The organism is Mucilaginibacter terrenus (assembly GCF_003432065.1).
GTDB lineage: Bacteria > Bacteroidota > Bacteroidia > Sphingobacteriales > Sphingobacteriaceae > Mucilaginibacter > Mucilaginibacter terrenus.
Genome location: NZ_QWDE01000001.1, coordinates 230,686 through 288,356, shown reverse-complemented (window position 1 = coordinate 288,356; position 57,671 = coordinate 230,686). Strand labels below are relative to the sequence as shown.

The following is a 57,671-nucleotide window of genomic DNA, read 5'->3' as shown; positions in this document are numbered from 1 at the left end:
TGCAAAAGAGTATTCCGGTTGATATCAAGGCTGATATTGAAAGTAAGCTCATATCCAATTTTAAGACGGCTAATATCTGCGGGGTTGTTAAAGGAACGGCTAAGCCAGATTCTGTAATTGTTTTTACTGCACATTACGATCACTTGGGTGGCATGGGCGATAAAACCTTTTTTCCCGGAGCCAATGACAATGCCAGCGGAGTAACGCAGGTGTTAAGTTTAGCCAAATACTACGCTGCTCATCCGCAGCCTTACACAATTGCATTCATCTTTTTCGCAGGAGAAGAAGCTGGGTTGCTCGGCTCCAAGCATTTCACAGAGCACCCGCTTTTAGACTTGAATCAGATCAGATTTCTTGTTAACCTTGACCTGGAAGGTACCGGTGTAGACGGTATAACCGTTGTTAACGCTTCTGTATTCCCTAAGGAATTTGCCTTGTTAAAACAAGTAAATGAAAAGGGAAATTACCTGGTTAAAGTAAACTCACGCGGCAAAGCGGCTAATAGCGATCATTATTTCTTTTCAGAGAAAGGGGTACCTGCATTCTTTATGTATACCCTTGGCGGCATAAAAGCTTACCACGATATTTATGACGTAAGCTCAACCTTACCTATGAATGAATACGAAGACATATTTCATTTGTTGGTTAACTTTACTGGCGGATTGATGGGGAAGCCGGGTAAGTAAGAGATTAATTACTCACTTCAATCCATAATAACTAAAAGTCCCTTGTAAGAGAGCAATGACTAAAGCAAGAAGAAGCGATCACGGTAAATCTTATGGAATGAGCCGATGAGTTGTGGCACCAGCTTTTAGGTTGAGCTTATACTTCCTTTGGGGAAACAATTTTATTCATTACGAAAAATATCAATAAGCAACTGTTAAATTACAGCAAAACTAGCAGTTTTTGTTTTCTAATTTATACATTCGAAGTTCTATTACTTGTGGCTCTTGCCACTATTGTGATAAGGTTTAGGTTAAAGCCCCCAAACAGCGAGTGTAAGGGGGCTTTGTTTTATATTGATCATTTATTGTCGATACTAATTTCTGTACGCCGGTTAAGTTGCTGGGCTGTTTCCGGACAAACCACGCCATCAGGGCAGTTGTTCACCAGGTTTTCTTCGCCATTCCAACTAGCACGCATCCTTTCACGATCTATTCCTTTCGAAGCCAGGTATTCCAAAGCCGCAAGCGCCCTGCTCCTCGACAAGTTGATATTGTAGCCGGCAGATGCACGGGCATCTGTATAAGCAGCTAGCTTTATTTTAAGTGTGGCAAAGCGTTTAAGTACTTCGGCAAGCTTGTCAAGCTGAGCTGCGGCATCCGCACGAATGTTTGCTTTATCAAGGTCATAATAAATAACAACATTTATGGCTTGGGGAGGCTTCGAGTCGATACCTCTTGCTTCATCTGGTATTGGTTTAGCAGCAGTTACCAGCGAAGGCACATTATAGTTAAAGCTATAAATATCATCGCTGCCCATACCACCTTTACGATTGGAAGATAAGTACCCTTCAGAACCATTGTGTGTAAGCAGGTAGAAATCGTCAGAAGTGCTGTTCACCGGATACCTGTAATTATGTGGAGTGTCCCAATCAGCCATTTCTCCTTTAGAAAAGAATATATCAAACCCGCCCATACCCGGCAAACCTTTGGAAGCAAACGTTAGTGTATCTGAGCCTTTTACAACAGGAAACGCCTCATCATACCTTGTATTAATGGCTTTACCGCAGTTTATTGGCTTACCCCAACTACCGTCGGCCTGCTTTTCGCAAAACCAAATGTCTGTCCCACCCTCGCCACCGGGCATATCAGAGGTAAAGTACAATAGGTTACCATTGGGAGACAAAGCGGCATGGCCCACAGAATAGGAACTCACGTTATTATATGCAAAGGCTTTAAACCTGCCCCAAACGCCGTTGCTTTTTGTAGCCATGATCAACTGCAGCCTGCGTGTATAAAGCCGTTGAGAGCTCTTACGCGGCCGTTTATCCACAGCCAATTTGCCTGCTGCTACAGTTGTTGTAATGGTTATCCATGATGTATCAGCATTGTTATTAAACACAGCCGGGCCAACATGATAGTCGCCATTAAACACTCTGCTATCTTTTGTCCTTAAGGGAAGTAGAGCAATACTATCGTTTTTCACCAGGTAAAGTTTCAGGTAACTATTACCTGTCCGTTTGTCAATTTCCTTTAAACCTTCGTAACCGCTGACCCTGTCACTCGTAAATACAATGTCGTTTTTACCATAAGTAGTGGCACCCCAATCACTGTATACCGTACTTAGCCCTTTCTCCAATTTAAGGGCAAACCCTTTTACCGGTACCGTCATCCATTTTTCAGCTGAGTCGCAGGTGGCTAGTTTAAACTTCAAACGCTCTGGATCATTCACCTGCGCAAAATAAGCCTGGTACTGAACCTTTGCCTCTTTCAACTTCTTATTCTGCAGCAAGGCTTCTGCATAATAATAAATGTTTATAGCAGCAGCTTTATCGTAGGCGATGGCGCTGGCATACCATTGCTCGGCACTACGGCTATCATTCATCAGACGGTAACAGTCTGCTAAACGCTCTATCACTCTATAATCCGGATTTGCTTTATTGGTAAGATCGAGGTACATCTCTGCCGCTTTTGCATACTCCTCCCTTTCAAAAAACTTATCTGCTATTTGTTTTTTGCCCGGCTGTTCCTGTGCATAGCTGAAGCAGCAAACGCTAAGCAACAATATGGTAACAAGTATACTCTTCATAATATTGCTTAAAAAAACCTGGGGCTAAGTATCTTAGGTCGTTTGCGCCTGAACGACAGGCTTAACGATACCTCGTGCGTTCCGCTTTGATAATTTGCAAGTGCACTGGTACTAAAGTCAAAAGAGTAGCCAAATCGTAAAAAATTACTGATACTAACTTGTGCTATTGCAGTAACGGTGTTGCTTTTGTCTAACCCTGAAGAATTAGCAGGTTTAGAAAATCTTACTCCGGTGTTGTACGACGCACCAAGCCAAAATCTTTTGTCAAATAAAACATAGCTGGTAATGTCCAGTCCCGCGGTACCTTTAAAGTCCTCTTTAAACATAATAGAAGGCTTAAGATCAATGGTTGGGCTAAGCGGCAGCATAGCACCGGTGGTTAAATACATGTGGGCTACCGGGTTTATAACCTGTGTATTTGCACCTGATATAGCGTTGGAAAATAAGTTGAGTACAGAGCCGCCGGCATAGAAATTAGGAGTTGTGTAATAAGCGCCTAATCTAAAGTCCGTCATCAGTGTTTTCTCATTGGCAGTAATGCTACCGTCGCCACCATCAATCGGGTCGAATTTTGAGGCGTCTATCCGGTATTGAACCAACCCGGCTCCAAATCCAAAGCTTAGCCGCTTGGTATCCTCATCATTAAGCTGCAGCCTGTAAGCATAGTTGGCGTAGAAGGCGCTGTTGTTTTCAGGACCCAGCCGGTCATTCGTCACCAGGAAACCAAGAGCAGCTTTCTTGGTTTCCGGATCAAGCACACCATCAATGGAAATTGTGCTGGTCTTTGGCGCACCATCTATTCCCGACCATTGCAGGCGGTTGCTTAGGTTAAGTGTCCAGTCTTCTTTATAACCTGCATAAGCAGGGTTTACCACCAGTCCGTTGAACATATATTGGCTAAACTGCACCGTCTGCTGTGCACGCCCATAAACGGATGTAAATAGCAGGAATATCAACAGTTTGTATGTTTTTGACAGCCTCATCTACTTGCGGTTGATATATAGCCAGCCTTTGTAAGCAGTAGGCTTGGCAGCGCCTGTTTTTAGTTCAAGCAGGTAATAGTAAGTACCTTCGGCTAAACCGCTAGCATCCCAGTTGTTGCTGTAGTCTTCAGATTTGTAAACCTCGTTTCCCCATCTGTTAAATATCAGCAAACGGCTTCCGGGGAAACTCGATATTCCTTTAACTTCAAATACGTCGTTCTTTCCATCTCCATTTGGGGTAATAATGTTGGGGACTTTAATTAGTCCGGAGGGATCGGGCGTTTGTACCCTGATGTTGATTGTTGCCGCCAAACCTGAATTAATAACGTATGCCCAGGTATCAATGCTTTTGTTGTTTCCAAAATCGTTATCATCGTTACTGTTTGCTGCAGTGCCTCCCCATTTATGCCCGTTGGTGAGGCTGCTTAAGCCTGAGAGGTTAACTACCGGATTAGATGGCACACCAACAACCGTTATCGGACTATCGTCCCAATAGATGGTGTTATCGGGCGACCCTGATCCATTTATACGGGCTAGCTTTACACCGTTTGTGTTCCGTTCAACATCAAAGAAGGGGAAGTGTACTTCAGCCGCAAACAAGGTAGCTGTTACATTAATGCTGTAATTGCCTGCACTTGCCGGCAGCAGTTCACCACGCCCGTCCAGCCCGTCCCAACTTACCTGGTTATTGCCTGCGGTAACTGATCCTGTAAACAGTCGGTCGGAGCCATCGTCAAACTTTCCGTTTTGGTTTACATCTATTGATATTTTATAAGTGCCGTTAGCAGTGGCAGTAAAGTTTATACGCCCACCAGCCATTACTGTCCCCGCTATGCCGGGCGTACCATCGGCACCTGTAAAGGCAACATTGGTTATAGAGGGCGTCACAGGAAGGTTCACTAGCCACGTGGTTCCGGAGGGTGTGGGTGCTGATGCAGGAAGATCAGCCGCCGGCGTGTTAAAGAATATCTTGTGCGTTATGTCAGATGGTGTATCCTCTAGTGATGGATCATACACGTTCACCCCCACTGTTGTACTGTTTAAGCTTTTGTAGGATGGCCTGCCATCAGCGTTACGAAAGCCCTTATTGTTTGCAAAAAAAGTAAAACCGTTACCTGCTTGTCCATTATTATCCAACGTGTAATTGTATCCGTCTTTGGTAAGCACATTTAATACGGCATTAAAACCTACGTTAAATGTGCCTAAGATGCCAATGAGCACATTGGTAAATACACGTCCGCTGAGGAATGCGGTATTGCCCGCGTTTCGTACGGATACATCAAAAGCAGCTATATACTGGCTGTTTGGCTGTACCCAGTTAGTTCCTGTGGCTATTGCTGGAGGGTTACCGTTTACTTCAACTCCGTTCGTGGGAGAGATGAAATCGATTTCCCATATCCCCTCCTGTCCCGGGGATACAGGAACTATAAACGGAATGTAACCTCCTGCATTTGGCAGCGGACCGGCCACCTCCTGGCTTCGGGTTCCCAGGTAACCTCTAGTTTTTGATGAACCGCTGTTGTAGGTGTTTCCGTCCGGCGCACGTAACCTGATGGTTCCTGCGCCGATACCTTGGGCACTGGAGCCCAGGCAAATAGCTTCACCCACCTTTACGTAGACCTTCATTGTGCCTAACGTAGGATAAGGGTACGAGGGGTTTATACTAAGCGTAGACAGAAGATAAGCACGATTGCCGCCATTTGCAGTTAGCTCTTTACTCCCCTCGGCGTAAACGGACATCTGCACTATTGATAATAGCAACACTAGACTAATACGCCCCGCATTTAAGAAGTCGGAAAAATAGTTGCTCATTGCGGTTACAGGACTGGTGTATTGTCGATGTTAAAATATAAAAAATCTGTGTTGTACCGGCAATCAGGCACATAATATATTCAAGTTACAGCAAGCAGAACATATTGCGATGTACTTACGTAAAAATCATATTTAACCGCAAGAAAATAATAATACATAATCAATATAAATTAACTTATCTGTTTGATAAATATGAACTTACTTATGCATACTGCGTAAATTGCGTACATGGATAATTTTATGGCCGCACGCTCGCAAATGGCCCTATCCCTGGGGTTTCATATCATCTTTTCATGTATAGGTATGGTGATGCCGTTCTTTATGGCAGTGTCTCATTTCTTATACCTCAGGAGCAACAATAATATCTATCAGAACATTACTAAAGCCTGGAGCAAAGGTGTTGCAATATTCTTCGCTACAGGTGCGGTATCCGGCACTGTATTATCGTTTGAGTTGGGCTTGTTGTGGCCTACATTCATGAAACATGCCGGGCCTATATTCGGGATGCCTTTCTCATTAGAAGGTACCGCCTTTTTTATAGAAGCAATAGCCCTAGGCTTTTTTTTATACGGCTGGGGTAAGTTTAACAAATGGTTTCACTGGTTCACCGGGGTTATTGTTGGTGTGAGCGGACTTACATCGGGTATATTGGTGGTGGCTGCCAACGCCTGGATGAACACACCAACCGGGTTCGACTTGGTAAATGGCAAGTACCTTAACATAGATCCTATAAAAGCTATGTTTAACCCCGCCTGGTTTTCACAGGCTTTGCATATGAGTATAGCTGCCTTTGCGGCCACCGGCTTTGCTGTTGCGGGCGTACATGCATTAATGATCTATCGCAAAAAGAACATTGAATTTCACCTGCGGTCGTTCCGCATAGCAGCCATATTTGGTGTGCTGGCGGCTATTTTGCAGCCCTTAAGCGGCGATATATCCGCCAAAATGGTGGCTAAACGCCAGCCGGCAAAACTTGCTGCTATGGAAGCGCACTTTAATACGGAGCCTTATTCCCCCCTCATTCTTGGTGGCATACCCGACGAAAAGAACAAAACTGTAAATTACGCGATAGAGCTACCCGGCATGCTAAGTTTCATGATTTATGAAGACTTTAAAAAGCCGGTAAAAGGATTAGATCAGATACCTAAAGCTGATCAGCCCCCTGTTGCAGTTACACATTATGCCTTTCAGCTAATGGTAAGTTTAGGTATGCTGATGATGGCCCTGGGTGTCATCTACCTTATAGCGCTGGCAAAAAAGAAAAGCTGGTTTAGCAAGAACTGGTTTCTAAAGCTGTTTATACTTGCTACGCCACTTGGCTTTATTGCTGTAGAAGCCGGCTGGACAGTAACCGAAGTTGGCCGGCAACCCTGGATTGTACAAGGCGTTATGCGTACGGCAGATGCGGTTACGCCGATGCCGGGTATAGCTTATTCCTTTTACCTGTTTACCGCTGTTTATTTATCCTTAAGCTGTGTAGTTGTTTTTTTACTTTACCGGCAGATAAAAATGGTTCCCGTATTGTACGATGTTGCTGGTAAACCACACTTAAAAGCGCATTAAGCTATGATATACGTTGTAATTGTTTTTCTTTGGCTGGCGCTGCTGCTTTATTTGGTGATGGGTGGTGCGGATTATGGTGCCGGCATTATAGAGCTTTTCACATCAGATGCAAATAAATCGCGCACGCGGCGCATCATGTACAACGCTATTGGACCCATATGGGAAGCCAACCACATGTGGCTCATCATCGCTATAGTGATATTGTTTGTAGGCTTTCCGGTGATCTACACCACCATGTCCACCTATTTGCATATCCCGTTGGTAGTTATGCTGATGGGCATCATAGCCAGGGGGACAGCCCTTACTTTCCGCAGTTACGATGCAGTTAGGGACGACATGCAGAAAGTATACAACAAAGTATTTGTTTACTCCAGCTTTGTCACGCCGTTGTTCCTGGGGATTATAGCAGGAAGTGCTGTATCCGGCAGGATAGATCCAGGTGCAAACGATTTCTTGCATGCCTACGTTTTAAGCTGGCTAAACTGGTTCTCGGTGGCTATCGGTTTCTTTACCGTCGCACTTTGCGGCTTCCTGGCAGCCATATATCTTATCGGTGAGGCAACAGACCACCCTTCACGCAAGAGCTTCATCCGTAAGGCACGTATCATGAATTTGGCTGCATTTGTTGCCGGTGCAATGGTGTTCATTGCAGCTATTATAGAAAAGATACCATTGGTGCAATGGGTGTTCGGCAATATCATCGGTATTGCTGCAGTAAGTGCTGCAAGTATATCACTTGTTGTATTGTGGTATTTAATCAGCCGAGGAAAGCGCTACATCATCCGCGTACTTGCCGGTTTCCAGGTAACCATGATATTGCTTACCACAACCTATAAGCACTATCCAAACATAGTGATACTCAAAGGCGGAGGCTACCTCTCGCTGCTTGAGAATCGCGGAGCAGAAAAAGCGATAGAGTCACTGGCGATTGCTTTGCTTATTGGAGGTTTGTTCATCCTGCCGGCACTTGGTTACCTCATCTATAGCTTTCAAAAAAAAGGACAGGATATCGAGGGTCATTGAACAGCTAAGGATAACTTACAACGGCCTTAGTAAATCCATCCAATCTTCTTTACTCAATGATTGTAAGACCGCGTCTGACGTAATGAGCTTATTTGCCAGATCCCTTTTATTCTCCTGCAGACGAACCACTTTTTCCTCAATCGTATCAGGGCATATCATTCGTACCGCTACAACATTTTTGTGCTGACCAATACGGTAAACCCTATCGATAGCCTGATTTTCTATCGCAGGGTTCCACCATGGGTCAACCAGGTAAACATAGTCTGCTGCTGTAAGATTAAGCCCTGTGCCACCTGCTTTAAGGCTAATTAAGAACACCCGTGTATCTGCATTCTCCTGAAAATTATTCACTACCTGCTCCCTGTTTTTGGTAGCACCTGTGAGGTAGGCAAAGCCAATGTTGCGTACAAGTAGTTCTTTGCGGATGAGGTTGAGCATCCCCACAAATTGAGAGAAAACAAGTATTTTATGGTTGGGTGATTTGCTTTCTATCTGCTCCAGCAGTACATCTATTTTGGCCGATGCGTTACCCGGTAGCCTTACACCTTCAAGCAGCTGCGGCGAATCACAAATCTGGCGCAGTTTTGTTATACCTTTAAGCACATGCATTGAGCTTTTTTTCAGTTGATCCTGAGATGTAGCCGATATAAATTCCCTGAACTCTTTTTCGTAAGCATTGTACAATGTGCGCTGCTCTTCATTCATCGGGCAGTGCAACACCATCTCGGTCTTCTCCGGCAATTCGGCAGCTACCTCCTGCTTAGTACGGCGCAGGATAAAAGGCTTTATTTTTTGCTGAAGCTCGCGGGCACGTTTACTTACTTTGAACTGGTCTACAGGCATCGCATATATCTCTTTGAAATATTGCAGACTGCCAAGCAGACCGGGGCATGCAAATGACAGTTGGCCGTATATATCAAAGGTATTGTTCTCAAATGGTGTCCCGGTAACGGCAATGCGGTTACGTGCCTTCAGCAACTTGGCGGCTTTGTAACGCTGAGAAGTCGGATTTTTAATATTCTGCGATTCATCGAGAAACACGTAATTGAATGTGTAATTCTTAAGAAAGTTGATGTCCGACAGCAGCGTACCGTAAGAAGTGAGCACGATGTTATAACTATTAAAGTCTGCGATATTCTTTACCCGGTCGGCACCATAAAGCGTCAGTATCTTTAGCGACGGTGCAAAGCGTTCAGCCTCTGCCTGCCAGTTGAAAATAAGTGATGTGGGCACCACCAGCAAGTTGGTATTCTGCTTCGCTTTAGTGTTTTGCGAGAGAATAAAAGCCAGTACCTGGATAGTTTTGCCAAGGCCCATATCATCCGCCAGGCATCCTCCAAAATTAAGTTCGTCTAAAAAGTTGAGCCAGTTTAGCCCGAATTGCTGATATGGCCGAAGCGTAGTCTTGAGTTCCGCAGGAACGCCTATCTCTTCAATTTTCTCTAGGTTATCAAACTTGTTCCGGTATTGCTGCAGTTCCAGCTTCACCTGTTCGCCCAGCTGCTGATCCTCGTATAACTCACTTATCAGTTCGAAATTGGTTTTAGGTGTAAGCAGTTCTTCATCAACTATTTGTGCGGCTTCGAAATATCTTGTGAACTTATCTATCCATTCCTGTGGTAGTATGCCCAGCGTACCATCATCAAGCTGCACATACTTGGTTTTATTTCTAATAGCCTTATGGAGGTGTTTAAGCGAGGCCTTGCGCTTACCAAACCTTGCATCAAGCTTTGTATTAAACCAGTTTAGCCCGCTAAGTACTTTTATGCTGATGCTGACCTTATGCGGGTTAAGGTTATTGCCCGTAAGCTCGTTAAAACCTAAAATAGCGATGCCTTCTGCCCGCCAAACCTCAAACGCGTTCAGGAACCATTCCTCATCTAAAAAGCGTTTCTTGTGCAGGTAAAAGTATTGCAGGTCGTCCGCCAGCTGCTCCTCAAAGTAAGCGTGTTGTTTTAAAATTGCAGCGATAAATTCCCGCTCGGCAGGTTCATCACGCTGAACTAGAAACTCCTCGCCCCGGCTATCGATAGCATAGATCAGGTCGTTTTTACGAACCGGGATCTCCGCTTCGCCATACCGCATTACAGGAAAGATCATGATGTACTGACCAAAGTCCGAAAGGTAGATAATACGCTCTCGATGGTTAAACTGCTGCTCCTGCAGTTGCACAGCCGTTGCTGTCGGGATGTAAGGATAGCTCACCTTAACACCTGCATCCAGCTTGTTTAAAATACGACTTTGAAATTCTTTAAATTGGTTTTTATGTACATGCAAATAATCCTGCCCCTGTTTGAACAACGTTATCGCGCCTGTTGTCTGCAAATTCTTCACTAAATACAAGGTGGATCCAACTTTTATAAAATAACCAAACAGCACTTCAAGCTTTGAAACAGGATAACGCTCCTCTCCCGCTGGTAACGAACCTGATATCTTAAAAACATCCTTTATCGGGTCAACGGTAAGCTGCAGATCGGTATGCAGTGCGCGCAAATTAACCTTCGTTAAGGCCCCGGACGGAACCTTTTCAGACACAGCTACATCATGCAGGTAGCAATCGAAATTAAGCGGATTCTTAACTATAGCTTTTAAGCTATCCAAGCCTTGCTTGTTGACCTTAGCATCTATATTTTGCTGAAAGCGGGATATAGCGGTATAAAACTTAATTTCAAACGGATCATTGGTATCCATTATCAATTGCAAGGGCGCAACAGGTATCAGCGGGTTTTTTATACGGCCATCTTTTGTACTATCTGCATCATACAGTTCAATAATAAGGTGCTTGTAAAACTTGTGCTGCTTAAATACTATAATACGCTTTAACTCCTCGTCAGCCTTCGTTAATCGCGGCGTTGCAGATGCTTGCTGCAGCATTAGCTGCCGTTCCATAGCATCTATACTTGCATTGGTAACCGGCAATAATGAGCGATCTTTAGGATTAATGACCAACCTGCCTTCATTTAGCTCCAGATCGAAGTACTCGTCAAGCTCCGGCTCCGCTTCCAGCCCATAATCAGCAGCAAATTTCCGAAGCTTTTCGCGCCTATAATTATCATCGAAAAACACGATGTAATTTGGATTTGCTATGATCTGCAGCAAAGCCGATGATTTATGACTACAAAGCTTGCTTTTAGGTTGAGTGCATGTACAGGTAAGATGAATTGCCGCTTGTTGCTGGCTCACTCTGGTTTTGCCGTCTACACTTAGGAAAGTCGCTTCGTTTACAGCTATATCTACCAGGTCCAGCGTTTCGCTGCCCAGTTCCTCATAGCTTGTAACCGGCGACAATTGCGCAATTGTTACCGCATTTATTTGTGATATTAATTTGCCGGATATTATATAAGTACCATCATGGGATGCGCTTTCCATAGAAGCCGGCAAAATACGGTTTTACTATTTTAAACCACAAAAATTGCAACAACATCAGCGCAAGTATACCATACCAGTAAACGGCTGATGTTGATACTTTAGCTCTACTTCTGCATCACCATAACGCCGTTCATCAGCAGGGTACTTCCCTTTTCGGCAACTATGTTGTAAACGTTTTGTACGCCCCCAGCACGTTCATTCTTTTGCAGCACAGTAAAAGCTTCGTACTTGCCGGTTTGTTCGTTAAGGCAAAGTACCTGCTGGCCAAGTGCTACATCGGCCATTTTTTCGCGCCCGTTTTTGGTCATCATCGGGTGATTGGGAGTAGCCTGTAATACTTTGGCCCGGAGGTTAACAGATGTACCTATTGCGGTATTTTTTTCCTGAGCAGATACCAACACCAATTGCGTAAGCGCGTAGTTTTTAGCAGCATGCACGGTAAGCTCTTTCACCCTGGTGGCAGATGGTTTACGCGTTTGAGGGTCAATAGTAATCACCTCATCCCCACTCTTTACATCTTTCAGCATCTTTTTACTTCCGTTGCTCATGGTTACCAGTTCCTCTCCCGGGAAGCAGATGTCGTTGCCATAAGTGGCCGACTCCTCTTTCATATCCTTACCATTGTTCAGCACTTTATATTGTTGAAAGCTTAGCTCCTTGGACAACACGTAAGACAACTTTAAAATAAAGTTCTTTTCTACTTTATTAATGTCATCTATGTCCTGAAAATACTGTTCCCATACCTTGCCGTCTGCAGTAAAGTCGGGCACCAAGGCCTGGTATTTTTTACCAGTTTCGCTGGTGTAAAAAATCATTGTGCCAATTTCCTGCATAGCTTCTTTTGCGACAAGTTTATACAGGTCAATCCGTTTTTTCAGGCCATCACTGCCAGTGATGAAGTATGGCTTGCGACTTTCATAACGGTCGAGAACATAAGTATTTTCAAACTTTACGTAAGTGTCTTTATCAAGATCAGCTATGGTATAGGTCTTAGCTTTTTTATACTCATCAAGGGTAAGCGGCCGTGGATTAGGCGTTTTTTCCTGTGCGAATGTGGTGGCGGTTATAAAGGCGAAAGAAAGTGTATAGATTAATTTGCGCATTAGTATTCGATATTTTTGTTGAGTTGTTGCCGACTTCTGAGTTGAATTAAGATATCTCTTTAAAGGCATCAGCAAAGGCCTGCATTTCATCCATACGGCCAACGCTTACGCGGCACCAATCCTGGTTGTTAAGTTTCCAGCTGCGTACGCCCACGCCGCGCTTCATCATTTCGCCAACAAACTTGTTACCATCCATTTTTAGCGGAAACATGACAAAGTTGGCCGACGAAGGAATGTAAGTGTATCCTTCTTTCTTAAGCACATCATACAAATACTCTTTGGAAGCATTGGTTTTCTTTAAGGCGTCCTGAAGATAATCGGTCTCCTGGTAAGTAGCAATAGCCGCTGCCAAAGTAGTAGACGATAAGCCGGCCCAGCCCGGTGTATATATTTCCAGCGTGCGGATGGTTTCGGGCTGTGCAACAATGTAGCCGCAGCGTAAGCCGGCGAAACCATAAAGTTTGGAAAAAGTACGTGCTACAATAATGTTTTGACCTGCTTTAACCCCACCTATCAGCGTGGTGCCTTTAGGATCGGGCAGGTAATCAATATAAGCCTCGTCAACAAAAACCACCGCTTTTTTTGATACCCGTTCGCAAAATGCCTTGAGCTTTTCGGTGTCCACTACAGTTGCAGTAGGGTTATTAGGGTTACAGATGTATACTAAACCGGTGTTGGCATCAACTTTAGCTTCCATAGCATCAAGGTCCAGTTTATAATCAGAGGTTAAAGGGACTTTCACCCATTTACCTTCAAAATGTTCGGCCTGGGTAGGCAGGTCGTCGTAAGACGGGTCGCCGGTGATGATGTTCTTACCGCCTTTGCTGTAATGCATAGCCGCCGCCAGCAGCAACGGCGATGAGCCTGATGCCAGCAATACATTGGACTGCTTTAGCCCTTCGTAAGCTGCTATTTTACCACGAAGGGTGTTGATGGCGGAAAAAGCATACTGGTAGCTCAGGTCCATGGCATCTGCAATAGCCTTTTTGGCAGCGGCAGATGGACCAAAAGGATTCTCGTTGGCCAGCAGTCGTGCTTTCATAGCTGGTGCGGCTGTCAGGATAGCACTTTCATCGGTCACGCGTTTAAAGGCGTTGATGTTTCTGAGCAAGGGCATAGCGGCCAGTTTGTTAACTGTTCCTGAAAGGAAAGCCACGCCGCCAGCCATTAAAGCGCTGCTTTTAAGCCAGTTTCTGCGGTTAATTGTGTTTGCCATATTTTAAAGTCTAGTTTTTCTATTTTGTTGTTGGGTAAACTAACTGTTGCCCTGTTACACGCCCGTGAATAGAAGATACCACGCTGCGCGCTGATTCAAACGCTCCTGCCATCCAGGCGTTTAAATACGTAAGGTGCTCTCCCGCAAAGTAAACGTTACCATCAGGCTTGAGCAGTGCAGGATATTGGTTCTTCCGCGTCTCGCCGGAATAAACCGCCCAACCGCCCATGTTATACCTTGTTTTATGCCAGCTTACCGAAAATGAGCGCTCGAACTCCGCGTCATACTGCGGATGAATTAACCTGCCTTTTTCCAACGCAAGCTTCTCGCGATCTGCATAGCTTAACTCGCCCGTACGCTGTGCTTTTTCGTTGAAATTGTAATATCCTATTAAGATACCCTTTTTACCAAGATAATCATAGCTGGGGTAAAATATTTGAGTTAAATCATTGTTGGTGTGTGTAATACCACCGTAGATATGGTCATCCTCTTCCCAAAACCGGCGTTTAAACTGCAGGCCGATCTTACCAGTCTGGTTATAGGTGATGTAGTCTATAGCTCTGCTTACTTCACCAGAAAAGTTGTTATTGATATTGCTAAGTACCGGCAACGGAATAGTGCAAATACATATATCGCCTTGTAACTGGTGTTCTCCGACGGCATCTTTATAAGTCACCCTTACACCTTCCGACAGGTTAGTTATATTGGTTACCTCCGCGCCAAGCTTTAAAGACGCCGAAACCTGCTTCTGTAGCGCTTTGGCAATCATATCCATTCCGCCAACGGCCTGGAACATGGTCATCTGCAGCTCGTAAGTATATTCTGCCACGTTATAAAAATCCGGATCAAGCAAACCGGATTGTATAAAATCGGCAAGTTTATGCGCCTCACCTATTTTACCCGGCAGATTGCCCGCACCAGGCGATTCTGCGTACCCCCTTCTTGCTGACGCTTTGTACAGCTTATCAATATCCAGCCCTCCCTCAGCGGCCAGGTATTCTAATACCTTTTGGGTATCCTCTTTGGTGAGGGCGGCATCTAAAGCGCCATTGTCAATGCTTTTGCTCAGCAGTTCGGCCATGTAGCCGCGTACATCGTTATGTACCTCGCGTGCGCGTATCTTTTTGTTAGACAGCGGCCCCTTTCCTTCGGCAAAGTAGTAAGCACCTTCATTAACGTTATTGTAGACTTGTATGGGTACACCCAGCTCCTTGCAGTAATGGAGGGTTAGCTCATGATGATGCGGAATGCGGGAAGGTCCGGCATTAAAATACAGCCCGTCATCGAATTTTGCAGTTATAGCAGGCCTGCCTGTTTCCTGGTTGGTACTGCCGTTACGTACGCTCCAGCAACGACCACCGGCGCGGTCCCGCGCTTCCAGGATAGTGCATTTGTAGCCAAGTTTGGTTAGTTCGTAAGCGCTTGCCATCCCGGCAAGGCCTCCACCCAAGATAATGATGTGTTTACCATTACCACTGCCGGGCAGATCAAAAGAATATGCAGGTGCAGACTTGAGCATTCCTAACGCCATCATGGCAGGGTAAGCGCCGCCGGCCAGCATAGCACCTTTGCTGAGAAAATTTCGCCTTGTGAGATTTTTCAAAATAAGAAACAGTAATAAAGCAGGTGGAAGCTTACGCTTCACATCCGAAAATTAACTGTTTTTTAACACAATGGCAATAACGTTATCAAAATGCTCCACCATCAATACAAGTAAGTGTGAAAATTGAAGGTTTTGGAGCGGCATAATGTGTCGTACCTACTCAGGCCAGTACCAGTTGACCAAAGTGGTAAGCAATGTGATTAGTCCTGCTGAGCAGTACACTTAAACGATTACGTGTAGGATCCTTTTTAAAATCCTCGTCTGTCATTGCGTTGTGGCGCTTAAACCAATCTTCAGCAGGGAGTGCTGCAAAAAGCACGTTTAATTCGTTATGCACTTCTGCCCAGTACTGCCTTAGTTCTGCAACGGACGGCATGTTTGCCTTTACATCGTCGGCATTCTTCAGAAAATCATTCACAAGGAACGAATGGGTGGCGGTGCCCAGGCCTAACGTTTCCTTAAGCATGTCATGGTAAGCAGTTAAGTGGCCATACAGGTATATTATCCGGTTTTTACCAGCGCCTACAGTACGTTGGAAAGCTTCGTCGCTGAGGCCATTAAAGAATTTTTCTGCCCGTGCAACCTGCTGGTTCCATCCATTCAGGGCTATTTGTACAAAGAGTTGTGTCTCCATCCTTTTTTAGTTTTGGTAAAGAATGCAAGAACTTGGGAGTTTAAGAAATTAGCAGGCTAAAATTACGGATAGTTGACGTTTGACCCTAAACAATCAGGTTGTTAATGATACGATATGCTAAAAACCGTTTGCCTGTCTGCAATTGTTTTCAACGAGAACTCATAACCATGGTTCAGCATAATCTCCCGCACGAGGGTCAGCCCGATACCCTGCCCGTCTCTTTTAGTACTAAAGAAAGGGGAAAAAAGCTGAACGCTTTCTTTCCCGGTAATACCTTTACCTGTATCAGTAATGGTTAGCAACTGCTTTTTAGCATCTATGCTAAAAGTAACTGTACCATTACTATCTACCGCTTCAATGGCATTTTTTGTAATGTTAATTAGTGCCTGTTCAAGCTGTTGTACATCAGCATAAACTATAACGGCTTTAGGTGTCGGTTCAAAAATGAGTCTTACATCATTTTCCTGGCCCTTTAATCGCATTAGTTCAATTACAGCTTTAACCAGTAATTGCAAATCTGTTTGTTTTTTGTTTGGAGGAGGCAGCTTCACTAAGTCGGCAAAGTTGCGCATAAAGTGGTTCAGGTTTTGGTTACGGTCAAATGCTACGCGCAATGCATTGTTAATTGCCGCGGCACTCTGATCCTGCCACAATGTATCTGCCCGCAATGCAGATTGTAAAATTGAGTTAACCGGGCCAATGGTGTTGTTTACTTCGTGTGCCATCATGCGTATAACTTTACCGTAAACATTCTTTTCGGCAGCAAGTATCTCTGCAGTAAGCTCTTCTATCATAATAAAGCCCCGGTGAAAGCCACGATCAATAAAGTTGGAACGCTGCAATTTATAGGTGTTGATTCCATCGGGTTTTAACGTAACGGACTCCCCGGCTTTTAATAAAGCCGCTTGTTTTAACAACGAATTGCCGATGACTGTTATATGCTCGCCAGTCAGCTGCTTTTCTGTAACGCCAAGCACCTGCGCCGCTTTGGGATTAAGCTGGTAAACACGATCATCATGATCCAGAATTACAATACCTGTCGGCGAGGTATGAATCAGCTTCTCCAGAAAGAAGTGCTGTTCCTGCTGCCTTGTGCGTTCGGTACGTAATTCATCTATCATCTGGTTATAAACATTTATGAGTTCGTCTACCTCGTGTTTTCCGGTAGTTAAAAACTTAATATTAAAGTCCTTGTCCTTAATGGCTTCTATGCCCTGCAGCAGCATTTTAATAGGGCTTATAAGCTGCCTGTAAAGCTGTACGGAGATTATTATTGATGTTATTATAAATACCTCGGAAAAGATAAAGTAGATGCGGTTTTTGTCGAAAATATAGAATGACAGCAACAGCGCCAGCGCATGCAGAACAATAACAAATAAAATGTACTTAGTCCTCAGCTTCATCGTACGGTATCTCAAATTTATCCAGTCGCCGGTACAAAGCACTTCTTGTAAGGCCCAGCGCAGGTGCCGCTTTACTCACCCTATTTTTGTGGAATGCCATAGCCCGCTTTATCATCTCAACTTCCATTTCCTCAAGCGTTATGGTGCCTACGCCTGGCCAGTGCGAATTACCTGTTTTTTGCGGCGAAAGCTCCAGCTGCGAACGAAAATCATCTATTTCCAGTACATTCTTTTTACTTACAAGGATAGACCGCTCTACCAGGTTTTTCAACTGCCGTATGTTGCCGGGCAACGGAAGTTGCTGCAGCCACTTCATAGCGCTTTTAGATACAGACAACTCAGGGCGATTATATATCTGCTTTAAATTGTTAATAAAGAATTCTACCAGTAAAGGTATGTCTTTCGGGCGCTCACGTAAGGCTGGTAAAGTAACCGTTATCAGATTTATGCGATATAGCAGATCTTCCCTGAAAGTACCGCTGTTAGCCATGCCGGTAAGGTTTTTGTTGGTAGCACACACGACACGCACATCCACGTTTTTGGTGCGGCTGCTGCCCAACACCTCGTAGGTGCGGTCCTGCAGTACCCGCAACAGTTTCACCTGGCTGCCTGGGTCAAGGTCACCTATCTCATCTAAAAATATAGTCCCTTTATTAGCCAGTTCAAAACGGCCTGCCCTGTCAAACCTGGCATCGGTAAAAGCACCACGTACATGGCCAAACATCTCGCTCTCGAACAAGGAAGTAGATATTCCCCCTAAATTTACCTTTATAAACGGCTTGTTGCGGCGCAGGCTGTTCTGGTGAATGGCTTCCGCTATCAATTCCTTTCCGGTACCGCTTTCGCCCATTATCAAGATGGAGGCATCGGTACCTGCCACCCTGCCAATAGTTTCCAATATTTCCAGCATTTTAGGGTCCTCCCCTATAATTTGCTGAAAATTGTACTCTTTATCTAATTGCCTGCGCGTACGGTTAATAACCGTTTTTTCGCGTAAGCCAAGTAGTGTTTTTACAGACTGTAGCAGATGCCCGTTATCCCAGGGTTTGTTAATAAAGTCATTAGCCCCTAACTTCATACCCTGCACTGCAAGGGCAATGCTACCCCATCCCGTAATCAATATCACAGGCACATCTGCATCGGCTCTGCGAATAGCTTGCAGCAACGTCATTCCCTCTTCGCCGGTTGTACTGATAGAGAAGTTCAGGTCAAGTATGATCAGCTCAGGTGCATCAGCCTTAATGATACGTAAAGCTTCTGCCGGTGCGTCAGCTCCGCTCACTTTATAACCTTCACTTTGCAACAAAAGCTGCAGCGAGGTACGCACGGCAATATCATCATCAATAACCAGTATCATGTTCCAAAGCTAATTTTTATTCTTCATGTAAAGCAACTGCCGGGTAAATTGCCGCGGCCTGTTTGCCTGGGTAAAGCGAACAAACCAATACCAGCAGGTAAATAAATATCACAGCTAATAACATCGCACCCAAATAAACTACCGCCGGCAGATCAAATACATTAAGCAGCGGAAACTGTACTGCGAAAAAAGCGCCAATGATTAGTGACAAAGTGGCTAATATAAGTGCCTCGCCTACCAATTGGCCAGATACCGAACTGCCCGGTGCTCCTATGGCCCTGCGCAGGCCTATTTCTCCCCGGCGTTTGTTTATATTATACCAAAGCACCCCAAAAATGCCCAATGCAACATTGATGATAAGAAATGCTGCTACAATGGAAAGGATTATAAGTGGCACCAGTGTAATCTTGTTGTAAGCGGTAAGCTTGTTGTCCAGGTGCTCTATTTCTATGTTAGAATTTTTAAACGTGTTAGCCATCAACTTGTAAAGCTTAGCTTCAAATGCAGCGTCGGTTCCAGGGCTTACTTTTACAAGTATTTTACCCATCCACTTGTAAGCGGCAGTATCGTGTCGATTGTATAGCCCGTAAGGTGCTTGCTGGTAATCGCCATCTGTTTTAATATCGTCTATTACACCTATTACCTTACGCTTGTTCTTATCATCGTTATTGCCAAATGTCCTACCAATGGCGTCGGTATTGCCAAACAACTCTTCTTTAAGCTTTCTGTTGATGACAATAATATTGGCTTTGGATCCCCCATCTGCTTTATTGTACCAGCGCCCGGCTATCATTTTGGCGCCCATTACATTAATGTAATTCTCGTCCATAAAGAAATTATTAACGTTATCTACCTTGTGGCCGTTATTATCAATACCTGTGCTCATGTGGTTATTGGCAAAGGGGATATTACCGCTGGCATAGCCGGCATCCACTACCTGCGGCATTGATTTTATATTGCGTAACAGGTTTTCGTAGACCAGAACTACCGAGTCGGAGTTTTTGGTTTCAAGAGTGTGGTTATAACTTATCGCCCAAACTTGCTTGTAGTTAAAGCCCATGGGCTTTGCATAATTGTTATAGGAGTTAATGGCGAAGGTGAATACAGCAAAGATCACCAGGAACGATAGCAATATCTCCACAATAAGCAGGGAGTTTTGCTTCTTTTTGTTCCATATCATTTTAAATAAATGCCTGAACATGATATCTTGATTTTAAGGTTGATGAATAATTAAGCTTTTAGCGCTGCAACGATGTTTAACTTAGACATACGCCATGCCGGGTATACTCCCGACAGTAAACCGAAGAACACGCAAGTAACAATTGCATACCCCAAAACGGTGAAGTTTAAGCTGAGGTTAAGATTAGCAATAAATTTTGCGCTGTTGATAAAGTACATTACGACTACGGACAACACTATACCAATAATTCCTCCCAGAAAGGTAAGAATCAGGTTTTCTACAATGAATTGATACACGAGCGTTTTTGATGATGCACCGAATGCTTTGCGCACCCCTATCTCTGATGAACGCTCCATTATGCGTGTAATATTCACGTTTACCAGGTTTAGTGTTGGCAGCAGCATTACAAATAATGCAAAAAGAGTGATTGCTGTGAGGGCGTAAGTCATGCCCGACCGTTGCTCGTTACCGCTGCGTACATAACCTTCCAGGTAGCTATCGGCATGGCTGTAGATGTGATCCCATTCTTTGCCCGGGACAGGCAGCTTGGGTATTATAGCTTCATACTCTATTTTCATTTTAGCTACATCTGCAGGCGTTTTTGCTAGTAATATTGCAGTAAAGTTTCCCATGTAACCTTTGTCGGCATCCAGCTTTGTCTTATAAGTCGTGATAGGTAAATAGATGTCGGCATATAAAAGGTACGATGTTATAGGTAAGCTTTTTACTACCCCGCATACACGGTACTTAACGTTGTCTGCTTCAATGTACTTACCAATAGCAGACGCTCCGTCATCCCCGAAATACTCCTTCTTCATATCCTCAGAGATTACCGTAACACGTTCGCCGTTTGTTACTTGTTGTCTGCTTATAGCCTTTCCCTCAATAAAGTCGTAATCGAGCACTTCCCAGAAATCGGCGTTGGTATACTTGTAGTTGATAACCACTTTGCGGTTATTCACGTAAGTGTTAGTAGAATTGAAACCTGATGATATGGCCACCTTCTCAGGGGTTTTCATTTTGCCGAGATAATGATCAAGAAAGTAGTAGCTTAAGGGGCCTGAGTTCATAGACTCCTTTCCCCTGAGCTCAATTTTATTTATATAGAGAGACCGGTCGCGCTTTTTGTCGGGATAATTGTCGTTTACAACTTTGTCTATAAATGCGGTAAGTACTAACAATATAGTAAGCGTAAAGCTGATGCCGAACAAGCTGATAAACGTAAAGAACTTACGCCTTTTAAGTACCGCGATGGCTATTTTGAAGTAATTTTTTAACATGATATTGTTTGTTTAGGTGATGAATTATTGAACCTGAGACCCATCAAACAACCTCATTAAGCGATGCGTTTTCTGCGCCATGTTCTCGTCGTGCGTTACCATTACAATGGTGGTACCATCATTGCGGTTAAGCTGCAAAAGGATATCCATAATCTCGTTACCCATAGCACTGTCCAAGTTGCCTGTGGGTTCATCCGCCAGGATGATCTCCGGTCTGCCCACTATTGCCCTGGCAATTGCTACACGCTGCCTTTGCCCGCCAGAAAGCTGTTTAGGGAAGTGCTTTATGCGATTGCTCAAACCAACCTTTTCCAGTGCTTCAGTTGCTAGCTCCCGGCGCTGTTTAGCAGTACTGTCCCGGTAAAGCAACGGAAGCTCTACATTATCCAGCACCTGCAGATCATTAATTAAGTGATAGCTTTGAAAAATAAACCCGAGCTTTTGATTGCGGAACTTAGCCAATTCCTTATCCTTCATGTTAATGGTTGACTGGTCGTCTATGCGGATGCTACCTTTAGACGGTGCGTCAAGCAGCCCCATTATATTCAGCAGTGTGCTCTTCCCGCAGCCGGATGGACCCATAATGGATAGAAACTCGCCTTTTTCTATGTCGAGGTTTATGCCATTCAGCGCCAGGGTTTGTATAGTATCCGTGCGGTATACTTTTTCGATGTTCTGTAGTTGTATCATAGTAATTGTGATTTTATTAAGTTAATGATTTCTGATGTTCGGTTTGTATTTCTATTTAGAGTTTGTGTCTTGTATCTTGACTTCTTACATCTTGTGTTTTTAGTCTACCCTCTCTTCATACCTTATTTTTTGGTTCTTTTCAAAATCGTAGAGGCTTAAGTATCTTAACTGGTAATACGCTCCCCAGAAGTCTCTCAACGCAGCTATATAATCCCGCTTAGCCTGGTCGTTTTCTGCAAATGCAATACTCAAGTCGGTTATGCTCAGGTCACCTAATACATAGCGTTCCCGCGCTATCTGGTACTTCTCTGATGCAATGCTGTCTGCCCTGGCGGTAAACACCAGTTGATCTTTCATCATATTAAAAAGCGTTACCTGCGTAACTATTTGCTGCTTAAAGGTCTGCTTGTCCTGCTCCACGGCATATTCTGTGAACTGCTCATTTGCTTCAGCAGTTTTGGTGCGCGATTTAGACCGCCCCCAGTCCAGGACAGGTATAGTAAACTGCAATTGCAGCAATTGCTGGTTTTGTGGCGAGCGATACACATCGCCTATGGTTGGCGCACTTTTAGAGTACCCCAGGTTGGCTGTAAGCGTAGCAATCAACCCGCTTTGCCCTTTAGCTTTCGCCACATCTCTTTTTGCCTCTGCAATGCGGCGCACAAAGGCAATCGCGTCACTTCTGTTAGCAAATGCTTCCTCCAACACCTTATCGGCCGATACATTCATCTCTATAGTTGATGGCGGCAACTCGAGTGCGATCTTATCATCTCCTTCTGCACCTGTGTAAGTCCGCAGGTTTAAGGTGGCAATCTCCATATCGCGTTTGGCTGTACCTACGGCTTTTTGCGCATTCAGCTGCTCCAGCTGCAATTGCAGTATCTCATTTTTAGATATCTTTCCAAGGTCAAACTTCACCTTTGCTATTTTTAAAATCTTCTCGGTATTGGTAAAGTTGGTTTCTGCTATTTGCAGGTTTACCTGGGCAAGCAACAGATCAAAAAAGTAGCTTGCTACGGTTACCGAAATTTGCTCCTGCGACTCTATGTAAGCCTGCCTGCTCTCGTTGTACTTTAATGGTTCTATTCGTTTGTCCCAACGTAGTGCATTATACTGGAACAATGGCTGGCTGTAGCCTATAGCATAAGGTACACCATTGTACAAGGTGTTCTTGCGGTCAAAATCATAAAAGCGCTGCATTTGTGTGGTTCCGTAAATGGTACCACCTGTAGCAGTAATGCTTTGGCTGAAATCTAGTTGTAGCGATGAATTATCGTTATGTATAGGCTGAAACAAAATTGTACCGTCAGGCTGCAGCACTTGCTGATAGGTTTTACTATAGCCTGGCAAGGTGCCTGTTAGCGATAACTGTGGCTGATAGTTGCTCTTAAAAGTGCGCCATTGCCAGTACTTGTTTTCGCGCTGTGTAACGGCTTGTTTGGCTGCGATGGAGTTCTTTTTGGCCATCTCCACCACCTGTTGCAGGCTCAGCCTAAGGGTGTCGCCGCCTGCGGCGGCAACAACCACTTTGCTGACACACATGATTATAATTATAATGAGGTACAGGTATTTCATGTCAATTAGTTCTTGATAGTGATTTCTTTTGCGTTTTTGTATTGGCTCATGTCTGATGTGATCACTATATCACCCGGCTGTATACCTTTGGTGATCTCTACATAATCAAAATTTACTAACCCAATGTGAACCGACCTGCGCACCGCTTTGTCACCCTTAATTACAAACACGTCCTGATCTGCAGGGCCTTTAAAGGCGGGGCCGTTTGCTACGCGAATTGTTTTGCTGCGCACATCCGTCACCAGGAAAACGTCCACTTTCATGTTAGGGCGAAGTTGTTTATTGTCGCGGTCGTCTAACTGTACATCAAAGCTTACTGTGCTATTTTGTACGGATGGCTGTACGTTAACCACGTGCCCTTTCAGCTGGCTTTCGTTAAAGCGGACAATCACCGGCATACCGGCCCTTAACTGGTCAAGGTAACTATCAGCAAGGCTTCCGTTTACCTTAAAGCTGCCAAGATCTGCAATACGCGCAAGCGCGTCGCCTTCGTGCACGGTAGCACCAATGTTCCTGTTTACGTAGGTTACTACACCACCCCGGGTAGCCACAATATTAGCCAGTTGCAGCTTACGCTGCAGTTCGTGCAAATCATTCTGTTGTATGGCAAGCGCGATCTCAGCTTCTTTTATCTCGATCTGCATGGTTTGCTGCTTGCTTTTTATTTCGTTCTCCAGTTGCTTTTTTTCCAGCTGGGCTACTTTCAGGTTCAGTTCAGCCTGTTCTATACCCTCACGTGTACCGCCGCCGGCTTTGTACAGGCGTTTAGCGTTTTCAACAGCATCAGCCAAATTGCTGATGCGCAGTTGTTTTATGTCGTTATTGCTGCGGATGTCGTAAAAGCTTTTATTAAGGTCGAGTTTAAGTTTGCTGATCTCGTTACGTTTGCTTTGCAGCTGGAAGTTGAGCTTGTCGTAATCGTTTTGTGCGGCACTTTTATCAAGTGAAAGAATAGACTGACCTGCTTTTACCTTGTTACCAGCATCTAGTACAACGTTCTTTATTGATGCGTTAATCGGGCTGGTAAGTATCTCTTCAAACTCGGGCAATACTTCACCCGTGGCATTCAGAGTATTTTCTACGCTTCCATTTTCAGCCTTTGCAGTTGTGAAATCATTACGGCTGATGCTTGAGCCAAGCAATACCCTAAGCAGCCAAACCGTAATTACTAAAGCGGCTACGGCTCCTACCCCTATAAATATTCCCTTTTTACGTTTTCGGGCGGTTACTTCCTGTTCTATTATCTGATCCATTGTTGTGATATAGTATGCAAGGGTGTTTGCAAGCCTTATACCAAACACATCTACCTTATAATCAATATTTTATAAAAATATAGCAATGCTTTTTTGTCCGATACCGGACAAAGATTTACACTATCGAAACAGTTTAACTATTTGCAGCGTGCAACACTGCTAAATGAATACCCTTGCCAGAAGGACAAGCGCGAATGTATTTCAACCAAAAAGATTTATTTTTAATTAAAAGTATCCTTACTTTACAACCAATTTTAGAGCCGATACGTTTAAGCATCTACATCTAAAGCCCTATAAACGGCTAAAGGAGCATTTTTAAAGAGCGGTCACTCGAGCTTTCGGTTAAGCTACTATTTACATTTACTGCGCTGAGCATTATCTTTTAGAACTGTGGTATTTAAACGAAATGGATTTTTTACACGCGATAATTCCCTTTGGCGGAGTTATAAGTTGTTTGTACAGCGCGCTATAGTGTCTAATGCTGCGGGGCGCAGCAAAGATGTTGCGTTCTGGCAGATAAATCTTTTTAAAAATGTAATGATCTACTCGCTGCCACTAAGCGCCATAGCTTTAGTGCCCAGTGTAGTTACGCTCTATAACGATGGCCGCGTTTTCCTTGTTTGTGCTGCCATTTTTACATTGTTGTCTATTGGACTCGTATCCCTTAATAAGAAGATAAACCTTGGTGTTAAAAAAGCCTATGTAGTTGTAATGTTATATGTACTGGCCATAACGCTAACGGCTACACTAGGAGCATTTGGCATTGGTTGTGTTTACATACTGGCACTTAGCGTATTTATCGCCCTCCTTTTTCCCAGAAATGTTGCTTATGCTTCTATAGTCGTAAACTTTTTAATTTACGCCTGCTTCACAGCCATTATTTACTTCAAATTATTTAATTCGCCGCTGATAAGTCATTATACAATGCCCTATTGGGTAACTTATTCTTTAAACTTCCTGTTTCTTGATGTTGCTGTAATTGTACAAATACGGTACTTAACTAACGGGCTAAGGGGCACTATAGAGAAAAAAGCAAAACTGTTAAAGGAGTTGCGTGCAGAGATCACCGAAAAAATTATTCGTAATGATGTGCTAAAGGAATCTGAACAGCATTATTACATGCTTTTTTCGTTAAATCCCTCTCCCATGTGGATTTATGACGCGGAAACGCTTTATTTTCTGCAGGTAAATAAAGCCGCAATCGAACATTACGGCTACACAGAAGACGATTTCCTGAACATGACCATTAAAGATATCAGGCCTAAATCAGTATTACCGGATCTGCTTAATACTTTGCAGCATAATCGAACTGAGAAAAGCTGGCATATGACCACCCAGCACCGCGACAAATACGGTAACGATTTTCATGTGGAGGTAAGGTGCAGCACCATACCGTTTAAAGGCCGTGAAGCAAGGCTTGTAATAGCACAAAATATAACAGAGCAAATAAACCATACACAGGCTATCGAACGCCAGAATACAAAATTAAAGGAGATTGCTTTCATTCAATCTCACTTGGTACGTGCTCCGCTCGCACGGATAATCGGTTTATCAGCTGTAATAAGGCAGAATCTTGATGAACCGGTTGATCAGCAAATACTCGGCTTTCTGGATACGTCAGTAAATGAGTTAGATCAGATCATCAGGAGCGTCGTAAACAATAGTCAGGAGATATTCCCGGAAGACAGCCTTACCGGGCAAGTTAACAACAAAGCGGGCGTTGAGACGAGCGATAACGATCCACTTCCGCAAATACAATCGGCATGACAGGACAGTGAGCCAACCCGCTCAGGATATCTTATTAATGTGGTATAACAGAAGAACCATCTACGCTTACCTTACCGGCAAATGCTTTCTTTAAGTGTACTAATAAGTCGGCAAACCCTATTGGCTTGGATATAAAGTAATTCATTCCCGCATTTAAACAGTTAACTTTGTCTTCCGGCATTGCACTGGCGGTCATGGCTATAATAATAGGTTGATGCATCTGCTCGCGGCGTATAGCTCTTGTTGCCTCTAAACCATCCATCTCGGGCATTTGTACATCCATCAGCACCAAATCAAAATCATTTGCTGCCGCCGCATAAACCGCCTCGCGCCCATTACTTACTATAACAGGTTGATAGCCAAATTTGCTAAGAACTTGTTTTATCACCTTTTGGTTGATCACATTATCTTCTGCAACTAAGATGTTTAACGGGTATGCTAAGGCAAACTCAGGTGTAATTGTTTCGGCTGGCTGCTGGGCGGGTGTAGGATGATGCTCGGCAAGCGATGCTTTGTTCACTTTACACTGCATGCTGAATGTCACTACAGTACCCTTGTTAACTTCACTTTCAATATTCATAGAGCCTCCTAAAAGGCTAACCAGTCGCTCACAAATAACCAATCCCAACCCAGTGCCGCCGTATCGGCGTGTTATAGAGGAATCTCCCTGAGAAAATGGCTTAAACAGCCTGGCTAACCTGTCTGATGAAATACCAATTCCTGTGTCTTCAACATCAAACACAACTCTTACTTCACCATCTGCTTTAGCCAATAATTTTGCTCTTAAAGTAACTGCCCCTTCTTTGGTGAACTTAATAGCATTACCGACAAGATTTATTAACACCTGCTTCAATCGAAGCCTGTCGCTGATTAGTGTTGGCGGTATGGCCGTATCTATATCAAATCGCAAAGCAATACCCTTCTTCTCAGCTTGGTTTGCAAGCAGTTTGATCACCTCTTCTATACATTGCTTAAGATGGAACTCGTGCATGTCAAGCATCATCTGCCCCGACTCTATTTTAGAAAAGTCAAGAATATCGTTGATAACATTTATAAGGCTTTCACCACTGATTCGAATGGTTTCGGCGTATTCCCGCTGCTCTGCATCAAGATTGGTTTGACAAAGTAACGACGCCATGCCCATCACACCATTCATGGGGGTACGAATTTCATGGCTCATGGTCGCCAGGAAAATGCTTTTGGCCTTGTTGGCGCGTTCCGCTTCTTTGCGCGCTTCAAGTTCCTGTTCTCGCTGCTGCATCAGTTCTTCGGACTGTGCTTGTAATTCCTCGTTTATTGCGGTTAGCTCCTCAGACTGGTCTTGTAATTCATCAGCCTGTTTTTTTATCTCCAGCGTACGTTGCGCAACTAATTGCTCCAGTTCCCATTTTTTATGCCGAACATCATTTAACCTGTACCTGTAAAAGGCGTACAATAAACCTAATGTAAACACAGCAGCTGATATACGGAACCACCACGTCATCCAAAATGGTGCTACTATCACAATGGTTACGGTAGCTGGTATGTCGTTCCAAACACCATCGCTATTAGCGGCTTTTACTTCAAATGTATAAGTGCCCGGGTCAAGGTTTGTGTAGGTTGCTTTTCTTTGCTGACCCACATAACTCCAGTTATCATTAAACCCACGCAAACGATAAGCATATTTACCCAGTTCCGGTAGGGTGTAGTTTAAGGCGGTAAATTCAATCGTGAAGACAGATTGTTTATAATCGAGTTTAAAAGCCTGTGATTTGCCATCTTGCCCAAGCAAAAGTTCTTTTGAACCAGGTAGAATGCTTCGATCAAATATTTGAAAGCCACTTATGATTATCCCGGGTTGCCTCGCATTTACCGGCAAATGGTTTGGATCAATTATGTTAAAACCGTTTAGTCCTCCAAAAAGCAAGTGCCCGTCCGGCTCTACCAAGCCGGCAGAGGGGCTAAACTCGGGACCTTGTAAACCGTTATGCAGAGCAAAATGCCGTATACTGCCATCTTTTGGATTCAACCTGACCAAACCCTCTGTAGTGCTTATCCATAAAAAATTCTTACTATCCTGCAGTATAGCACAAATGAGAGAGTATGAACTGCCATCGCGAAATTGGTACCCGGTAATCTTACGCGTTTTTCTATTAAAATGATTAAGACCTCCACCTAACGTCCCAATCCACAGGTTATGTTCACTATCTTCTAACACGCTTGATATCGTATTATTGGTAAGTCCGGAATTATAACCTTTAAAATGTTCAAACGAATTGGTTTCGGGAACATACCTGTTTAACCCATCAAAAGTTCCTATCCAGATGTCTTTTTGTGAATCCTGATAAATCACCCGCACATCGTCGTTGCTCAGCGAATGCACAGTATCGGCCTTATTGTAGCGAAATCGTTTTGTGATGTGGTTGTTTTGGATGATGTTAATTCCGCCTTCGTCTAAACCAGCCCAAAGCTCGCCTTTGTCAGACATCATTAACGCAAACACCGATACGTTGCTGATTTGATTTGGCAAGTTACCTGGCCCAAAATGAGCAATACGTTTGTTTTTTCCTGCAAGCAAATCCAAACCATCGCCGTAAGTACCTACCCAAATCTGGCCTTTACTATCTTTTACCATAGACAGCACCTTACTTGCTGTAACGTGTGCGTCGTCGTGACTTACCTTCCCTGTTGATTTATTAAAATAATTGAGCCCTCCGCCGTCGGTACCTACCCATAGTTCGTTACCCATTTCCAAAAACGAAAGCACGTGATTATTGGTAAGTTCGTCGGAGCCGTTCTTTTGGTTTAGAATATGCCGGAACAGAGATATGTTGTTATCAAACCTTACTACGCCGGTTTCAAATGTGGCTATCCACAGGATGTTGTCGCTTTCAAGCACATCATTTATAGAATTGATGCGGTTGTTCATCTTGTTATAACTATGATCAAAAACGCCTGTACTTTTATCTAACAACTCCAGGCCGCCTTCAGTACATACCCACATTTTGTTACCGGCGGTAAGTTTTAACCGGAAAACTGAGTTATCAACAATGCTTTCGGGCGATCCATTTTTTTGATAGTGAGTAAATACTCCGGTACGCTTATCTAACTTGTCCAGCCCAAACCCTAGCGTACCTACCCACACATCGTTGCCTGAAACGGCTATGGTATGTGTCTTATCATCAATTAAGCTGGTTGGGTCTCCTGCCCTATGGTTGTAGCTTTTATAGCTGCCCGTGTTTGTATCAAAACGGAGCAATCCACCTCCTGTAGCGAGCCATAGTTGGCCTTCGGTATCTTCGGCCATCGAAAACACGTGATGATGCGGGATGTAGTCTTTTCGCCGTTCGTGCAAAAACCGCTTAAAACGTTTGGTTTTGGGGTCGAACAAGTTTAAGCCTGAATAGGTGGCTATCCACAACTTGCCACTTTTATCTTGCAATACTGCGGTTACATCATCATTTGACAGGGTGGTTTTGTTGTTCTCGTTAGCATTATAGTTGATAAAGCTATCCGTAGCAGGGTTGTAAAGGCTCAATCCACCGCCTGTACCTACCCAAAGGTTGCCAGTTCCATCCTGGTATATAGTACTAATGTTGTTTGATCGCAGGGAAGTTTTATCAGCAGGGTTATGCCGGTAACATTTAACGCTGTAGCCATCAAATTTATCCAGGCCGTCATCTGTAGCAAACCACATATAGCCTAGCTTATCTTTAAGGATTGACTTTACGTTGCTGTGAGATAATCCATCGTTTGTAGTCAGGTATAACGGCGCGGCATTCTGATACTGTGCATTTGCTTCAGAAATGATAAATACAGAAAAAAGAAATAATAGAAATGCCTTTACCAACTGAAGAAAAATCCTGCTCATTATAAAAGTTAATAACACCACTATACCAGGTAAAGGCAACTCCAAAAAAAAGACGGACAGAGCAAAAAATAAGTATAGCTGGCTAAATTGCAACTTGGTTAGGAGCGTTTTACGCTCACTGGTTCATAAAGTTACATATATCTATATTAAGAATGATTATGGATTACTATGAGCTATTAAGCACCGAAATAATAAGATTTTCGCAACTCACAGCATTGCTCAAGTCCATGTTTCTATTAATGCTGATTCGTTCATGTTGACCAGAGTCGCTGTTATGAATTTACATCCTACAAAAAAGGCTGCCATAGGCAGCCTTATATCTCAATAGCACAATTTATTTATTTGCCTATCCGGTACAATTTACCACTGTCTGTTACACCATAAAGTGCACCATCTTTGCCGGTATTTAGCGCACGCCAGCGTTCTCCTTTATCTTTCAGGAGACGTTCTTCGCCAACTACCTTGTTGTTTTTTATAATAAGACGCGCAATGTGCGAGCCACCCAGGCCGCCTACAAACAGGTTGCCTTTCCATTCAGGAATTATGTTGCCGGTGTAAAAAGTGATGCCTGCCGGCGATATGCTGGGATCCCAATAATAAACGGGCTGTGTAACGCCTTCTTTTTGCTGGATGCCTTCCCCTACCTTGCTGCCACTGTACTCTATACCGTAAGTTACAACAGGCCAGCCGTAATTGTTACCAGCACGGATAATGTTAATTTCATCGCCGCCACGAGGACCAAATTCTGCTTCCCAGAGTTCGCCTGTAGCAGGATTCCAAGTCATCCCTTCCGGGTTGCGAAAGCCGTAGGCGAAAATTTCGGGCAAAGCTCCCGCCTTACCTGCAAAAGGCCCGCCTGCAACAGCTTTACCCTCTTTGGTGATGTGTATAACCTTGCCAATTGAAGCGCCCAAATCCTGTGCTTTCATGCGGATGTCGTTACCCGAACGCTCGCCGGTGCTTACAAACAAGTTGCCTTTCTTATCAAATAATATACGCGAGCCGTATTGCAGCGTGCCCTTGTAAGCCGGTGTAGCACGGTAAATCACCTGTATGTTGGTTATGCTGCTTTCATCTGCAGAAAGTTTTCCTTTGGCTATAGCTAGCGTATAACCATCACTGCCAGACTCGGCATAATCCCAGAAGATCATGCGGTTAGATGCAAAGCCCGGATCAATGTTTACATCCAGTAAGCCGCCCTGTCCTTGTGCAACTACATCCGGCAGATTGGTGATCTTCTTATCAACCTGGCCATTGGCCTTAAGGATGATCATGCTTCCCCCCTTTTGAGTCACCAGGAAACGACCATCCGGCAGTACACAAAGACCCCAGGGTTGTTTCAGATCAGAATTAATGATTGTTGCTTTATACGCCGCTGTGGTTTTTACACCCGGCGCCCGGGTTTGACCGGGAAATGCAGGCTTGTAATCGCTGTTTGGCGCGCTGGTTTCTACAGGAGCACCCGTTTGAGCGTTAGCAGTAAATGCCCCGGCCAGCAAAGCCGCAGCAAGGATAAAAGTCTTTTTATACACAGGTAGTTTCATGGAATATGTTTATCAAAAATAAATGGTACGCTAAATTACGCTTAGTTTTTTTAAGCAAGTATGCAGTAGGGTAAAAAGACAGTTACAACTGCAATTGTTTTAACAGGTTTGCTAATCCTTTAGAATGTAGCCTATTGATCTGTAAATCTCATCAGCGGTCATCCCGTTTCTTCGCAGAAACTGTATAGAAGTATCTCCCGCCGATTTTGAAAGCTTTTGCCCATTCGGCGCCAGTTTGAGTGAGTGGTGATGAAAACGAACCTGCTCGAACTCCCGCAACCCCAATATGCGGGCAAGATAAAGTTGCGCAAGGGTACTGTCCCACAGATCGGCTCCGCGAACGATGAGGTCGATGCCAAAATGCACATCATCTGCAAGAGAGGCAAGCTGATAAGCTGGAAAGCCGTCCTTTTTGCGTACTACAAAGTATTGCATAGCGCCCGGCAGCATAGCTTCCTTATGCTTACCATCAGGTGAAAATACGTGTAAAGTTTCTTCTTTGGAGGTATCCAGCCGCCAGGTTACACCTGGTGAATCCAGCGGGATATTTTTGTGGCGGCACGTACCAGGGTAAATACCTGAGGGACTAGCGGCAAGCACCTGCGCACGCGAACACGTACAGGCAAACACAGCCTTCAGGTCCTGCAATTTAGCCAGCATCCCTCGATAACTATCCATGCGGTATATCTGCGAATACTGCTCCTGGTACTCAGTCATATTACGCGGGCCTTCGTCCCATTCTATTCCCAGGAAATTGAGCGTATCAAAAACATCCTGAACATATAAGGGGTTAACCCTTTCACGGTCGAGGTCATCTATGCGCAGGAGTACCTTAGCGCCGTATTTCCTTGCAATCGACGCGGTAAGCGCAAAGGAGTACGCGTTACCCAGATGCAAATAGCCGCTTGGCGTGGGTGCTATACGAGTTCGTTGGAATTGTATTGGTGAACGGCTCTCCATATGCAATTACACCTTCAGCAAACCCCTGAAAGCTCTTCCGGCATAGTAGGATTCGGCACCATTATGATAGGTAAATACGGTGTTAAAACGCCTGTCGCAGAAAAGCGCGCCGCCTAGCTTGCGTATCTCCTCAGGGGTTTTTATCCAGCTGGATGTTTTGGTATCGAAGTTCCCAAGCGTTTGCAGGTGACGATATTGCTCTTCGGTTAACAATTCTACACCCATCTCCGCCGCCAGGTCCGTAGCGCTATTAGCCGGTTTGTGCTCTTTTCGCGACTCCAGCGCTGCTCTATCATAACAAATGCTTCTGCGGCCTTTGGGGCTTTCGGCAGCACAATCGGAAAATAGGTATTCATCTGTACCTTCGTCGTAACCAATCACATCAGGTTCGCCGCCGGTTGCTTCCATTTCATCCAGCGACCATAGCTTGCCTGCATTGTTCGCAAGCTTGTTGTACACGCTTGCCCATTCAATGTTTTGATGCCTGATCATGTTGCGCTCGAACCGCATTTTTAACACCCCAAGCAGCTCCTGAAATTGCTCAGGAGAAAGCTTATTGTTACCGTTGAACTCCCTCATATTTTTAAATTATTGATGTGCTAAATGTAACCTTCTTTCGGCAGGCCTGAAATACCACGACACTGCAGTAAGCACCAACAGCAGCGCCGTTCCAAAATAATCCTTCATTTCGCCTCCGGCCACAATATGAGATACCAGGGCACCAGACATTGCAAAGAAGAAGCCCGCATATGCCCATTCTTTTAGCAGCGTAAACCCGGGTACCAATATAGCCGCTACACCTAATACTTTCCATACTCCTAACAAGGTAAGCAAGTAGGCAGGGTAGCCCAGTTGTATCATGCGGTCCACCTCTGTTTTCGATCTCATAAGTTGTACAACACCGGTTGACAGCATGCCTAAAGCCAGCCAACATGTAGCTATCCAGTAGATGATCTTGTTTCTTTTTGACATGGTTTTAAGCTAAATTGGTGAACGCGTTTTGTAACCTGTTATGCGCCATATTAATGCCCTGCGCAAAAGGCAGCGACAGCACCTGGTCACGCTGCGCTACCGATTCATAAACTACGTGCATGGTAAGCTTGCTTTTGTCTGCAGAGAGGCCTTCAAATGCCAGCAGTTCTAGTTGGATACCGTATGGCGTGTTCTCCATCTCAAACGTGCGGCTAATTTTGTGATTGGGTGTAAACTCGTGTATTACGCCGTTGAAACCATGTTTATTGCCCCTGGGATCTGTTGTTTCAAACTGGTAACTGCCGTGTTTTCTACTTTCCAGCTTAAGCACCTTAGTGCCCATCCATTGCTCAACAATAGCTGCTTCTGCATAGGCCTTAAACAGCAACTCTACAGGCAAATCAAACTCCCTTGTAATAAATAGGTCCTGCTTGCCATCCTCGGCGTGTACTTTTGTTTTTTGTTCCATGTTGGTTTTATTTTGCTGGTTTATAGTTCTTCATTATGGCCTCAAGCTTATTAAATCTGTCATCCCACATTTGGCGAAACGGCTCTATAAAGTCTGCTACCTCTTTCATCTTCTTTGCATTTATATGGTAGTGCACCTCTCGCCCGCTTTGCTTTTGTTGCAGCAGCTCGCATTCGGTGAGTATTTGCAGATGTTTGGAAACTGTAGGCCTTGCTGTGTCAAAGTTGGCAGCTATTGCTCCGGCGGTTAATGATTGCGATGCAACTAACAGCAGTATAGCTCGCCTGGTTGGGTCGGCTAAAGCCTGGAAAACATCACGACGTAAATTCATATATGTAGCTATTTAACTACAAATGTAAGCGTAGTTATTTAACTACATAATTTTTTTCGAATTTATTTTAACAAACACTTTGAAATACAAAGCTGATAGATAACTTTGCAGTACAAAGTACTTTAAAATAATATTCAATATAATTACCATGACACAAGGAAACATTTTAACATCACCCATCCGCCCATCCGCATTGGTTATAAGGATGCTTATTGGTGCAGGTATAGGGCTGGTTCTTATCGGCTTATTCTTATCAGGCGTTAATCACCCTAACCCTGCCTGGCCAAAGTATTGGATGGCAAGGCCGCTTATTATCGTTCCGCTGGCAGGTGCCACAGGCGGGGCTATCAGCTACTTTTTAGATGGCTTACGCCAGCAGGGTGGTTGGAAAATGTTTGCAGCCATAACGCTGAGCCTTGTTATATACCTAATTGGCTTATTCATGGGCACTGTCCTTGGCTTGGACGGCACCTTATGGAATTAATATACCGGTAGTTAACACCAACATCACTAAGCTTAAAACAATGAAAGAGGAAATACGCAGCCATATCGACGATGCAGCCCAACTTGAGCGACTGTATCGCGGTAATAAATCAGCGTTTAAACGCGATTTCAGCAGTTTGTACCCCGAAGTGAAGGGCCACCCGCTAGCAGGTTTCTGGAGCGAACGGCTCAACTATCAGTCTGACGAGATAAGTTGGGGATCAAAGGGTGAACTAACGCTGGTGATCATCGCTTCGCTAGTAGCCGGCTTTATAGCAAAGCTACCGGCTATCTTCGGCATTGATGAAAATTACTTCTATCCCAGGAACATCGGCTTTATTGTTTTTCCCTTATTAACCGCCTATTTTGCCTGGAAGAATAAACTGCCTGCAGGTAAAACTGCTATGGCTGCGGGTGCAATATTAACGAGCCTGCTGTTCATCAACCTGCTACCTCGTAACGATAAAAGCGACACGCTCATCCTCTCCTGTATACATCTTGGCTTGTTTTTGTGGTGCGTACTCGGCTTCACCTTTTCAGGAGGAACGAGAAATCCTTTGAAAGAACGGCTGTCATTCTTGAAGTACAACGGCGACCTGGTAGTGATGACAACGCTTATACTTATAGCAGGCGGCATAATGTCGGGCATCACTATAGGCTTGTTTTCATTAATAGGCTTTCATATCGAGCAGTTCTACTCTAAAAACGTGGTGGTATTTGGGGTAGCTGCCGCACCTATTATTGGCACCTATCTTACACAAACTAACCCGCAACTCGTGGGTAAAGTGTCACCGGTTATCGCAAGGCTGTTTAGTCCGCTTGTAGCGGTAATGCTGGTAGTCTATTTAGTAGCCATTGTACGCTCTGGTAAAGACCCGTATAGCAACCGCGAGTTCCTGCTCATTTTTAACGCGCTGCTGGTTGGTGTTATGGCCATCATCTTTTTCTCGGTAGCCGAAACAGCACGCACAACAAAAAGCCGTGCCGAAACTTACATCCTTTTTGCCCTTGCCATATTAACCATTATTGTAAATGGCGTAGCACTGTCGGCCATTGTGTTTCGCATTTCGCAATGGGGGTTTACACCTAACAGGGCTGCCGTTTTAGGCGGCAATGTACTAATCCTTATTAACCTGCTGCTGGTAACCTGGCAATTGTTCCGGGTAGCGCGAAAGGACGCAGAGTTATCCGTGGTCGGCCAGATCATATCAAGGTACCTGCCGTTCTATTTCGTATGGACCATTATTGTTACCTTTCTGTTCCCGTTTGTATTTGGTTTTAAGTAAGTTTCTCAGTTAATAGTGTGAAGCGCCGGCTGCCGATGGGTGGTTGGTGCTTTTTGGTTATAAACGGCTGTCACTTACTTAGTGGCAAAACAAGAAAATCGATAATCAAAGACACAATTTCGTTATTCTCAGTCATTCCCCAATAAGCAGGGTAACTCCCATCTCCATAACCCGACCGGAACATGGTTATATTTAAATCAGAGTTAGGAACTCTCATATTAATCCAATCGCCGTCATCTCCCGGCTTTTTTGCGTGCTTTTTAAACTCAGCCTCTAGATAATCAATATAGATGTTACCTTTAGGATGTTGCTGCTGAAATTGTTTTACAAATTTGCCATACGCTAAACCAGTCTTATAATCAAAAAATGCTGCGAGGCCCGCATCTACAGGAAAGCCAAAGTAGTCATCCGGATCTTTGAGTTCAGAAGTATTTTCTCCGTCGTGAAGAGCAAGCACCCATTTAACCGCTTTTTTATGGCTGAACTCCAGCTTTGCGACAGCATACCTTTCTCCTGATTCTTTTGTTTTAGCAACATATATTTTTACAGGGTATACTCCTGGTTTAACGGTTTTATTAAATGGCGTAAAGTTTAATGCAACAAGTGGGTCGCATGCAACAATTTTTCCAGTGGGTATATTCAAGTCTCCAATTTCAAGAAGCTTTATAGGTGTTACTTTAGCTATCTTTTTTTCAAAAACTTGATTATAATCTACGGGGGACAAAATCTCTTGTTGAACGATTTTCTTTTTGACAGTATCTGCTGTATAGTTGCCGTTAGGGCGACTTTTATCAAATTGCGGGTTATTACAAGCGCAGGTCACAAAGGTTATTAATGTAATAAGATATATAGGTTTCATTGAATAGTATTGTAAACAAATGTATTTATATCAAACCTAAAATTCTTTATATTAGTAAAGGTTCGGTGAATAAGTTCTGTTTAAAGCTAATTGGTCAAGCTTTTTTCCTGAGCTTTTTTAGCTTAGCAGCCGGTAAATATATATTGCTACTTATACCTATCCGAAGGAGTCACCTTACAGTTAATTATTATCGACACGCATGAATACCCTAACAGACTTCAAAACATCACTAAATTCAGATAAACCGGCCGAATCGCTTCCGGCGCATTTAAAAAGCCTTTGGTACGATGCTAAAGGCGATTGGGACAAAGCGCATGCGCAGGTTGATCATCTGAGTGACAACTCATCATCATGGGTGCATGCTTATTTACACCGTAAAGAAGGAGATACCTGGAATGCCGATTACTGGTATAGTAAAGCAGGAAAGATACGCCCAGATTTGTCGCTGCAAGAAGAGTGGGAAAATTTAGTCTCGTACTTTCTTCAATAAAGAATATTCTATTTATTAGACATCACTAAAACTCCAGTTATTGCTAAATTTTTAAAAAGCTGCAGATGCAGTGTCTAAAAATTTTATAGAGAATTTTTAGCATCAAAAAAAGTGTGTTTTTTGCAGATTTTGGATCGTGAAAAATGCATTTAAGGAGAGCTGAGATCAGGTGTAACACCTGCTGCCGGTACTTTTCAGGCTACAAATATCGGCATTATTATACACCAAAGTGGCGACAAAACTTTGTCAGCAATCACAACGTAAACAGGGGCAAAAACATAATAAACGGTAAGTTGTTCAGTAGGTTTCCGGTGCACTTATTTACTGTCACAATTTTTAATGAGAAAACTTTTACTAGCCCTTATACTACTCTTTCCCAGCCTGTTAATGGCGCAAACCGGTGTTCGCAACCGTGTAATACTTATTGGTGATGCCGGCGAGATAGACCCGCAACAAAGCTTTGTGCTCACCAACGCTGCCACCCGTATCATAAAAGACAAGACTACAGTAGTTTACCTTGGCGATAACATCTATCCAACTGGTATGGGCATGCCCGGCAGCAAGGAGGAAGAGGGTACTAAAAACATCCTCAAAGCGCAGTTTACACCCATGCGCAAGGCAGGAGCCCCTGTATACTTCATCCCCGGCAACCACGATTGGGATAGAATGGGCCCGCTAGGCATGGCTAAAGTAAAGAGAGAGTGGGAGTTCCTGACAGAACAAAAGGATTCGTTGTTGAAGTCGGTACCGCGTAACGGTTGCCCGGACCCTACAGAGATCAACATCTCTAAAGACATGGTAATGATTGCCTTCGACTCGGAATGGTGGCTTTACCTCTACAATAAAGACAACCCGCTTGCCGACTGTGACTGCCAAACAAATGATGAGATTATCTACCGTTTTCGTGAACTGCTTTATAAAAACCGCAACAAAGTAATATTGCTTGCTGACCATCACCCTTTCCGTTCTTACGGTCATCACGGCGGCACGTATGTATTTAAGGATTACCTTTTTCCGCTTACATCGGTAAATCAAAAGTTGTACATACCTTTCCCGCTTATTGGTGCCTTGTACCCTCTGTTGCGCGGAACATTTGATAACCCGGAGGATAACGGCCACCCTCTATACCGCACAATGATGGCCATGATCGACGGTGTATTTGCATCTGAGCCAAATGTGATCAGGGTTTCTGGTCACGAACACGGGTTACAATTTATTAAGGATGGTTCTTATTACCAAGTGGTTAGCGGATCTGGCGCTAAGCGGGCTGTCACCATAAAAGGAAAAAATTCATTATACGGAGCAGCTATCGGGGGCTATGTTACGGTGGACCAGATGGAAGATAAAAGCGTAAAATTCACTTATTACGCCAACACTGTAGATAGCACAATGGCTGAAGTATTTACCTACACTAAGCCTTACGTTAAAGTAGAAATACCATTAAGTAAGCCCGACAAAGTTGTTGTTGGAGACAGTATAACAGTAAGTGCTAATAACGAATTTGCCCGAAGGAATGAGCTACACAGGGTAATGTTTGGCAAAAATTATCGTAGTGAGTGGACGGCTAAAACAACTGTGCCTGTAATACGAGTTAGCAAGTATAAAGGCGGGCTTACGCCGGTAGAGTTTGGCGGCGCTCATCAGAAGCAGGCGCTTGTTCTTAAAGACGCAGCCGGTAAAACATACATAATGAGCAGTATAGAGAAATATCCTTTAGTACTTCTCCCTCAGGCACTTAGTCAAACCTTTGCAAAATCATGGCTTAAGGATGCTATGTCTGCACAGCACCCTTACGGTGCCCTCATTTCTCCTGTTATAGCCCAGGCGGTTAATTTAAGGCACACTAATCCGATTATTGGGTATGTTGCTCCTGATAGCAAATTAGGTTATTATGAGTCGCAATTTTCCGGAAAGCTGGTTCTTTTAGAAAACCGCGAGCCCGGCGACAGTTCCCTCAACACAGGGAATATGATTGCAGAACTAAACAAAAGCAACAACAATCGACTGGATACTGTAGAATACCTGAAAACCAGATTGCTGGACTGGTTTCTGGGCGACTGGGACCAGCAACCTGAAAAATTGCGCTGGCTGGCCAGTAAGCGCGGTGAAAACACCTATTATTCCGCCATTCCAATTGACCGTGCTGAAGCTTTTTACGTGAACCAAGGCCTTATTCCCAACTTGGCGGCAAAGCAGTATGTTGCAAGGTATTTAAAGGGCTATAACGCATCGGTAAGATCGGTTAACGATTTCTTTTACAACTCCAATGATGTTAACACCCGCTTTCTGAGCCAGTTAGATCAAAAGAAATGGCTGGATGTCACGAGGAATTTTAAGGATTCGCTTACAGATGCAGTTCTGGAAAGCTCACTGCGCCGTTTGCCACAGGCCATTTACAAGCTTAGTCACGACCGTTTACTAAAGGAGATGAAACAGCGCCGGGCCACTCTGCTGGAGGCATCAGAAAAGTATTACACCTTCCTCAGCAAAAAGGTAGATGTAAAAGCCACTGACATAAGCGAACTGTTTGTTATAAAAGATACGCTCGACAACAAGTTGCTGATACGTGTCAATAAGCTGCCGATAACTAAAGAAAGAAGTACGGTTTACTTCCGGGTTTTTGATCCTGCAACAACTAATGAGGTGCGCGTGTACACTGGAAAAGGTAATGACAGCCTATTCGTAAATAACACCAAATCACCTATAAAACTCCGCATAATAGGTGGAAGCGGCCACCGGGTGTACAACTTTATGAATACCACGCCAAAGGTGCGTGTTTACGAGAAAACTACGTCCGCCACTTTCCTTGGAAACTTTGCAAACATCAAACAAAAGCTGTCAGACGATTCGTCAAATGTTGCGTATGTACCAACAAACAGGTATCACACTGTAATTCCGTTGTTAAGTGTCGGTTACGATCTGGATCAGGGCTTTTACGCAGATGCAGGTGTTAAATACCTTCACCAGGGTTTCCGCAAAAATCCCTCAAGCACCACTGAGTTGACGGTTGGTCATTCTTTTGGGTATAATTCAACACGCATCAAGTTTCTATCCGAAGTTAACGCCGGGTTGAACAACCTGGATAAGCAGTTTAAATTGGAAGCATATCTGCCCAACAGCATAAATTTCTTTGGAAGGGGTAACAAGACCGGGTTTGATAAAGACAACGGCATAGGTTATTACAGGGACAGGTTCAATTACTTCATTGGTGAAGCAACACTGCGCTGGCAGAACGCCGCAAATACAGAAAGTGTGCAATATGGTGTAGCTGCCCAATACTATCATTTTTTACAAAACTCATCACCCGGCTTCATTGGCAATACACCACTTATCAACAGTTATGATAGCACCAGCTACCGCGATAACAAGTTCCATGCAGGGTTAACTGTTACCTATATAGACGATAAACGTAATCGAAAGATACTTACCAACTGGGGTGTTTACGTACATTCTAACCTGCGGGCATTTGCCGGCTTTGGCAATTCGGCTAAACCATATGTGCAATGGCTTACAGAAGCTACATTATACAAAAGCGTAGATGTACATTCCAACTTTGTGATTACAGAAAAGGCCGGAGCTGGTGTCACATTTGGTAAAGCAGCTTTTTACCAATCTGTTTTCCTGGGTGGCGAGAACAGTTTAATAGGTTATCGTGAAAATCGTTTTGCAGGCGAGCAAATGCTGTACAATAACCTGGAAGCACGATATCGCCTCAACAGCTTTTTATCGTATATACTCCCGGGACAGTATGGATTAACGGCACGCTACGATGTAGGGCGTGTTTGGGACCGAAGCGAACACAGTAACGCTGTTTGGCATAACGGTTTTGGCGTCGGTGCCTATTTTTCCCCATCAGACATGGCTTTGCTTCAGCTAAAGGCGGGCTACTCTAAAGAGGGCTGGTACCCATACGTCAACTTTAAGCTAACGTTCTGAAAAAGAACATTTATAACCAACACTTGTTAAGAAATATTGAGAAGATGCCTTTAACGTTATGTGCCTTACATGAGCTATAAACCTATACTTTTTGCTGCGTTCTTTTTCCTGCTAGCTGATACCGCCTTTTCACAAATGATAAAAGGGGACAGCGTTACTATAGCTGTTAACCCCCAATTTGACAAGGCAGGCAAATTCAAGCGGTGGCTCATGGGTACTAACTACCGCAAGGTTTGGGCACAGCCTATAACCATACCCATCTTCCATCTCAATAAAGAAAAAGGTGGCTTACGGATTACAGGTACAGGTGGCGGCAATCAAACCAGTTCATTGCAAATGGTGGACAGCAGCGGAAACGAGTGGGTGCTTCGTTCAGTAAAAAAATCTATCTCCCGTGATCAGCCCAAAATATTTAAAAACACACTGGTAGAAGACCTTATGGTAGATGCCGGTTCAATAGGTCACCCCTACTCAGCTTTGTGCGTACCACCCATGGCAGAGGCATTGGGCATACCACACAGCAACCCTAAAATTGTTTACCTGGGTGATGACCCCCAATTAGGCAAATACCGTAAAGAATATGCCAACCATGTTTATCTATTTGAACAACATGGCCCGAACAATGGAAGCAAAGACATAAAGACTGAAAAACTACAGGACCTTATAGAGAAAAATAACGACAACAAGGCGGATGCACGCCTCATTCTTAGGGCACGTATTTTTGACATGATGGTTGGCGACTGGGACCGGCACGGCGGGCAATGGCGCTGGAGCAAACCAGATACAACAAAAGACATATATGAGCCCTTCCCCACAGATCGTGACAAGGTTTTTTATACAACAGGTGGGGCTATTTTCAACGTAATGTCGTTGGCAAACCCTGCTTTGCAACGTTATAGTCCACGCATACGCCGCATAGATCTCTGGAACTATAACACAGTTGGCTTCGATCTTTATTTCCTGAATGAGCTTGATCAGAAAGATTGGGAAAAGGAGATAGCATTTGTGCAAAAAACGCTAAGTGATGATCTTATAAAACGGTCGGTTAAGTTAATGCCGCCTAATGTTTATGCCGTATCAGGCCCTCGCATTATCAAAACTTTTATGCGCCGCCGCGACAGAATTAAGAAGTATGTAATGAAGTACTATTATTTTTTAGCACAACGGGTAGATGTGCCCGGGTCTGACAAGAGCGAGAAGTTTACTATCGATCACAAAAAGAATGGCAATGTCGAACTCACCATCAACAAAGTAAAGAAAGACAGCAGCATAGGGAAAGTAATTTATCAGCGCACTTTCGACCAGAAATACACCAGGGAACTGCAGGTATATGGCTTGGACGGAAAGAACATATTCGACGTAACAGGCAATACACCAACTAAGATTAAAACACGGTTGGTTGGCGGGACAGATACGGATAGTTACTACGTTGATAGTACCCTCAACAACCGTCATAAATTGCTTATTTACGACAGGTCCGATCAGCACAATAATTTACCGTCACCCTCGTCTGCTCACCTTATTTTAAAGGACGACACGATGGTAAACCGTTATAAACGGCCCGAAAACAAGTACAATACTTTAAGCCCGATTGTAGCAATGGGTTACAGCACTGAAGATGGTTTTCAGATTGTGGGGGGGTTAAACTATATAGGCTATGGTTTTCATAAAGAGCCTTATGCCAATAAACAACAGCTAAAGGTAAACTACACCCTGCAACGCTCCTCTTTCATCATCACTTATCACGGTGAGTTCAGGCAGGTTTTCGGTTCTAACGATTTACTGGTGAACGTGCTGGAACGCGGCCCTAGAAACACAAACAACTTTTTTGGTTTGGGCAACGAAGTAAAGTTTGATAATAGCGGCGACCGGGAGTTTAGATATTACAGGAACCGCTATGATTATGGATTTGCAGATGTGCGCATAGGTCACAGATACACAAACTGGTATTTAAGCGCAGGCCCTGCGCTGCAGTTTTACACTGCCAGCAATGGTGCTAATGAAGATCACTTTTTTAAAGAATACAACCAGACTCACCCGGAAGATAACGTGCTTGCCTTAAAGTTCTATACCGGCGCTATCGGCAACGCCACATTAGATACCCGAAAAAATAAGCAGTTCCCCTACAATGGCGTAGTATGGAGTACAACACTAACCGGCCTTACGGGTATTAATGTTAGTAACCACACCAATGCGGCACTGGTATCAACATTCAGCTTTTATCTGCCACTTGCAGATTCTTCAATTGTACTGGCTAACCGTACAGGAGCCGGAACAATAGTAGGTAAAGGTGAGTTTTACCAGATGATGAACATTGGCGGGCTTAATATGCAGGGATACCACACCAGCCGGTTTATTGGCAACACAATGGTTTACAACAACACCGAGTTACGGGCAAAGTTGTTTAACTTCAATACTTATGTATTTCCGTCTACCTTTGGAATAGTTGCTTTTAACGATGCAGGCCGCGTGTGGCTAAAGGGTGAGTCGTCCAACACCATACACGATACTTATGGGGGCGGCATTTTTCTTACGCCCTACAATGCGTTTTTGTTTGAAGGCGTAATTGGCAAAAGCCCGGATGGTAGCTTAGGGTATATATCCATCGGCTTCCGATTTTGATTATTGCATCAACAGCTATAGTGACCGGTCCAGATGCGTGTAACCTCCATCTACGTAAAAAATCTGCCCGGTAGTATGACTGGAAACAGGTGACAACAAAAATGCTACAGCATTGGCTATTTCCTCAGTAGTGGTCATACGGTGCCCTAACGGGATCTTTGATGTTATCTGAGCCAGCTTTTCTTCGGGGTTTGGAAGGGTTTTAATCCACCTGTCATAAAGCGGAGTGTAACATTCGGCCACCACCACAGCGTTTACACGGATATTATGAGGTAGTAACTCCACCGCCCACTCACGCGTAAGCGCGTTACGGCCACCGTTAGATGCCGCGTAGGCAGATGTACCACCCTGCCCGGTATCAGCAACCTTAGAAGTAATATTAACAATGCTGCCCTTAGACGTAATTAAATGCGGTAAAGAATGGTGCGCAACCAGGTAGTAATGAATAAGGTTTTTATGTAACGATTGAACAAAGCGTTCATAATCGCCGCTTTGCAAACCAACGCCATCGTTCTCACCTGCATTATTAACCAGTCCATCTATACGGCCGCATTGCCGTACAACCTCTGCCACTGCAGACTCGCATGCTTCAGGATCAGTTAACTGAGCTACCGTGTGGTAAGCGTTTCCTCCTGCCTCCTTTATTTCCTTCACAGTTGCTTCGTTTTCAGCAGCAGTACGACTGATTATAAACGGAATAGCGCCTTCGTTAGCAAGTACAAGGGTAATTCCCTTACCTATCCCACGTGCCCCTCCGGTAACAATTATCACTTTATCTTTAAGCTGAAGATCCATATTGTTTAGCTATTAATCTGGTAAAACGAAGCAGCATTACCGCCCCAAAACTTCGCTTTATCACTGTCTGTAAAATCTTTAAGATAACTGTTGAGGCAACTTATGGTACGGCTATAGCCACCTGCCAGCAAGCAAACCGGCCAATCAGAACCAAACATTAATCTGTCTATTCCAAATGCTTCAAAAACGGTATCCAGGTATGGCTTTATGTCTTCAAAAGTCCAGTTTTGCCAATCAGCTTCGGTACAAAAGCCGGATACCTTGCACCAAACGTTTTTATGTTTAGCTAAAGCAATCATATCTTCCCGCCAGGGTTCGAGCTCTCGTTGTTTAATAAGCGGCTTGGCCATATGGTCGATCACAAATTGTTGCCTGGGAAATTGTGCCACCAACGCTGCTGCTTCTTCTAGCTGTTGCGGTTTAATAAGGATATCATAACTAAACCCATGCTCATCTAACAAAGAAATGCCCCTTTGGAATTTATCGCTTAGCATAAAACCGGCATTTTCTGCCTGTATTATATGGCGAAACCCTTTTACAATGCTATATTCCCGGTAGTATTGCAAGCGCTCTTCTATGTTATCAGCTTGCAGATCGACCCAGCCTACAACGCCCTTTACAAAGGAGTTTTGAGCAGCTAAATCTATTAAGAAGTCTGTTTCAGCTTCACTTTGGCTGGCCTGTACCGCAACACAGCCACCGATAGCATTATCATGCAACACCAGAGACAGGTCCTCCGGCATAAAATCACGCTTTAGTACAGCCATCTCGTCCGTTATCCATGCGTCCTTTACAGGATCGTACTTCCAGAAATGCTGATGCGCATCAAGCCTTAGCATAAGCTATAACGTGCTGTTTTGCGGTGCCAAGTCCGTCAATACCCAGTTCCACTACATCGCCCGGTTTAAGGTATACAGGCGGTTTAAATCCAAGCCCTACACCTGCAGGTGTTCCTGTGGATATCACATCGCCCGGCAATAAAGTCATGAACTGGCTTATATAAGATACAACGTACGGAACATTAAATATAAAATTAGCTGTCGTGCCATTCTGCATTATTTCGCCGTTAACACTCAGCCAAAGCTTCAGATTATTGGCATCACCTATTTCATCCGGAGTTGCCAGGAACGGACCCATTGGTGCAAAAGTATCGCATCCTTTGCCTTTGTCCCATGTGCCGTTACGCTCCAGCTGAAACTCGCGCTCCGAAACGTCGTTATGCAGTACATAGCCGGCGATATATTGCTCTGCGTCTGCCTCTTCTACGTAGGAGGTTTTTTTACCGATAACCACTGCCAGCTCAACTTCCCAATCTGTTTTTTGAGAGTTCTTGGGGATCATGATATCATCATTCGGGCCAACAAGAGAGGTGGTGCTCTTCATAAAAATGATAGGCTCCGATGGCGTTTGCGCATTTGTTTCTTTTGCGTGATCAGCATAGTTAAGACCGATACATAATATCTTAGACGGGCGTGCGATAGGGCTGCCCAAACGCTCATCATCACTTACCACCGGCAACATACCGGGGTTAGCTGCTATATGTTCTTTCAGCACAGATAGCCCTTCACTTTCAAAAAACTCCTCATTGTAGTCCTTAACTACAGCTGAGACGTCATATCGCTTATCGTTGATGATAACACCCGGCTTCTCCTGACCGGCAGCTCCGTATCGTATTAATTTCATAGGTAATTAGTTGTTAAGTTTTATAAAGCCGCCATCAATAGGGTAATCGCACCCGGTAATAAATCCAGCTTCGTCAGAACACAAGTACAAAGCAAGTGCGGCTATCTCACCAGGTTGTGCCATACGGCCGATAGGCTGGCTTTTAGATAGTTTATCGAACATCTCATCCTCCCTGCCGGCGTAGTTCTTGGCAATAAAACCATCTACAAATGGTGTATGCACCCTTGCAGGCGAAATGCTGTTGCTGCGGATATTGTCATGCAGATAATCCCGCGCTACAGACATACTCATGGCATGTATGGCGCCTTTACTCATAGAATAAGCAAACCTGTCGGCTAACCCTACCCACGATGCTATCGAAGCCATGTTGAGTATAACGCCTCCACCAGTAGCTTTCATAATCGGCACCGCAGCAAATATGCAGTTGTAGGCACCTTTTACATTCACGTTGTAAACTTTTTCAAAGTCGGCTGTAGAAGTGTTCTCTACGTTACCTACATGTGCAATGCCTGCGTTATTAACAAGAATATCTATTGTCCCTATAGAGTTAAAGAGTTCGACAATCTGCTCCTGCTCTGCTACGTTGCCGCTGTGAGCCACTGCTCTATTACCTTCTTCTTCAATCTCTGTAACCGTTTGAGCTGCGGCCTCGGCATTGAGCTCAACAATGTGCACACTTGCCCCTTGCCTGGCAAAAAGCTTTGATATTGCTTTGCCTATTCCACTGCCACCGCCAGTGACTACCGCGCTTTTATCTTTTAAACTGAACATATTTAAAGTTTATAATGACACTCCCCTTTTCCAGGGAATAAAATCGTCCTGCCCAAGTACAACAGCTTTTGGTTGAATATTGCCGCTGGCTACTTCTATAACATAATTAAGTATGCGCTCGGCTGCTTGCGGAATGGTCTCTAAACCATCTATAATGGTTCCGCAATCAACATCTATAATGTCGGGCATGCGGTTATAAAGCTTAGTGTTGGTTGACAGCTTTACCACCGGTGCTATTGGGTTTCCAGTTGGCGTGCCCAGCCCTGTAGTAAAAAGTACAATGTTTGCTCCCGAACCAACCTCCGCTGTTGTACTTTCCACGTCGCTGCCCGGGGTACAAAGCAGGTTTAAACCCGGCTTGCTAACTTTTTCCGGATAATCTAGCACGGCTGCAACCGGCGAACTGCCGCCTTTTTTAGCCGCTCCTGCAGACTTAATCGCGTCGGTTATTAATCCATCCCTGATATTTCCTGGTGAAGGGTTTGCATAAAAGCCAGAGCCATCAGCCTCTGCCCGTGCATTGTAAGTGCGCATTAAGTGCATGAACTTATCTGCAGTTGGAATGTCGACGCAGCGATCGCTTAGCTCCTGCTCTACCCCGCAAAGTTCAGGGAACTCAGCAAGGATAATGCTGCCACCCATAGCTACCAGCATGTCTGACAAATAGCCTAAGGCAGGATTAGCCGATATCCCCGAAAAACCGTCAGACCCGCCACATTCCAGTCCAATACATAGTTTTGACAACGGCGCCGGCTGCCTGCTTTGTTGATTGGCCTGCATCAAACCCGCAAATGTTTGTTTTAAGGCCTCGTGCAATAAGCGGCTTTCAGTACCCAATTGTTGTTGTTCCAGCATTACCAGTGGCTTGTTGAAGTTTGGATCACGCTTCGCAATCTCGTCACGTAATATGCCTGCCTGTGCATGCTGGCAGCCGAGGCTAAGCACAGTTGCACCTGCAACGTTCGGGTGTGTTATGTACCCTGCTAATAGCCCGCAAAGCGCGTCGCTGTCTGTTTTAGTGCCGCCGCAGCCCAGTTCATGATTCAAAAATTTAATACCATCTATATTCGGAAACAGCTTTCTTGTTGGGTGCTGTGCGGGTGTCATTTGCAAATCAGCATTCAATATATCCTCAACCGATTTGCCAGTTTGGTACATTTCCACGAGGCTGTCCACTTCGTTCTCATATCCACGAGGCTTAGCAAAGCCCAGTTTTGCAGATAGTGCTTCTTTAAGCACATTAATGTTGCGGTTTTCGCAAAAAACTAAAGGTATCACCAACCAGTAATTACCCGTCCCAACAGATCCGTCGGCCCGATGAAAACCCATAAAAGTTTTACCCTGATATTTACTTACATCAGGCTGTTGCCAGGTAATCTTACGCTCTCCTAGATGAAAATCGCTGGAAGCGTGCTTGATGTTCTCTGTGGTAATAACACCACCTTGAGGAATGTATTGGCTTGCCTTCCCGACGAGTACACCATACATGAATATTTCGTCCCCAGTATTAAACTCGTGCAGCGAAAACTTGTGCTTTGCTGCCACATTATCAACAAGAACCAAATCGATCCCGTTAAAATTAACAGCTGTACCTGCAGATAAATCTGTCAACGCTACTAATACGTTATCATTTGGGTGTATTTGCAGATAGGTGTGCCTCTCAGCCATTTGTTGTAATATTATAAATCAAAAATCTTTTCCATAAGAATCCACTTTTCGCCAGGCTTAGCGCCGGGTAATGGCTGCTGATAGTTCCACATTAACGTTTCCCATTCCTGTACTTTGCTGTTGGATGCATCCGCGGCGCTCTTTGCTTCAAAGCTGAACGTTTCGTTTACTTCCATAATCATAAAAAGCCGACTGCCATACCGGTATATCTCCATATGTTCTATTCCGCTATCGGTAATGCTCTGCAGTATTTCCGGCCAAACAGCACTATGATACTCCTCGTATTCAGCTATAAGCTGCGGATCGTCCTTAAGATCAAGTGTGAGACAATATCTTTTCATTTAAAGAGATGCGGTGTTTAGCAGTATGCAAATAAAGCAATATCTGCTTGCTTAAAGTAAATTAATGTATTTCTTACAATTATTCGGCATCACTTCACTTCATCCAGCTGCAAAACGACGCTTGTATGCCCAGCGTTTACGTTTGGATTGACTCCTACGTTCATCAGGAAATCGCCCGAGTAAGTAGCGTTACTTACAGCCGGCTTACCGCCCGGGTAAACATTGATCTCTTTAACCTCATACTTCTTCAACGGATCAAGCCCCTTGAACTTCACAGGAACCCTAGTGCCTTTATCATAGCGGTTATTAACCAGGTAATTGAAAACAACTGCCCTCGAACGGTTCTCGTTAACATACATTACCGATGCTGCATCGTTTTCCCATGGGTTTAGCAAACGGTACTGGTCGCCGTGCCATATCACCTCTTTTAAGCCATTGTAGTTTTGTATTGCCTGCTGACAAAAAGCTAAGTCGTTTTCATTCAGCTTACTTACCACAATATCAAAGCCTAACTTACCCATCATAGCTACATCTACACGATATTTTATTGGCTGCTTTCCCCAGTCGGTTACATGGTTGGAACTGGTAATGGCCGGGAAAAAATAAGAATACTCCCATTGCAGGAACACACGCTCAAGTGGATCAGTGTTATCGCTCGGCCAAAACTCGGTAAAGTATTTAAGCGCTCCATAATCTACCCTGCCGCCACCACCTGAGCAAAGCATGATGGGCACCTTGGGGTATTTAGCTCTGACCCTGTCTAATACCTTGTACAAGCCTCGCACATAATCGGTATATAAATGCGATTGGTTCTTACCCAAGTAGGCAGAATATGCATTGTAAATAACAGCATTACAGTCCCATTTAATGTAAGCAAGATCAGGATGTTTGGTGAAAAGATCATTAACAATGCCGAATACAAAGTCCTGCACCTTTGGGTTGGATAGATCAAGCACCAACTGGTTTCTAAAGTATTTTTCCGGTCGGTTTGGTTGCTTTATCACCCAGTCCGGATGTTTCTCGTACAACTCGCTTTTAGGATTTACCATTTCCGGTTCAATCCAAATGCCAAACTTAACACTGTTATTTTGTGCTTCTTTTACTAGCCATCCAATGCCGTTAGGCAGCTTTGCACGGTTTTCCTGCCAGTCGCCCAAACCTGCATTATCGCTGTTGCGGGGATACTTATTGGCAAACCAGCCATCATCCAGCAAAAACAGGTCTACTCCAAGCTTCTTGGTGTCCTTAAACAATTGAGCCAGTTTGGTCTCATTAAAATCAAAGTAAGTGGCTTCCCAGTTGTTCAGGAGCGTTAACCTGTCGCCTTCGCCATTTACAATTTTGTATTTGCGTGCCCATCGCTGTAGCTTCCGGCTCGCATCACCCCTGCCGTGGTCAGAATAAGTGTACAATAACGCAGGTGTTATAAAGTCTTCCCCTGCTTTCAGGTGATATTCCGCGGCTGCATTGTTTATGCCGGCGATTACCCGCAGGTTATTGGATACATCCAGTTCGAAATCTTCGCGGAAGTTACCAGACCACTCCACGGCGCCAAACAACACTTTACCTTCATCTTCAGTCGCTGGCTTGTCTATAGAAACCATGAACATAGATTGTTCATACAAATTAGCGCGAGTGCCCAGCTTAGTATCTATCGTTTTAATACCGTGAGTGAGTTTGGTTTCTTCAGGTTGCATTTCCAGCGCCCAATTACCATGATAATGTTTTAACCAAAAGCTATCGCCTTTTAGGTTTAAATTAGCGGAAGCGAACTTATTTAGCGTAACAACACCTTTTTCGTTATGCCTGATAGTACACCATTGTTCAGTGACATCTTCTTTATAGAATGTTTTATAACAGAGCTGAACTTCAAAAGGATAAGCCGGATCTTTTAGGTTTACGGTAAGCAAGGAAACGTTATCATCTATCTTCCTAACCGTGTGACTTACGTAGGCCAGGCTTAATGATTTGTTGCCATCTGAATGGGTCACAGTTATTGCGGGTTCGGCTAAAGCCTCAGAACCCGAGGGCATGTAAGCCTCGTCAAGCACTTCAGAATCATCTGCCTGGCGGTACATCTTTTTTATAGACGCGTACTCTGCAGCATTAGCTAGCTTAGCACCGAAGTATACCATTTTAAGGTGTTTACCTGCATCTGTTTGCAAAACCAGCGCATTGTGCTGTGTCTCGACGGGTATTGTGATATTTTGAGCAGCAGCAACAGCTGGAGCAAATAAGGTGGCTCCTATAAACAGATGAAGATAAAATGAGGTGAATAGATGATTTTTCACGATGGCTTGGTTAGTGCACTAAAATAGCTTTTTTTCTGCCTTCTATCGTAAGCAACGGGCATCAATTTATGCGTGATATTATAAACAGAGTAACGTTTTAATCAGGTTCTTCTCCTTTGTTAGATATAATTGAAGATTATCATCTGTATCATAAAAGTCAGCACGATGAGTAATGAATACCGTGGGATCAATCAACTTTTGCTGAATGCTGGATATAACTTGCTCAAAATCCTGCCGGGTGGCATTGCGGCTACTTAACAGTGTCCCTTCCCGCTTATGGAATTCTGGATGATTAACCTCAATGTTCCCTTTTTGTAACCCTACCAGAACATACCTGCCGCCATGCGCCATGTATGAAAAAGAACTCTCAATAGCCTGTTTATTGCCGGTTGCATCAAATATCACCGTCGGCATATCACCGCTGGTGATATGCTGTAGTTTTGTTTCCATATCTCCATCAGCCGGATTGACAAGGTACTCAGTACCCACCTTATCGCGACAAAACTCAAGGCGATACGGATTAACGTCAGCAGCAATCACCTTACAGCCAGCAATCTTTGCATATGTCATTACTGCCAAGCCAATAGGGCCAGCTCCGTTTACCAAAACAAACTCGCGGGGCACTAAACCAGCTCTCCTTACTGCGTGTGCGCCTATAGCAAGGGGTTCTACCAAGGCAAGTTCGTCATGATTGAGCCCTTGCCCGTGCACAAGTAAACGCTCGGGAACCTGAAAAAACTCTGCCATGCCGCCATCAGCGTGTACGCCATATACCTGCATCTGCACGCAACAATTCTCTTTGCCATTCCTGCAGGCGATACAAGTACCGCAGTTTTTGTAGGGGATCACCGTCACAACATCCCCAGCAATAAAACCGCTATTTACTGATACGCTAACCACCTCTGCCGAGAGCTCGTGACCCAGAACACGCGGGTATGAAAAATAAGGCTGCGTGCCCTCAAAAGCGTGAATATCAGTTCCGCAAATGCCTATTCTATTTATACGCAGTATAGCATTACCATCTTTAGGTTCTGGCATGTTAGCGGTGGAGCTTTTTAAAACTCCGGGTTCTAAACAAATCAATGTTCTCATTACCAGTGTTCTTTAGTGAGACTTAAACTTAACAAACCCTTATTTGAACAAGATCTTAGAAACAATAGAAACTTTGAAGAAGACAAAACGTTGGTAAGTTATAAAACAAAGTGCATAGGATTATGCCCCATATATAAAAACGTATATCGCACATATATAAATGATTGTTAATTATCGTAAAGGCGGCTGGGAAATAGTTACCCAGCGTGCGCACGGATTACTTGCTGCAGAATTCGCGCTGCATTGGCAGAAAGCGCAACGCCCGGAACGCTGGATGGAGTTTTTAATGACCGTAGCTGAGCACGATGACGCACAGATTGAACTGGAACGCGATGACGTAATTACCGAACAAGGCGGACCTACAGACTTCAAAATGAGGGCTTTTCAACTGGAGCATGGTGAACGTACGCTTACTTACACACTTAGTAAAAGCAGGTACATTGCACTACTAAGTGCTACACACCTTGAGTTTCTAGCAGGAGATGCAAAAGAAAATAAAGTCAATATAGCGTTCTTTAAAAACCTGGCAAGCCAGAAAAAAGAATGGTGTAAAGAGTTAAAAATCAATAACATTCAACTTGAAAAAGATTACCGCCTGCTGGAGTGGTGCGACGCTTTATCGTTATTGATTTGCCAGCACGAAGACCAGCCTGAAGAACGGCGGGTGGAGATAAGTACCGGCCCTGACGGAAAACTACACTGCCTGAGGCAAATAGCGCCCGGCTGCCTTACCGTTGAGCCATGGCCCTTTGAAGATCTGGAGTTTAGCATAACCTATGAACACCGAACATTGCCTCAACTGAAATTTGATAATGTTGATGAATTTAAAACCGCGTTTCTTACAACTGCGGTAGAAACAACAACGTGGCTGTTTAAACAGCTAAACAGCGCTTAACAACTGTTAATCAATCTGATTCCGGCTCAACACCCTTGTAACCAGCAGGCAGTAAACTAGTAAGTTTAACTGGCCGGCCTTCTTCAGCTGACTTGTAGATAGCTTCCATAATAAGGTGGTCCTGCAAACCTTCTTCGCCGGGTGTAAAAGGCTTTTTGTTATAGATTACACAGTGCGAAAAGTAGTCCATTTCGGTAGCAAACTGGTCTTTTTCGGTTAAACCAATATCTTGTTGAAGCTCCAGTTTTCCATCTGCTTTAGCAGACATCAGTTTCTGGCCCTTGTACGCGAATGCCTTATCCACACTCAACCAGCCTTTTTCGCAGAGCACGCGGTAACGCCTGCTTTCGTGCACATTGTAGTTTGTTGTGCAGTTGGCTATCAGCCCATTAGCAAACTTCATCTGCCAGGATACCAGCTCTTCAACCTCCCTAAAAAGCGGATTACCAGGTGTACTATAACCGTAGGCAAATACTTCCGTAGGTTCTGCATTTAGTACAAACCGTACGGTGTTCAGGCAGTACAGGCCAATATCCGGCAGCGCGCCGCCGCCGGCTAAAGCTTTCTTGTGCCGCCAATGTTCAGGATTAGTGCTGCTCTGACAATTTGATGCTTCTATCAGCTTAGGCTCACCAAAGGTTTTCTGCTGAACCATCTCGCGCAACTTACGATGATGTGGTTGATATTGAATGCGATACGCGACCATAAGTTTTACTCCCGCCTGGTTACAAGCGGCTATCATTTCCTTACATTCAGCCGAACTGATAGCCATTGGTTTCTCACATAAAATGTGCTTACCTGCCTTTGCGCCTCTTATAACATACTCTTTATGAAGCCCATTAGGCAATACAATGTAAATTACTTCTACCTCTTTATTGTTCTTTAACTGGTCGTAAGTTTGGTAGCTGTAGCAGTTTTGAGGTGTTACACCGTATTGCGCCGCCACTTTTCGCATTTTTTCGGGGCTGCCGCTCACTAAAGCAACAAGTTTCGACTTTTTACACGCGGTTATCGCAGGAAGTATGTTTTCCAACGCTAAATGGCCTAAACCTACAACAGCGTACCCTACTCTTTGGTCGGGAGCTAAAGGAGTTGGCGTTGGGCCGCTGGCCTGGTCAACTTCAGACTTCCATTTCTCCAGCACTATAGGCTCATCCTGATGGGCTGGCTTCCTTTCTGTACTTCCTTGACTTGTAACGCTTTGCGCTGTTGCATCACTCACCAAAACAGACCCCACGGCTCCCGCCGCGAGTGTTTTACCTGTAAGTGCTAAGAAATCTTTACGGGAGTATCCGCCGTTGTTACCTGTGTTCTCCGGTGTGTTGGTTGCCATAATAAAGCAACCCTGCAGCACTGTTTTATGTTTCGAAAAATACAAAACTACCCGCCAAAAATAGTGACAAAACAGTGTCACCACTTTACTTAACAAAAATGCCGTTATTAACAGGAGCTAAAAAGCAGGGTTATCAGGGCATTGAAAAGTCGAAATCACGAGCAAAAATCTTCAAAAACCACACTTTTTACAACCTCATTTTACGGAGTAGGCTTCGATGTACTGCTGTACAGCAGATTTCGCTGTTTTCTACGTCAGCCACTCAAATTTTAACGTTTTCGGTGACCTTTCTAAAATTCGAAGATTAAGCCGATAGTGGGCTGAATGTTCCCGCCTTTTCTGTTTAGGAATTTTGTCTGAATGCGGGTTGGATCGCCAGGCACCGGTTGTACATTACCCGACGCATCTTTCACCGGAACTACTATCGGCTGCTGGTCGTATTTATGACCGGTGACATTTTGCATGTCGAAGTAAAAGTTGAAGGAGTAATGCTTAAAGTAGTACTTCTTGTCAACACGGGCATCTAATTGGTAAAAGGCGGCAGGCACCTGGGTGTTCAGCAAGTTGTATGCAGGTATACCTTGTGGGAAAGTGCTGTAGTTTGAAACAAGTGAAGACAATGCCTGGTCGTAAGGGGTGTACGGACTACCACCCGTAAACCGTAGCTTGGCCCCTACCTCCCAGTTTCTCTTCAGCAGCTTACCGGCTGTCATGCTCAGGATGTACCGGTTGTTCCATGAAGAGGCGACATAATCACCGCGCTTGTTCTGGAACTCGCTTTTAAACAATGTAAGCGCGAAGATTCCGTAAAAGCCTTTGTTAAGCCGCTGCTGCGCAAAGAACTCTATTCCGTAACTCCTCCCCTTGCTCTCGCCTACTACAGGGTCATTACCTACCACGCCAAAATCGGCGCCGAGGTTGGCCAGCGGTATCGAATCATTCAGCACGCGCACTATTGGGTAATTGCGGTATTGTTTGTAGAAACCTTCAACCGTGAAGCGGGTTCCTTTTAAGGTATTGTACTCCAGTCCCAGCACCACCTGGCGGTTCTGTATATAATCGAGGCTCTTGTTTAACAATGTTCCGGTACTGTCACGGTAGCCCATCACCGTGTAAGCAGGCAACTGGTAGTAAATTCCGGTGTTAAAGTTGATGCTCAACCTGTCCGTAAAGTTGTAGGCGGCTGAGAACCGGGGCGATAAGGTCTTCAGCAGATTGTTCATCTTATTTGAATAGGTATTTGCATCGGCACGTGCACCTATTGACAGCGACAGCTTGTTGTCGGCAAAGGAGCGGCTTACCTGGCCAAAAAAGTTGTACTTAAAAAAATTCAGGTCTGATTGATAGATGCGGTTGCCATAAGGCAGCACATTAAAGGTATTGGTGGTATAACCGGCGCTCTCGGCACCCGTACCAAAGTTCACCTTGTACTTACCACGCTGGCTGGTGTTCTCAAACCTGAACTTGTTCTCCGTTTCTGTAGATGCATACTTTAAAAGCAATCCTTCACTTTCGTTATTGTTGCGAAACTTGTTAGCTTTATTATCCAGGTAACTTCGGCTAACTACAAACTGCGAAAAGCCATAGCGGGTAAAATGCTTTAGTACGGCACCTATACTATAGCTGTTTTGGGTATTTTCGGGTATAGTGGCTAAAAAGTATTGCTTGTCTTCTTCATCGTTAGCTTCTTTATTTAACGTAAAGCGGTCTATAGCACCCAAGCCTATCAATGTAAGTTCGTTCTTGCTATCCAGCTTTGTTTTTACCTTAAATTGGAAGTCCTGGTACGTGGGCAGGAACGGCAGTTTCAGCAATTTAAACAATGCCTGCAGGTACGAGTACCTGTACGATGCCAGGTAAGTTGTTTTGCTGCCGAGAGGCCCCTCCAGTGTCGCACTAAGGTCACTTGAGCCAAGCGATAAGGTGGCACCCATACGATCGGTCCGCCCGTTCTTTTGAGTGAATTCGAAAACTGAACTTAAAGCATTGCCACGGTTGGCCGGGAATGCCCCTGAGTAGAAATTAACCTCTTTAACAAAGTCGACGTTGATCAATCCCACCGGCCCGCCAGATGATCCCTGCGTTGCAAAATGGTTAATGTTGGGTATCTCTACCCCATCCAGGTAAAACCTGTTTTCGTTGGGTGCCCCGCCCCGTATGATGATGTCGTTACGAAAACTCACCGGTGCAGATACCCCCGGGAGGGATTGTATTACTTTAGATATATCGCGGTTGCCCCCGGGGTTACGCTTAATTTCTGATACGCCTATGCTGCGCAGGGATAATGGACTTTCCAGCGTTTTTGTAAGCCTTGAACTGGCTACCACCTTTACTTCATCTAATGTTGCGGTCTCCTCGTCCAGCGCAACGTCTACTACTGTTGCTTTAACACTGTTTACCTGTATATCATAAGCGGTCCTGCTTTTAAACCCAACTTT

At 44.3% G+C, this 57,671-nt stretch carries 43 protein-coding genes (2 of these 43 only partly in view); 10 read left to right on the top strand and 33 right to left on the bottom strand.

From position 1 onward, the window contains the following. Positions 1-686, top strand: the 3' portion of a protein-coding gene (locus DYU05_RS01195; RefSeq protein ID WP_117381164.1) for a M28 family metallopeptidase. The gene continues 472 nt to the left of window position 1, outside the view; only the last 686 of its 1,158 coding nucleotides appear in the window; its start codon lies beyond the left edge, outside the window; it ends in the stop codon at positions 684-686. A 337-nt stretch (positions 687-1,023) separates the two neighbouring features. Here DYU05_RS01195 and DYU05_RS01190 read toward each other — a convergent pair whose 3' ends face one another. Genes DYU05_RS01190 through DYU05_RS21190 form a run of 3 tightly spaced genes read right to left on the bottom strand, consistent with a single transcriptional unit; the run spans position 1,024 to position 5,546 of the window. After that, positions 1,024-2,751 carry an OmpA family protein gene (locus tag DYU05_RS01190; RefSeq protein WP_117381163.1) on the bottom strand — a complete coding sequence of 576 codons (1,728 nt, stop codon included), beginning with the start codon at positions 2,749-2,751 and terminating at the stop codon, positions 1,024-1,026. Between the two features lie 8 nt (positions 2,752-2,759). Continuing rightward, positions 2,760-3,734, bottom strand: coding sequence for a PorP/SprF family type IX secretion system membrane protein (locus DYU05_RS01185; protein WP_117381162.1), 975 nt, complete (start codon positions 3,732-3,734; stop codon positions 2,760-2,762). Beyond that, positions 3,735-5,546, bottom strand: a complete 1,812-nt coding sequence (locus DYU05_RS21190; RefSeq protein WP_205771758.1) for a T9SS type B sorting domain-containing protein — start codon at positions 5,544-5,546, stop codon at positions 3,735-3,737. A 228-nt stretch (positions 5,547-5,774) separates the two neighbouring features. Here DYU05_RS21190 and DYU05_RS01175 point away from each other — a divergent pair, with 228 nt between their 5' ends. Beyond that, on the top strand, positions 5,775-7,109 hold the full coding sequence (locus DYU05_RS01175; RefSeq protein WP_117381161.1) for a cytochrome ubiquinol oxidase subunit I: 1,335 nt from the start codon (positions 5,775-5,777) through the stop codon (positions 7,107-7,109). A gap of 3 nt (positions 7,110-7,112) precedes the next feature. After that, positions 7,113-8,132: a cytochrome d ubiquinol oxidase subunit II gene (locus DYU05_RS01170; protein WP_117381160.1), complete on the top strand. Its 1,020-nt coding sequence runs from the start codon at positions 7,113-7,115 to the stop codon at positions 8,130-8,132. 15 nt (positions 8,133-8,147) lie between these two features. On the opposite strand, the gene DYU05_RS01165 is transcribed toward DYU05_RS01170, so the two are convergent. The 12 genes from DYU05_RS01165 to DYU05_RS01110 form a co-directional block, all read right to left on the bottom strand. Further along, positions 8,148-11,501 carry a DEAD/DEAH box helicase gene (locus DYU05_RS01165; protein ID WP_117381159.1) on the bottom strand — a complete coding sequence of 1,118 codons (3,354 nt, stop codon included), beginning with the start codon at positions 11,499-11,501 and terminating at the stop codon, positions 8,148-8,150. 104 nt (positions 11,502-11,605) lie between these two features. Next, entirely contained in the window at positions 11,606-12,604 is a 999-nt protein-coding gene (locus tag DYU05_RS01160) for a Hint domain-containing protein (RefSeq protein ID WP_165851971.1), read from the bottom strand. A 46-nt stretch (positions 12,605-12,650) separates the two neighbouring features. Then, on the bottom strand, positions 12,651-13,820 hold the full coding sequence (locus DYU05_RS01155) for a pyridoxal phosphate-dependent aminotransferase (protein ID WP_117381157.1): 1,170 nt from the start codon (positions 13,818-13,820) through the stop codon (positions 12,651-12,653). 19 nt (positions 13,821-13,839) lie between these two features. Beyond that, the gene (locus tag DYU05_RS01150) at positions 13,840-15,423 is read right to left on the bottom strand and encodes a flavin monoamine oxidase family protein (protein WP_205771756.1); all 1,584 of its coding nucleotides are present in this window, start codon (positions 15,421-15,423) and stop codon (positions 13,840-13,842) included. Positions 15,424-15,583: 160 nt separating this feature from the next. After that, positions 15,584-16,057 carry a DinB family protein gene (locus DYU05_RS01145; RefSeq protein WP_117381156.1) on the bottom strand — a complete coding sequence of 158 codons (474 nt, stop codon included), beginning with the start codon at positions 16,055-16,057 and terminating at the stop codon, positions 15,584-15,586. A 101-nt stretch (positions 16,058-16,158) separates the two neighbouring features. Next, positions 16,159-17,460 (bottom strand): sensor histidine kinase, encoded by a 1,302-nt coding sequence (locus DYU05_RS01140; protein ID WP_117381155.1) that lies wholly within the window; start codon positions 17,458-17,460, stop codon positions 16,159-16,161. Then, positions 17,444-18,817, bottom strand: a complete 1,374-nt coding sequence (locus DYU05_RS01135) for a sigma-54-dependent transcriptional regulator (protein WP_117381154.1) — start codon at positions 18,815-18,817, stop codon at positions 17,444-17,446. Before DYU05_RS01135 ends, DYU05_RS01140 begins: the two co-directional genes overlap by 17 nt. Positions 18,818-18,833: 16 nt before the next feature. Then, complete coding sequence (locus DYU05_RS01130; RefSeq protein WP_117381153.1) at positions 18,834-20,018, bottom strand: ABC transporter permease; 1,185 nt, start codon at positions 20,016-20,018, stop codon at positions 18,834-18,836. Between the two features lie 29 nt (positions 20,019-20,047). Further along, positions 20,048-21,277 carry an ABC transporter permease gene (locus DYU05_RS01125; RefSeq protein ID WP_117381152.1) on the bottom strand — a complete coding sequence of 410 codons (1,230 nt, stop codon included), beginning with the start codon at positions 21,275-21,277 and terminating at the stop codon, positions 20,048-20,050. A 24-nt stretch (positions 21,278-21,301) separates the two neighbouring features. Next, a complete protein-coding gene (locus DYU05_RS01120; RefSeq protein WP_117381151.1) occupies positions 21,302-21,967 on the bottom strand; it encodes an ABC transporter ATP-binding protein in 666 nt (221 codons plus the stop codon). Between the two features lie 99 nt (positions 21,968-22,066). Beyond that, entirely contained in the window at positions 22,067-23,542 is a 1,476-nt protein-coding gene (locus tag DYU05_RS01115; protein WP_117381150.1) for a TolC family protein, read from the bottom strand. Between the two features lie 5 nt (positions 23,543-23,547). After that, positions 23,548-24,795, bottom strand: coding sequence for an efflux RND transporter periplasmic adaptor subunit (locus tag DYU05_RS01110; protein ID WP_117382903.1), 1,248 nt, complete (start codon positions 24,793-24,795; stop codon positions 23,548-23,550). Positions 24,796-25,185: 390 nt separating this feature from the next. Between DYU05_RS01110 and DYU05_RS01105 the strand changes: the two genes are divergently transcribed. Next, positions 25,186-26,562: a PAS domain S-box protein gene (locus DYU05_RS01105; RefSeq protein ID WP_133300142.1), complete on the top strand. Its 1,377-nt coding sequence runs from the start codon at positions 25,186-25,188 to the stop codon at positions 26,560-26,562. Positions 26,563-26,596: 34 nt separating this feature from the next. Here the strand turns inward: DYU05_RS01105 and DYU05_RS01100 are convergent, their stop codons facing one another. The 7 genes from DYU05_RS01100 to DYU05_RS01070 all read right to left on the bottom strand — a co-directional run bounded on the left by DYU05_RS01100 (position 26,597) and on the right by DYU05_RS01070 (position 34,688). After that, positions 26,597-30,412, bottom strand: a complete 3,816-nt coding sequence (locus tag DYU05_RS01100) for a hybrid sensor histidine kinase/response regulator (RefSeq protein ID WP_117381148.1) — start codon at positions 30,410-30,412, stop codon at positions 26,597-26,599. 338 nt (positions 30,413-30,750) lie between these two features. Next, positions 30,751-31,956 (bottom strand): PQQ-dependent sugar dehydrogenase, encoded by a 1,206-nt coding sequence (locus DYU05_RS01095; RefSeq protein ID WP_117381147.1) that lies wholly within the window; start codon positions 31,954-31,956, stop codon positions 30,751-30,753. A 111-nt stretch (positions 31,957-32,067) separates the two neighbouring features. Continuing rightward, on the bottom strand, positions 32,068-32,916 hold the full coding sequence (locus DYU05_RS01090) for a glutamate--tRNA ligase family protein (protein WP_117381146.1): 849 nt from the start codon (positions 32,914-32,916) through the stop codon (positions 32,068-32,070). A 6-nt stretch (positions 32,917-32,922) separates the two neighbouring features. Next, on the bottom strand, positions 32,923-33,495 hold the full coding sequence (locus tag DYU05_RS01085) for a DUF4256 domain-containing protein (RefSeq protein ID WP_117381145.1): 573 nt from the start codon (positions 33,493-33,495) through the stop codon (positions 32,923-32,925). A gap of 9 nt (positions 33,496-33,504) precedes the next feature. Further along, the gene (locus tag DYU05_RS01080; protein ID WP_117381144.1) at positions 33,505-33,888 is read right to left on the bottom strand and encodes a DoxX family protein; all 384 of its coding nucleotides are present in this window, start codon (positions 33,886-33,888) and stop codon (positions 33,505-33,507) included. 4 nt (positions 33,889-33,892) lie between these two features. After that, positions 33,893-34,357: an SRPBCC domain-containing protein gene (locus tag DYU05_RS01075; protein ID WP_117381143.1), complete on the bottom strand. Its 465-nt coding sequence runs from the start codon at positions 34,355-34,357 to the stop codon at positions 33,893-33,895. A 7-nt stretch (positions 34,358-34,364) separates the two neighbouring features. Continuing rightward, complete coding sequence (locus tag DYU05_RS01070) at positions 34,365-34,688, bottom strand: ArsR/SmtB family transcription factor (protein WP_117381142.1); 324 nt, start codon at positions 34,686-34,688, stop codon at positions 34,365-34,367. Between the two features lie 148 nt (positions 34,689-34,836). Here DYU05_RS01070 and DYU05_RS01065 point away from each other — a divergent pair, with 148 nt between their 5' ends. After that, positions 34,837-35,172 carry a potassium transporter KefB gene (locus DYU05_RS01065; RefSeq protein ID WP_117381141.1) on the top strand — a complete coding sequence of 112 codons (336 nt, stop codon included), beginning with the start codon at positions 34,837-34,839 and terminating at the stop codon, positions 35,170-35,172. A 40-nt stretch (positions 35,173-35,212) separates the two neighbouring features. Continuing rightward, a complete protein-coding gene (locus DYU05_RS01060) occupies positions 35,213-36,457 on the top strand; it encodes a hypothetical protein (protein WP_117381140.1) in 1,245 nt (414 codons plus the stop codon). Between the two features lie 70 nt (positions 36,458-36,527). On the opposite strand, the gene DYU05_RS01055 is transcribed toward DYU05_RS01060, so the two are convergent. After that, complete coding sequence (locus DYU05_RS01055) at positions 36,528-37,316, bottom strand: DUF4241 domain-containing protein (RefSeq protein ID WP_117381139.1); 789 nt, start codon at positions 37,314-37,316, stop codon at positions 36,528-36,530. A 199-nt stretch (positions 37,317-37,515) separates the two neighbouring features. Between DYU05_RS01055 and DYU05_RS01050 the strand changes: the two genes are divergently transcribed. From DYU05_RS01050 to DYU05_RS01040, 3 genes are all read left to right on the top strand, one after another. Next, a complete protein-coding gene (locus tag DYU05_RS01050) occupies positions 37,516-37,806 on the top strand; it encodes a hypothetical protein (RefSeq protein ID WP_117381138.1) in 291 nt (96 codons plus the stop codon). Between the two features lie 339 nt (positions 37,807-38,145). Then, on the top strand, positions 38,146-41,742 hold the full coding sequence (locus tag DYU05_RS01045; RefSeq protein ID WP_117381137.1) for a BamA/TamA family outer membrane protein: 3,597 nt from the start codon (positions 38,146-38,148) through the stop codon (positions 41,740-41,742). Positions 41,743-41,811: 69 nt separating this feature from the next. Then, positions 41,812-44,364, top strand: coding sequence for a BamA/TamA family outer membrane protein (locus tag DYU05_RS01040; RefSeq protein ID WP_117381136.1), 2,553 nt, complete (start codon positions 41,812-41,814; stop codon positions 44,362-44,364). Positions 44,365-44,379: 15 nt separating this feature from the next. On the opposite strand, the gene DYU05_RS01035 is transcribed toward DYU05_RS01040, so the two are convergent. The 8 genes from DYU05_RS01035 to DYU05_RS01000 all read right to left on the bottom strand — a co-directional run bounded on the left by DYU05_RS01035 (position 44,380) and on the right by DYU05_RS01000 (position 52,951). Further along, the gene (locus tag DYU05_RS01035; protein ID WP_117381135.1) at positions 44,380-45,159 is read right to left on the bottom strand and encodes an SDR family oxidoreductase; all 780 of its coding nucleotides are present in this window, start codon (positions 45,157-45,159) and stop codon (positions 44,380-44,382) included. A 5-nt stretch (positions 45,160-45,164) separates the two neighbouring features. Then, positions 45,165-45,998, bottom strand: a complete 834-nt coding sequence (locus tag DYU05_RS01030; RefSeq protein ID WP_117381134.1) for an amidohydrolase family protein — start codon at positions 45,996-45,998, stop codon at positions 45,165-45,167. Continuing rightward, positions 45,985-46,842: a fumarylacetoacetate hydrolase family protein gene (locus DYU05_RS01025; protein ID WP_117381133.1), complete on the bottom strand. Its 858-nt coding sequence runs from the start codon at positions 46,840-46,842 to the stop codon at positions 45,985-45,987. The genes DYU05_RS01030 and DYU05_RS01025 overlap by 14 nt, the downstream gene beginning before the upstream one ends. A 6-nt stretch (positions 46,843-46,848) precedes the next feature. Beyond that, positions 46,849-47,613, bottom strand: coding sequence for an SDR family NAD(P)-dependent oxidoreductase (locus DYU05_RS01020; RefSeq protein ID WP_117381132.1), 765 nt, complete (start codon positions 47,611-47,613; stop codon positions 46,849-46,851). 9 nt (positions 47,614-47,622) lie between these two features. After that, complete coding sequence (locus tag DYU05_RS01015; protein ID WP_117381131.1) at positions 47,623-49,281, bottom strand: UxaA family hydrolase; 1,659 nt, start codon at positions 49,279-49,281, stop codon at positions 47,623-47,625. An 11-nt stretch (positions 49,282-49,292) separates the two neighbouring features. Beyond that, positions 49,293-49,622: an L-rhamnose mutarotase gene (locus DYU05_RS01010; RefSeq protein ID WP_117381130.1), complete on the bottom strand. Its 330-nt coding sequence runs from the start codon at positions 49,620-49,622 to the stop codon at positions 49,293-49,295. 89 nt (positions 49,623-49,711) lie between these two features. After that, positions 49,712-51,913: an alpha-galactosidase gene (locus tag DYU05_RS01005; protein WP_235853930.1), complete on the bottom strand. Its 2,202-nt coding sequence runs from the start codon at positions 51,911-51,913 to the stop codon at positions 49,712-49,714. Between the two features lie 78 nt (positions 51,914-51,991). Beyond that, positions 51,992-52,951, bottom strand: coding sequence for a zinc-binding alcohol dehydrogenase family protein (locus DYU05_RS01000; RefSeq protein WP_235853929.1), 960 nt, complete (start codon positions 52,949-52,951; stop codon positions 51,992-51,994). A gap of 214 nt (positions 52,952-53,165) precedes the next feature. Between DYU05_RS01000 and DYU05_RS00995 the strand changes: the two genes are divergently transcribed. After that, entirely contained in the window at positions 53,166-53,900 is a 735-nt protein-coding gene (locus DYU05_RS00995; RefSeq protein ID WP_117381128.1) for a DUF3891 family protein, read from the top strand. Between the two features lie 10 nt (positions 53,901-53,910). Here DYU05_RS00995 and DYU05_RS00990 read toward each other — a convergent pair whose 3' ends face one another. Together DYU05_RS00990 and DYU05_RS00980 are read right to left on the bottom strand one after the other, a co-directional pair. Continuing rightward, positions 53,911-55,233, bottom strand: coding sequence for a Gfo/Idh/MocA family protein (locus DYU05_RS00990; protein WP_117381127.1), 1,323 nt, complete (start codon positions 55,231-55,233; stop codon positions 53,911-53,913). A gap of 290 nt (positions 55,234-55,523) precedes the next feature. Then, positions 55,524-57,671 carry the 3' portion of a TonB-dependent receptor gene (locus DYU05_RS00980; protein ID WP_117381125.1) on the bottom strand. The gene runs 219 nt beyond the window's last position, so 2,148 of the gene's 2,367 nt are visible here — the last part of the coding sequence; its start codon lies off the right edge, out of view; its stop codon occupies positions 55,524-55,526.

What these genes read in the sequence shown, in the direction of transcription:
- DYU05_RS01190 (WP_117381163.1), bottom strand. Translation starts at nt 2,751, where the DNA reads ATGAAGAGTATACTTGTTACCATATTGTTGCTTAGCGTTTGCTGCTTC.
- DYU05_RS01185 (WP_117381162.1), bottom strand. Translation starts at nt 3,734, where the DNA reads ATGAGGCTGTCAAAAACATACAAACTGTTGATATTCCTGCTATTTACA.
- DYU05_RS21190 (WP_205771758.1), bottom strand. Translation starts at nt 5,546, where the DNA reads ATGAGCAACTATTTTTCCGACTTCTTAAATGCGGGGCGTATTAGTCTA.
- DYU05_RS01175 (WP_117381161.1), top strand. Translation starts at nt 5,775, where the DNA reads ATGGATAATTTTATGGCCGCACGCTCGCAAATGGCCCTATCCCTGGGG.
- DYU05_RS01170 (WP_117381160.1), top strand. Translation starts at nt 7,113, where the DNA reads ATGATATACGTTGTAATTGTTTTTCTTTGGCTGGCGCTGCTGCTTTAT.
- DYU05_RS01165 (WP_117381159.1), bottom strand. Translation starts at nt 11,501, where the DNA reads ATGGAAAGCGCATCCCATGATGGTACTTATATAATATCCGGCAAATTA.
- DYU05_RS01160 (WP_165851971.1), bottom strand. Translation starts at nt 12,604, where the DNA reads ATGCGCAAATTAATCTATACACTTTCTTTCGCCTTTATAACCGCCACC.
- DYU05_RS01155 (WP_117381157.1), bottom strand. Translation starts at nt 13,820, where the DNA reads ATGGCAAACACAATTAACCGCAGAAACTGGCTTAAAAGCAGCGCTTTA.
- DYU05_RS01145 (WP_117381156.1), bottom strand. Translation starts at nt 16,057, where the DNA reads ATGGAGACACAACTCTTTGTACAAATAGCCCTGAATGGATGGAACCAG.
- DYU05_RS01140 (WP_117381155.1), bottom strand. Translation starts at nt 17,460, where the DNA reads ATGAAGCTGAGGACTAAGTACATTTTATTTGTTATTGTTCTGCATGCG.
- DYU05_RS01135 (WP_117381154.1), bottom strand. Translation starts at nt 18,817, where the DNA reads ATGATACTGGTTATTGATGATGATATTGCCGTGCGTACCTCGCTGCAG.
- DYU05_RS01130 (WP_117381153.1), bottom strand. Translation starts at nt 20,018, where the DNA reads ATGTTCAGGCATTTATTTAAAATGATATGGAACAAAAAGAAGCAAAAC.
- DYU05_RS01125 (WP_117381152.1), bottom strand. Translation starts at nt 21,277, where the DNA reads ATGTTAAAAAATTACTTCAAAATAGCCATCGCGGTACTTAAAAGGCGT.
- DYU05_RS01120 (WP_117381151.1), bottom strand. Translation starts at nt 21,967, where the DNA reads ATGATACAACTACAGAACATCGAAAAAGTATACCGCACGGATACTATA.
- DYU05_RS01115 (WP_117381150.1), bottom strand. Translation starts at nt 23,542, where the DNA reads ATGAAATACCTGTACCTCATTATAATTATAATCATGTGTGTCAGCAAA.
- DYU05_RS01110 (WP_117382903.1), bottom strand. Translation starts at nt 24,795, where the DNA reads ATGGATCAGATAATAGAACAGGAAGTAACCGCCCGAAAACGTAAAAAG.
- DYU05_RS01100 (WP_117381148.1), bottom strand. Translation starts at nt 30,412, where the DNA reads ATGAGCAGGATTTTTCTTCAGTTGGTAAAGGCATTTCTATTATTTCTT.
- DYU05_RS01095 (WP_117381147.1), bottom strand. Translation starts at nt 31,956, where the DNA reads ATGAAACTACCTGTGTATAAAAAGACTTTTATCCTTGCTGCGGCTTTG.
- DYU05_RS01090 (WP_117381146.1), bottom strand. Translation starts at nt 32,916, where the DNA reads ATGGAGAGCCGTTCACCAATACAATTCCAACGAACTCGTATAGCACCC.
- DYU05_RS01085 (WP_117381145.1), bottom strand. Translation starts at nt 33,495, where the DNA reads ATGAGGGAGTTCAACGGTAACAATAAGCTTTCTCCTGAGCAATTTCAG.
- DYU05_RS01080 (WP_117381144.1), bottom strand. Translation starts at nt 33,888, where the DNA reads ATGTCAAAAAGAAACAAGATCATCTACTGGATAGCTACATGTTGGCTG.
- DYU05_RS01075 (WP_117381143.1), bottom strand. Translation starts at nt 34,357, where the DNA reads ATGGAACAAAAAACAAAAGTACACGCCGAGGATGGCAAGCAGGACCTA.
- DYU05_RS01070 (WP_117381142.1), bottom strand. Translation starts at nt 34,688, where the DNA reads ATGAATTTACGTCGTGATGTTTTCCAGGCTTTAGCCGACCCAACCAGG.
- DYU05_RS01065 (WP_117381141.1), top strand. Translation starts at nt 34,837, where the DNA reads ATGACACAAGGAAACATTTTAACATCACCCATCCGCCCATCCGCATTG.
- DYU05_RS01060 (WP_117381140.1), top strand. Translation starts at nt 35,213, where the DNA reads ATGAAAGAGGAAATACGCAGCCATATCGACGATGCAGCCCAACTTGAG.
- DYU05_RS01055 (WP_117381139.1), bottom strand. Translation starts at nt 37,316, where the DNA reads ATGAAACCTATATATCTTATTACATTAATAACCTTTGTGACCTGCGCT.
- DYU05_RS01050 (WP_117381138.1), top strand. Translation starts at nt 37,516, where the DNA reads ATGAATACCCTAACAGACTTCAAAACATCACTAAATTCAGATAAACCG.
- DYU05_RS01045 (WP_117381137.1), top strand. Translation starts at nt 38,146, where the DNA reads ATGAGAAAACTTTTACTAGCCCTTATACTACTCTTTCCCAGCCTGTTA.
- DYU05_RS01040 (WP_117381136.1), top strand. Translation starts at nt 41,812, where the DNA reads ATGAGCTATAAACCTATACTTTTTGCTGCGTTCTTTTTCCTGCTAGCT.
- DYU05_RS01035 (WP_117381135.1), bottom strand. Translation starts at nt 45,159, where the DNA reads ATGGATCTTCAGCTTAAAGATAAAGTGATAATTGTTACCGGAGGGGCA.
- DYU05_RS01030 (WP_117381134.1), bottom strand. Translation starts at nt 45,998, where the DNA reads ATGCTAAGGCTTGATGCGCATCAGCATTTCTGGAAGTACGATCCTGTA.
- DYU05_RS01025 (WP_117381133.1), bottom strand. Translation starts at nt 46,842, where the DNA reads ATGAAATTAATACGATACGGAGCTGCCGGTCAGGAGAAGCCGGGTGTT.
- DYU05_RS01020 (WP_117381132.1), bottom strand. Translation starts at nt 47,613, where the DNA reads ATGTTCAGTTTAAAAGATAAAAGCGCGGTAGTCACTGGCGGTGGCAGT.
- DYU05_RS01015 (WP_117381131.1), bottom strand. Translation starts at nt 49,281, where the DNA reads ATGGCTGAGAGGCACACCTATCTGCAAATACACCCAAATGATAACGTA.
- DYU05_RS01010 (WP_117381130.1), bottom strand. Translation starts at nt 49,622, where the DNA reads ATGAAAAGATATTGTCTCACACTTGATCTTAAGGACGATCCGCAGCTT.
- DYU05_RS01000 (WP_235853929.1), bottom strand. Translation starts at nt 52,951, where the DNA reads ATGCCAGAACCTAAAGATGGTAATGCTATACTGCGTATAAATAGAATA.
- DYU05_RS00995 (WP_117381128.1), top strand. Translation starts at nt 53,166, where the DNA reads ATGATTGTTAATTATCGTAAAGGCGGCTGGGAAATAGTTACCCAGCGT.
- DYU05_RS00990 (WP_117381127.1), bottom strand. Translation starts at nt 55,233, where the DNA reads ATGGCAACCAACACACCGGAGAACACAGGTAACAACGGCGGATACTCC.